Below are 57671 nucleotides of genomic sequence, written 5' to 3'. Positions count from 1 at the left end.
GGTTCTGACGCACCGGCACGAACCCTTCCGCGGCGTAGGGTTGCCGCGTGCTGCTGCCGGTCAACCTCACCCTCGGGGCCGTACTGGCCGTCCTGCTGGCCGCCGCGGCGACCGTGGCGGCCCTCGCCCACCTGGGGCGTTCGCGCGACATCGCCGTCGCGGGCGTGCGCGCCGCGGTCCAACTCGCCGCCGTCTCCGTGGTGATCGGCTGGGTCGTCCGCTCCGTACCGCTGCTGCTCACCTTCCTCGTCCTCATGTATGCCGTCGCCGTCCGCACCGCCGGCCGGCGGATCACCGCCAACGCCACCTGGTGGTGGGCCGGACTGCCGATCGCCGCGGGTGTGCTGCCCGTCGTGACGGCGCTGCTGCTCACCGGACTGGTCCCGGTGAAGGGCATCACCCTCGTCCCGGTGACCGGCATCCTCATCGGCGGCGCCCTGACCGTGACGGCGGTCGGCGGCCGGCGGGCGCTGGACGAGCTGGAGCAGCGCCGCGGGGAGGTGGAGGCGGGCCTGGCTCTCGGCCTCGCCGACCGCGACGCCCGCCTCGAGGTCGCCCGCGGGCCCGCGTCCGACGCGATGCTCCCCGGCCTCGACCAGACCAGGACCGTGGGCCTCGTCACTCTCCCGGGCGCGTTCGTCGGCATGCTGCTGGGCGGCGCGTCACCGGTGGAGGCGGGCGCGGTGCAGCTGTTCGTACTGGTCGCGCTGATGGCGGTGCAGGCGGTCGCCGTGGCGCTGGTGCTGGAGCTGGTGGCGAGGGGACGTCTGCACCGCTCGCGCCGGGACCAAGGTCCCTGACGGCCGTACGGGTGCATCGCGTAGGCTGTGCGGTGCAGAAGGGGAGTAGCTCTTCGCCGGACCGTCGACATACTGCTGGGCCTCGCGCCCGGCCGGCGCCCGGAGGCCGTCTCGTCGCAGAGACGCGCCGGCGAGACCTTCGGCCGCAGTGCCCATGTACGTATTCATGGCGCTGCCGTGCCGAAGCGACCCCTGAAACGCTCAGGACTCTCGGCAGGGCCGCGCCCGACCGATTGAGGTTCCACCCGTGATCAGCTTCACCGTCATGGCGATCACCTTCGGCGTCGTCTTCCTCGCCGAACTGCCCGACAAGACCGCGCTCGCCGGTCTGATGCTCGGCACCCGCTACCGCGCCTCGTACGTCTTCGCCGGTGTCGCGGCCGCGTTCGCCGTCCATGTCGCGCTCGCCATCGCCGCCGGCAGCGTGCTGACCCTGCTGCCGCACCGCCTGGTGCAGGCCGTGGTGGGCGTCCTGTTCCTGGCGGGTGCGCTGATGCTGCTGCTGAAGAAGGACGACGGCGACGAGGAGACCATCAAGGCCCCGGCCGACCAGTCCTTCTGGAAGGTCTCCGGGGCGGGCTTCATGCTCATCCTCGTCGCGGAGTTCGGCGACCTGACGCAGATCATGACCGCCAATCTCGCGGCCCGTTACGACAACCCCGTCTCGGTGGGCGTCGGCGCGGTGCTGGCGCTCTGGACGGTCGCCGGCATCGGGATCGTGGGCGGCCGGACGCTGATGAAGTACGTGCCGCTGAAGCTGATCACCAAGGTCGCGGCGTGCCTGATGCTGGCACTGGCCGGCTTCAGCCTCTTCGAGGCGGTCACCGGCTAGCAGTGCCGGTCACCGGCCGGTGACCGGCGCGCGGACGCGGGCGGTTACGTGGAGACGCGGCGCAGCTCGATCGTGCCGTCCGCGCGCGCGGTCACCGCGAGGTGTGTGAGGTCCGGTACGTGGAGGTCCGGCGCCATCGCCAGGGCGCGGGGCCCCACGCCGACCACCCGCATGCCCGCCGCGCGGGCCGCCGTGATGCCGGCGTCCGAGTCCTCGAACGCCACGCAGTCCGCGGGAGCGAAGCCCAGCTCGGCCGCACCCTTGAGGAAGCCCTCGGGGTCCGGCTTGCTCGCGCCGACGCACTCGGCCGTCACCCGCACCCGCGGCATCGGCAGCCCGGCCGCGGCCATGCGGGCCGTGGCCAGCGCCAGGTCGGCCGAGGTCACCAGGGCGTGCGGCAGGGCGGCGACGGCGGCCATGAAGGCGGGCGCGCCCGCGACGGCGACCACGCCGTCCGTGTCGGCCGTCTCCTGGGCGAGCAGGACGCGGTTGTCGGCGTGGTTCTGCTCCATGGGGCGGTCCGGGAGCAGCGCCGCCATGGTGGCCCAGCCCTGCCGGCCGTGGACGACCTTGAGCGCCTCGTCGGCGTCCAGCCCGTGCCCGGTCGCCCAGGCCCGCCAGACGCGCTCCACCACGGCGTCCGAGTTGACGACGGTGCCGTCCATGTCGAGCAGGAGAGCGTTCGCGGTCAGGGCGGTCGTCATACGGGCTCCAGGGCGCGACAAAAGAGGACGAAGTGGCTCCGCCCGCCGGTCAGGGAGTACGGGCGGAACCACTTTGTTCCTTCACGATACAAAAACAGGGGCGGTGACGCCAATCCCGTCTCACGGCTCGCGCGTCTCGGCCTCCAGCGAGCGGCGCGTATGGGGGCCGTAGACCCCGAGCGGGTCCCGGTCGATGCCGCGGTCCCACTGGTAGATCTTCACGGCCTGTTCCACGTCCTTGTCGAACCGCCCGTCGGCCGCATAATCCTCCGGATACAGCCACAGCTGCCGCAGCCGCAGCTGGAGCTCGGTCACCGCCGGGCCGCTGTCGCCGCGCCGCAGGGTGCCGCCTCCCGGCCTCTGCGTCGGCTCCTGCGAGACCGTGCCCGTGGCCACCGCCGTCGACGGCGGCGCCGAGGGGGCGGCCGGGGTGTCGCCGGCGCTCGGGCCCGTACTCGGCCCGCCGTCCGACGGCGAGGGAGAGGCAGAGGCCGACGGGGACGCCGACGCCGAGGCGGACGCGGAGGCCGACGCGGACGGTGACGGGGACGGGGACGGCGACGCGTCGGCGGACACGGACTCGGCGGGCGCGTCCGGCTCGGTGCTGGCGCTCGGGCTGCCGCTGCGGACGTCCGTGTGCAGCGCCCGGTCCCGCTGGGTGTCGCCGGAGAACAACCCGCCGGCGAACGTCACCGTGCCCGCGACGGCGACGGCCGTCGCGCCGACGACGATCCCCGCGAGCGCGCGGCGCCGCCGCCGGGGCCGCGGTCCGGGCTGCGCCCCCGGGTGGGCGACGTACAGGTCCAGCTCCTCGGTGGCGCCCCCCACGGCGTCCGGCAGCGGACCGGCGCCGACGATCCGCAGCACCGTGGTGTCGTCGTCCGCGGACCCGGGCGCGCCGCCCGGATGCCCGGCGCCCCCCGGTTGCGCGGGCGGTGCGAACGCCACGGTCGGGGCGGCGCCCGCGGCGTGCCCGCCCGGGGCGTCTGCCGGGCGCACCGGCGGCGGCGCGCCGTCAGCGGTCGGCGCGTACCCGTCCGGCCCCGCGCCCGCCCCCGGCTCGCCCGGCGGCGGCTCGTACTGGAGGCTCTCCAGCGTCACGTACGGCCTGATCCGCAGCGGATCGAACTCCGCCGCCGAGGCGCCCGCCTCCCGTTGCGCACGGTGCGCGGCCCCCGCGCGCTCGGCGCAGTCGCAGCCCGGCGCGGCGCTGCCGTCCGGGTTCCGCGGTCTCGCGCACTCCGGGCATCTGTTTCCGGTCATTGCCGGTTCCCCTCCCCATCGAACTGCCGCCGATTATGCAGCCGCCCCATGCGACGCCCAACGCCCCACCGGCCTCAGCGCACCTCTCGGCAGGCCATAAGCGGACAGAACCACCACGATGGGGAGGGAACACTGCGTCACCGACCGAGGAGAACGGCATGGCCCAGGAAGTGAGCACCGCTCAGGTGGAGCCCGCCCCCGGAGGGCAGGCACGACGGACGATCCTCGTCGCCATCGGCGCACTGCTGCTGGGCATGCTGCTCGCCGCCCTCGACCAGACGATCGTCGCCACCGCGCTGCCCACGATCGTCAGCGAACTCGGCGGCATGGACCACCTGTCGTGGGTGGTCACCGCCTACATGCTGGCCGCGACCGCCGCAACCCCGCTGTGGGGCAAGCTCGGCGACCAGTACGGCCGCAAGAAACTCTTCCAGACGGCCATCGTCATCTTCCTGATCGGCTCCGCCCTCTGCGGCATCGCCCAGAACATGCCCCAGCTCATCATCTACCGCGCCGTCCAAGGACTCGGCGGCGGCGGGCTGATGGTGCTGTCGATGGCGATCGTCGGCGACCTCGTGCCGCCCCGCGAACGCGGCAAGTACCAGGGGCTGTTCGGCGCGGTGTTCGGCGCCACCAGCGTCCTCGGCCCACTCCTCGGCGGCTTCTTCACCGAACACCTCACCTGGCGCTGGGTCTTCTACATCAACCTGCCCATCGGCGTCGTCGCCCTGCTCGTCATCGCCGCCGTCCTGCACATCCCGGTACGCAGGACCCGCCACACCATCGACTACCTCGGCACCTTCCTCATCGCCTCCGTCGCCACCTGCCTCGTGCTCGTCGCCTCCCTCGGCGGCACGACCTGGGCCTGGGGGTCGGCGCAGATCATCGGCCTCGCCGTCCTCGGAGCCGTACTCCTCGTGGTGTTCGTCTCCGCCGAACGCAGGGCGGCCGAACCGGTCCTGCCGCTGAAGCTGTTCCGGATCAGGACGTTCGCGCTTGTCGCCGTCATCAGCTTCGTCATCGGCTTCGCGATGTTCGGCGCGATGACGTACCTGCCGACGTTCCTCCAGGTCGTCCAGGGCGTCTCACCGACCCTGTCCGGCGTGCACATGCTGCCGATGGTGTTCGGCCTGCTGCTCACGTCCACCGCGTCCGGGCAGATCGTCAGCCGCACCGGCCGCTGGAAGGTCTTCCCCATCCTCGGCACGGCGGTCACGGCACTCGGGCTGCTGCTGCTCCACCAGCTCGAGCGGGACACCTCCACCTGGCTGATGAGCACCTTCTTCTTCGTCTTCGGCGCCGGACTAGGCCTCGTCATGCAGGTCCTCGTCCTCGTCGTCCAGAACGCCGTCGGCTACGAGGACCTCGGCGTCGCCACGTCCGGTGCGACGTTCTTCCGCTCCATCGGCGCCTCGTTCGGCGTCGCCATCTTCGGCACCATCTTCACCAACCGGCTGGAGCACAAGCTCACCGACGCCCTCGCCGGACGGCAGATCCCGCCCGGCGCCGGGCCCGCGGAGCTGGCCGCCGACCCCCGGGCCATCGGCGAGCTGCCGGCCGGGCTGCGTCCGTCGGTGCTGAACGCGTACTCCACGGCCATCACCGACGTCTTCCTCTACGCCGTGCCGGTCGTCCTGCTCGCCTTCCTCATCGCCTGGTTCCTCAAGGAGGACAAGCTGCGCGCCTCGGTGACCGCGCCCGAGCCGACGGAGACGCTGGCCTCCAACCCCGTCGAACGCTCCTCCCACGACGAGGTCGCGCGCGCCCTGTCGGTGCTCGGCTCCCGTGAGGGCAGGCGCCACATCTACGAGAAGATCACCGAACGGGCCGGTCACGACCTGCTGCCCGCCTCGGGCTGGCTGCTGCTGCGCATGAAGCGCCACGGCGTCGTCGAACCGGCCCTGCTCGCCGAGTCCACCCCCGTACCCCTGCGGGCGATCACCGAGGCCGCCCGCGAGGTGGAGGGACGCGGGCTCGCCCACCGCGAGGGCCTCGGCCTGATGCTCACCGACCGGGGAGCTGAGGTGGCCGTCGATCTGGCGCAGGCGCGGGAGGACTCGCTGGCCGAACTGCTGGGCGACTGGTGGGACCCGGACCGCCCGACCGACCTCGTCCAGCTGGTCCACGAGCTGAACCTGGAGCTGTGCGGCTCCGACGACGAGACCCCGCACAGCCCCGAGCCGCGCCGCGACCACGAGCCCCCGCACGGGCGGCACCCCCTCGTCTGACCGTCCCGCGGTCCGGCTCAGAGGTCCTTGCCGTACCAGATCTCCATGTACGGGCCCGAGCAGTACGCCGGTATCTCCGCGTAGCCGTGCCGGACGTACAGCGCACGCGCCTCGACCAGGTCCAGCCGGGTGTTGAGCACCATCCGGACGGCGCCGAGCGCGCGGGCCTCGTCCTCCAGCCGCGCCATCAGCAGACCGGCGCCGCCCCGGCCGCGGGCCTCGTGCCGCAGGAACACCCGGGTCAGCTCGGCCCGCTTCTCGTCCAACATCAGCACCCCGCCGCAGGCCGCCGCCGCACCGCCGTACCGGCCCACGACGAACCGGCCCGTCGGCGGCGTCAGCAGCTCCGCGCCGTCGTCCCGCAGCCCGTCGTCGACCTCCTCGGCGGTCGCGGGCCGGTCCCAGTAGCGGCTCGCCACATCGTGGTAGTACGCGCGCCGCAGCGCGGTGGCATCGGGGGAGTCGAACGGCTCGGCGGCCAGGGTCCAGACAGTCATGAGCCCTCTGTATCCCGGCCGGTCGTTGTTTGGCCAACCATTTCCCGGTTACTCGCAGCTATGCACGCTCGCCAACCGCGAGCGTCCGCCCACGGGTCAGACCCGGAAGGTGAGTCATGTCAACACTGACCACAGTTCTGATCGTCGTCGCGGTGGTCGTCGTCCTCCTGATCGTCGCGGGCGCGCTCTACGCACGCCGCCGCGCACAGGGCGGCGGCCGCGGGGCGCTGCGCAGGCGCTTCGGACCCGAGTACGAAAGGGTCCTGGCCCGCCACGACGGCGACGCCAAGGCGACGGACCGCGAACTGCAGGACCGCGTCCGGCGCCACGGAGACCTCACGCTGCAGCCGCTGGCGCCCGGCGTGCGCGAACAGTACGACGCCGAATGGGCCGCCGTGCAGGAACGCTTCGTCGACTCCCCGCGCAGCGCGGTCGCCGAGGCCGACCAGCTCCTCGGCCGCCTCGCCGCCGACCGGGGCTTCCCGGCCGCCGGCCGCTACGAGGACCAGCTCGCCGCGCTCTCCGTCCACCACCCCCGCCACATCGAGGGCTACCGCGAGGTGCACCGCGCCGCACGCGCCGACTCCGGCGCGAGCACGGAGGGCCTGCGCGAGGCGATGGTCGACGCGCGCGACCTCTTCGAGGACCTGGTCGCGGACCGTTCCGCCGACCACGGCCGCCACCGGCCCGGACACGGGCAGGGGCGCGGCCACGGGCGAGGGCATGTGCTGAAGCCGGGGCGGAGTGGTGCGTGATGCGGCACCGGCCCGGCGACGACCTCCCCCCGACTGCCGTCCCGCCCGGCTCCTTCGGCGCCGCGGGTGAAACCCACGCCCCCGCCGCGCCGGGCGGGCGGGACGGCAAGCAGACCGCGGAACGCAGCGAACGAAGCGCGTCCCACACGACCCGGCCCGGGCCGGCGGACGAGCCGCTGAAGCCCGTCCTCGACCCGGGGGCGGCGGCACCCGCGCCGCTGCTGCCGCCGGACGAGCGCGAACGGCTCGAACAGCGCCTGCAGCACACGCTGGCCGGCTTCGTCGACGACCCGCGCCGCGCCGTCGAAGAGGCGGCGGCCGTCCTCGACGACGCAGGCGACCGGATCACGGCGTCCCTGGCGGAACAGCGGCGGACGCTGCGGGAGTCCGCGTCCGGCGCCGCGTCCGGGCCCGGGTCCGCGGACGACACCGAGGAACTGCGGGTCGCACTGCGGAAGTACCGCGAGACGACGGAGCGGCTGCTGCGGATCTGACCGCGGACCCGGTGTCCGGCCGGTCAGCCCTTGGGCGCGGCCTGCTGCACGACCTCGAACGACCACACGGTGGACCCGGTGGCGGCGGGCTTGGGACGCTCGCCGCCACCGCCCTGTGCGCCGCCGCCCTGATGGGCGGCCTTCATCGGCCCCTCCATCCACGCCTGGAACGCGGCCTCGTCACGCCACCGCGTGTAGACCAAGTACTGGTCGGTGCCCTCGACGGGCCGCAGCAGCTCGAACCACTCGAACCCGTCGGACCCCTCGACGGCGCCGGCGCGGGACGCGAAGCGCTTCTCCAGAACCTCGCGCTGTTCGTCGGGGACGGTGAGGACGTTGATCTTCACGATGCTCATGCGGCCATCCTCCCGTACGAGTCCGGCCCGGCCGCCGCCGCCCCGGACGCCGGGCGCGCCACCGTCACGCCGTGACCCGCGCCACCAGCAGGCCGTCGTAGCCCTTCCCGCCCACCGTCTGCAGCGCCGTCGCGTCCAGCCGCGGCTCGTTGGCGACCAGTTCGAACATCTCGCGCGTCGCGACGATCGCCGGGTCCTCGCTCGACGCGTCGGCGACGGCCCCGCCGCGCACCACGTTGTCGACGACGATCAGGCTGCCGGGGCGGGCCAGACGCAGCGCCCACTCCACGTAACGCGGGTTGTTGGGCTTGTCCGCGTCGATGAAGACCAGGTCGAAGGGGCCCGCGCCCGGTTCCGCCGCGATGCGCGGCAGGAGGTCGAGGGCCGCGCCGGTGCGGACCTCCGCGACCTGGTCCAGGCCGGCCCGCGCGATGTTCGCGCGGGCGAGGTCCGCGTGGGCCGGGTCGTACTCGAGCGAGATCAGCCGGCCGTCCGCCGGCAGCGCCCGCGCCAGCCAGATCGTGCTGTAGCCGCCGAGCGTGCCGATCTCCAGCGCCGTGCGGGCGCCCTGCGCACGGGCCAGCAGATGCAGCAGTTTCCCCTGGTTGGGCGCCACATTGATGGCGGGCAGCCCCGCCGCCTCGCTCGCGGCGAGCGCTTCGGTCAGGGCCTCGTCCTGGGGGACGAGAAGATCGCTGATGTAGCCGTCGACGGCCTGCCACTGATCCTGAGTCATACGGGGAAACCTACGTTCCCCGCACCGCCACCGGCAGCGCCCCGCGTCGTCTCACCCGTACGCGCCACACGACCAGAGCCGCGGCGGCCACCGGCACGCCGGTCGCCATCAGCCACACCGGCACGCCCGCCACCGTCAGCAGGTCGTCGTCCCACACCACCCGCTGAAAGGGTGTGTCGGAGGCGGCGGGCACCAGCTCGTGGTCGCCGTCGATCCGGCCGGGGTCGGGGAAGCGCTGGTCGAGCACGGTGAGGAAACGGTCCTCCCCGTCGGTGAGGCGGCCCACCGCACCCTTGGGCTCGATCTGTCCCGCGTACGTCACCTCGGGCTCGGAGCCGCCGATGGCGCCGCGCGGCTCCATCCGGTGCTGCGCGAGCACGAACAGGCCCAGCGACTGGGCCGTCGTGGCCCGCCGGGACAGCCGCATCGGATAGACCAGCGTCTCGCTCGCGAAGCTCAGCCGCAGCGGGTCGAGCGTGCCGTCGAGCACCTTGCCCTGCTCGGCCGGCGCCAGGCGTACGGCGACGTACTCCCAGCCCTGGTCGACGTACGGCCGCAGGTCCTCGCCGAGCCCGTCGGGCATCTTGAAGCCGTTCGAGGTGAGCCAGTCGCCCAGCGCGTCCGGGTCGGTCGCCGTCAGCCGGGCCACGTCGAAGTCGCCGAGCCTCTCCCGGCCGACGACCCCGACCCCGGAACCGTCCGCTCCCTGCCCCGGGGCCGCGCCCGGCGCGCCGTCGCCGTGGTCGAAGGGCCAGTCGCCGTTGCGGGGCCAGAAGTAGTGGCGCGTACGGTGCACCGGCGCGGCGATCCGCACCAGTTCGTCGAAGACCGCGGCGTCGGCGAGCTCCACGGTGGCCCGCCCCGGCACGGGCATGATCCACGCCGCCTCCGGCGCGTCCGAGTCGACGGTGAAGCGCATGACGATCTGTTCGGTGCGGCCGTCCCAGTCGACCACCGCGGACTCGCGGTGCACCGAGAACTGCGCGTTCTGGTCGACGACCATCGCCCCGCACCCGCAGGCATGGGCCGGTCCGACCAGCGAACCGACCTGCAGCATGAGCAGCGCCAGCAGCACGGTGAGCACGCGCGCGCGTGACCCGAATTCTTGTATGTTCCCCCGCATGCCCTCTGTGACGGCGCCGTGACACCAGCGGTTCCCGTCCGGACGGATCTGTTCCTCTCCCGTGACCGGACACCGCATTCCGGCCGTTGAGTGGGGACGGACGGGGTGACAGTCAGGTGAACAGGGAGTTCCGTGGGTCTTCTCCACGGGGCGGTACCACGCTCCACGGACGCCCGGTGGACACCTGGGCAACACACAACGGGACGAGTGAACCGGTGGGGAGGCTCGGCGCGACGTGGCGAACGCGGAACACAGCCCGCGCAGCGGTGCGGCGGCGGCAGTGGCGGCGGATGCGAGGATCGGCACCGTCAGGGCCGCGCTGTGGCTCTTCGCCGCCGTCCTCGCCATACGGCAGGCGGCGGCCGTACTGACCCTGCCGCCCGGTGAGCGGCTCCTCGACCTGGGGACCTGGACCGGGCGGAACGGCGTCCTCCACGTCCCCGGCTCCCTCTACGACGAGGGCAGATTCACCGGCACCCCGTTCACCGGGCTCGTCCTCAGACCACTCGCCCACTCCGCCGAGCAGGGCCTCGGCGTCGCCTGGACCTTTGGCACCCTGCTGCTCGTGGTGCTCGTCGGCCTGGTCGCCGCCCGCGCCCTGCCGATCCCCGTGTCCCGCCGCAGCACCCTGCTGGCCGCGCCGGTCGCGATCAGCCTGCTGATGCTGTCGCTGCCCGTCCGCAACAGCTTCCACCTGGGCCAGACCAGCGTCATCCCCGTCCTGCTGGTCCTCCTCGGCTGCCTCGCCGTGCGCGGAGAGCGGCCCGCGGGCCTGCTCATCGGCATCGGCGCCGCCCTTCAGCCGACCGTCCTGCTCTTCGCACCGCTGCTGTGGTTCACCGGCCGCCGCCGTGCCGCCGTGACCTCGGCGGGCGCCTTCGCCGCCCTCTCCGCACTCGCCTGGGCCGCGATGCCCGGCGACTCATGGACGTACTGGGTGCACCACGTCGCGGGCGCCGGGCTCGGCGAAAGCCCCGACAGCCTCGCCAACCAGTCGCTGCACGGCGCGCTCCTGCGCCTCGGCCTCCAGGGCGGCCCCGAGATCGCCGGCTATCTGCTGCTCGCGGCCGGCGTCGTCTACCTCGGTCTGCGCCGCGCCGTCCGCTACGCCCACGACGGACAGCTGCTGCTCGCCGTGGCCGTCACCGGCTGCGTGGCCGTCGCCGTCTCACCGACCGCCTGGCAGCACCAACTCCTGTGGGTGCTGCTCGCCGTCGTCGGCCGGGTCGGCAGGCGCGCCGCTGACCGGTTGCTGTGGCCCGTACTCGTCGTCCTCGCGATCACGCTGCCGGGCACGATGCTGCTGCCCAACGTCCCCGCCCTGCACCCCGTCCGGGACAACGCGCTCCTCGTCGCCGCGCTGGCGGCGGCCTGCGCGGTGCCGTTCCTGCCGCTCGGCTCGCCGCACTTCCGCCGGCCCGTCCCGACCGCGTACGCCGCACCGGTGCCCGCCCGCTGGGCGCGCGTACCCCTGCTGCCGTTCTGGCGGCGCGCCCTCAGCCGCCCCAACCTGCTGCTCGAACTGCTGGTCATCCGAGTCGGCTACTCCGTCTACTCCCAGATCCGTGCCGCAGCGACCGGCGGCGTGGCGGCGGCGGAGGAACACGGCAGGCAGATCCTCTCCGTCGAGGCCGCGCTCGGCATCGACATCGAGCACTGGGTCAACCAGGCGGTGGTGAAGGTGACATGGGCGGAGACCTTCTTCGACTTCTACTACACGTCGTTCCACTTCGCGGTCCCGCTGGCCGTCCTCGGCGTGCTGTACGTGCGCCGGCCGTCCGACTACCGCTGGGCGCGCACGTCGCTCGCCTTCGCGACGCTGCTCGCGCTCCTCGGTTTCTGGCTCTACCCCCTCGCGCCGCCGCGGCTGATGCCCGGCATGGGCTTCATCGACACGGTCCACGGCCCCCAGGACCTCGCCAACCCCGACTACGGCGCGATGACCGCCGTCACCAACCAGTACGCGGCGATGCCGTCCCTGCACTTCGGCTGGTCGCTGTGGTGCGGACTGGTGGTCCTGCTGCTGGCGCCCAGGCTGTGGATGAAGCTGCTGGGGCTGCTGCACCCGCTGTTCACGGTCTGCGCGATCGTCGCCACCGCCAACCACTGGGTCCTCGACGCGGCGGGCGGCGCGGTGGTCGTCGGCGCGGGCTTCGGCCTCACGTACCTGCTGGCGGGGCGCAGACAACTGCTGGTCGGCGCGGACCCGGTGCCTGCGCACTCGGTGCCGGGGGCGAGGTCGCAAGCGGACGACGCACATGCGGACGGCAAGGAGGCGGCGGCGCAGAACGCATGAGGCCCCGGCGGGTACGGGCACCAGGTCCGCACCCGCCGGGGTGGATCGCCGCGTCCAGTAATCGTCCGCCACGACGGCCGGTTCCGCCACTTGGGCGACCTCGAACCAGACCGTCCTGCCCGGCTTCCCGTGCGTGACGTCCACGCCCCACTTGTCCACGACGGCGCCAGCAGCGCGAGGCCCCGGCCGGACTCGTCGTCCGCGCACGCCTGTTGGGGCACGGGCCGATCGGACGGCAGGTGAGGGGCGAAGGGCCTCCGCTCGGCCGACCGGAGGTGGCCGGGGCCTGGACTCTGACGCAGCACGTCGCCTGACCGGGCGTCGCCGTCACGACGGGACCGGGGCGGGCGCGCCTCCGTCGGGATTCGCGTCGACCACGCCTCGCAGAGGGCTCACGGAAACCTGAGACGGCATGCGCCGCGCTCGACCGGCTGGGCGATATCCGGCTGTGAGTCCTCCGTGCGCGCCGGACCGCCGGGCAAGCCGCCCACGGTGTACGCCGAGCTGCCGACGCCCTTGTTCGGGGAGGGGCATCACCCTGGCCGGCGACAAGCTCTGGCAGATCACGTGGCGTGACGGCATCGCCCTCGAACGCGACCCCGTCTCGCCCGTGGAACGTCGTCGGGTCGCTTACCAGGGCGAGGGCTGGGGCCTGTGCCGCCAACGCGGCGCAGGGCAGGACCGGCTGGTGATGAGCGACGGCTCCGACCGGCTCGTCTTCCGCGACCCCGACACCTTCACCGCGACGGGGGGCGTCCTTCGTCAGCTCAGCCCCGTGTGACCCGGAGTTCCTTGATGCCGTTCAGCCAGGCCGAGCGCAGGCGGCGTGGGTCGCCCGCGAGGCGGAGGTCGGGGAGGGCGTCGGCTATCGCGTCGAAGATCAGGTTGATCTCCATGACCGCCAGGGACTTGCCGAGGCAGAAGTGCGGGCCGCCGCCGCCGAAGCCGAGGTGCGGGTTGGGGTCGCGGGTGATGTCGAAGCGTTCGGGGTGGTCGAAGACCATGGGGTCGTTGTTGGCGGACGAGTAGAACAGGCCGACCCTGTCCCCCTTCTTGATGCGGGCGCCGCCCAGGACCACGTCCTGGGTCGCGGTGCGCTGGAAGGAGACGACCGGCGTGGCCCAGCGCACGATCTCCTCGGCCGCCGTCTCGGGGCGCAGCCGCTTGTAGAGGTCCCACTGCTCGGGGTGGGTGAGGAACGCGTGCATACCGTGGCTGATCGCGTTGCGGGTGGTCTCGTTTCCGGCCACCGCCAGCAGGATGACGAAGAAGCCGAACTCGTCGGAGGACAGGTTCCCTTCGCCCTCCGCCGCGACCAGCCGGCTGACGATGTCGTCGGCGGGGCACTCCTTGCGCGCGGCCGCCAGGTTCATCGCGTACGAAACGATCTCCATCGCCGCCTCGGTGCCGACCTCCTCGGTGATGGCGTACTCGGGGTCGTCGTACGCGGCCATCTTGTTGGACCAGCCGAAGATCTTGGACCGGTCCTCCTGGGGGACGCCGATGAGTTCGGCGATGGCCTGGAGGGGGAGTTCGACCGCGATGTCGGTGACGAAGTCGAAGCTGCCGTCCGCTCCCGCACCGGCTCCCGCTCCAGCGCCGGCCGCCGCCGTCTCGGCGATCGAGCGTGCGCGGCGGCGCAGCGCGGCCTCCAGGGAACGCACCGCCCGTGGGGTGAAACCGCGCTGGACGATCTGGCGGACGCGGGTGTGCTCGGGCGGGTCCATGTTGAGCATGATCAGCTTCTGGACCTCGATCTGGTCGCGGCTGATCGTCTCGTTGAAGCGGATGACGGCGGTGTTGGTGTGGGAGGAGAAGAGCTCGGGGTGCGTGGAGACGTGCCTGACGTCCGCGTGCCGGGTGACGGCCCAGTAGCCCTCGTCGTCGAAGCCGGAGACACCGGCGGGCTGTTCGCACCACCAGACGGGTGCGGTGCGCCGCATCTCGGCGAACTCGGGGTGGGGGACGCGGGCCTGGAGGAGGTCGGGGTCGGTGAAGTCGAACCCTGGGGGGAGATGGGGGCAGGACATCGGCAGCTCCCGCTTCGGCGTCGGGGTGCGGTCGGACCACCTGATGGGCCATCAGGAAGTGGCCGAAAGGTAATAACGGGTTCTACAAGTAGCAAGGCTCGCGGCCGGAACTGTTGCGGCTGAGGGTCCCAGTAAGAGGCCTGCAAGACCCTTGCGTACCGGCGGTAGCACTCATAAGACTTCTGGCAGAACTAGAACGCGTACTAGTTCGAGAGTCTCCCAGAGTTCGGCCCGTAAGGGCGCCGGGACGCCCGTACGGCCGCAGAGAGGACGAGCTCATGGCCGCGGAACCCGTCATCGTCGAAGCCGTACGCACCCCCATCGGCAAGCGGGGAGGACTGCTCGCCAACCTCCACCCCGCCTATCTGCTGGGCGAGACCTACCGTGAACTCCTCGGCCGGACCGGCATCCACGCCGACTGCGTCGAACAGATCGTCGGCGGCACCGTCACCCACGCCGGCGAGCAGTCCATGAACCCCGCGCGCACCGCCTGGCTGACCGTCGGCCTGCCGTACGAGACCGCCGCGACGACCGTGGACTGCCAGTGCGGATCGTCGCAGCAGGCGAGCCACATGGTGGCCAACATGATCTCGGCCGGGGTCATCGACGTCGGCATCAGCTGCGGCGTCGAGTCCATGTCGCGGGTGCCGCTGGGCAGCGGGTCGAAGCACGGGCCCGGCAAGCCGTTCCCCGAGGAGTGGAACGTCGACCTGCCCAACCAGTTCGAGGCCGCTGAGCGCATCGCGCGCCGCCGGGGCCTGACGCGCGCGGACGTGGACCGGCTCGGGCTGCTGTCCCAGCAGCGGGCGCAGGCCGCGTGGAGCGAGGAGCGCTTCAAACGTGAGACGTACGCCGTGCAGGTGCCGACGACGGAGGAGGAGCAGGCCGCCGGGCAGGGGATGTGGCGCCTCGTCGACCGGGACGAAGGGCTCCGCGACACCTCGCTCGAAGCGCTCGCAGGACTGAAACCGGTCATGCCGACAGCCGTCCACACCGCCGGAAACTCGTCACAGATCTCGGACGGCGCCGCCGCCGTCATGTGGGCGTCCAAGCGCATGGCGAGGGCGCTCAAACTGAAGCCCCGCGCCCGTATCGTCGCCCAGGCCCTCGTCGGCGCGGACCCGCACTTCCACCTGGACGGGCCCATCGACGCGACGCGAGCCGTGCTCGGCAGGGCCGGGATGTCGCTCAAGGACATCGACCTGGTCGAGGTCAACGAGGCGTTCGCGTCCGTGGTGCTGAGCTGGGCGCAGGTCTTCGACCAGGACCTCGAGAGGGTCAACGTCAACGGCGGCGGGATAGCCCTCGGCCACCCGGTGGGCGCGACCGGCGCCCGCCTCATCACGACGGCGCTCCACGAACTGGAGCGCCGGGACAAGGAGTTCGCACTGATCACCATGTGCGCGGGGGGCGCGCAGGCGACGGGGACGATCATCCAGCGGATCTGAGGTCCGCAGGGTCATGGTCGGACTCTGTGCGACGGGGCGGGCCGACCCCCGCCCCGCCCCGTCGCCTCGCGCGCAGCCCCTTCGGACTCCCGCGCCGCATCGATCTCGAACGTGACCTGTGCGTCGAACGCCGCCCGTCGGGTCGCCCGGCGCAGCGCCTTGAGGAGCGTAGCGCCGAGGGTGAGCGTCAGGACGACGGTCAGGACCGCACGGCCCAGGTCCCAGCCGAGCGAGGTGGCCGCGCAGTACGCGACGAAGCGCACCAGGTTCTCGTGGAGCGGGTCCCCCGGTTGGAACGAGATGCCCGACGCCATGCCCGTGATGATCGTCCAGCCGTGCAGGTTCATCACGGTGCCGTACGCGAACGCCGCGACCGCCCCGTACGCGGCGAGCATCAGCAGCTCCAGCCGCCCCCGGACACGGTCCGGGCCCGGCAGCAGGCCCGCGCCCATCGCGAACCAGCCCATCGAGAGCATCTGGAACGGCATCCAGGGTCCGACGCCGCCCGTCAGCAGCGCCGACGCGAACATGGTCACCGCGCCGAGCACGAAACCGAAACCCGGGCCGAGGACCCGCCCGCTGAGGACCATGAGGAAGAACATGGGCTCCAGCCCGGCGGTCCCCGCGCCCAGCGGGCGCAGCGCCGCCCCGACCGCGGCCAGCACGCCCAGCATGGCCACCGCCTTCGCGTCCATCCCGGTGTCCGCGATCGTCGCGACGACGACGGCGACCAGGAGCGGCAGCATCGCGGCGAACAGCCACGGCGCGTCACCGGCGTGCGCCGCCAGGCCCGACTGCGCGTCGGCGAGCAGCGGCCAGCCGAAGAAGGCGACGCCGATGCCGCTGATCAGGACGAGCGCGGCGACGGAACGCGGACCCAGGCGGACGGGGCGGTCGGCGCTCCCCGTCCTCTTCGAAGGCGTCTCATCCCTGCTCATCGTGGTGTCTCCAGGGCCGCCTCGACCTGCGCGACCGTCAGCCACTGCTGCGGCGCGAGAATCTTGGCCACCTGCGGGGCGAACGCGGGGGAGGACACCACGACCTCGGCCGTCGGGCCGTCGGCCACCACCTCGCCGTCGGCCAGGATCACCACCCGGTGCGCCAGTTCGGCCGCCAGCTCCACGTCGTGGGTCGCCATCACGATCGCGTGCCCGTCCCGGGCGAGGCCCCGCAGAATCCCCACCAGCCGCGCCTTCGCCGCGTAGTCCAGGCCGCGCGTCGGCTCGTCGAGGAGCAGCAGCGGCGGCCGGCCGGTGAGGACGAGCGCCAGCGCGAGAGCCAGCCGCTGCCCCTCGGACAGATCGCGGGGATGGGTGCCGTCCGGCACACCGGGGAGAAGCTCGCTGACGAGAGCGCGACAGGTGCCGGGCGCCGCCTGCGCGTCGGTGTCCGCCGCCGCGCACTCGGCGGCGACCGTGTCCGCGTAGAGCAGGTCGCGCGGCTCCTGGGGGACGAGCCCGACATGGCGGATCAGCTCACGGGGGTGGGTGCGGTGGGGCGTACGGCCGTTGATCTCCACCGTGCCGCTCGTCGGCTCGATCATGCCCACGAGCGTCGACAGCAGGGTCGACTTCCCGGCGCCGTTACGGCCCATGAGCGCGACGGTCTCGCCAGGGGCGACGCCGAGGCCGACGTCCCGCAGCGCTTCGGTACGGCCGCGGCGGACGGTGAGCCGGGTGGTGATGGCGACGGGTACCGACGGGTCGGTCGGTACGGGGTTGGGCGCGGGTGCGGGGCGGCGGAAGCGGGAGAGCAGGCGGCGGCCAGGTCCCGCCCCCGGGTCGGGACCGCGCACCGCGCCGCGCACCGTGTCCGCCGGCGCCGGGCGGCCGTCGGCAGGCGACAGGCCCTCCAGCCGCTCCCGCAGCGAGCCCGCACGGCGGCGTGCGTCCCGTACGGACAGCGGCACCGGAGTCCACCCCGCCGTCCGGGCCAGCGCCACCACCGGCGGGTGGACCGGCGACACGTCCATCACCGTCGCCGGGTCGCCGACCACGGGGCGCTCGCCGCGCCCCGGCAGCAGGACGACCCGGTCCGCGTACTGCACGACCCGTTCCAGGCGGTGCTCCGCCATCAGGACCGTCGTGCCGAGGTCGTGGACGAGCCGCTGCAGCACCGCCAGCACCTCCTCCGCCGCCGCCGGGTCCAGCGCGGACGTCGGCTCGTCGAGGACCAGTACCTTCGGGTGCGGCGTCAGCACCGAGCCGATCGCGACCCGCTGCTGCTGGCCGCCCGACAGCGTCGCGATCGGCCGGTCCCGCAGCTCCGCCAGGCCGAGCAGGTCGAGCGTCTCCTCGACCCGGCGGCGCATCACGTCCGGCGCGAGGCCCAGCGACTCCATGCCGTACGCGAGCTCGTCCTCGACGGTGTCGGTGACGAAGTGGGCCGGCGGGTCCTGGCCCACCGTGCCGACCACGTCCGCCAGTTCACGGGGCTTGTGGGTACGCGTGTCACGGCCGTCGACCGTGACCCGGCCGCGCAGCGTGCCGCCCGTGAAGTGCGGGACGAGCCCCGAAACCGCGCCCAGCAGGGTCGACTTGCCGACCCCCGAAGGGCCGACGAGCAGCACCAGTTCGCCTTCGGGAACGGTGAGATCGACGTTCTCCAGCGTGGGCCCGGCGGCGTCGCCGTACGTCACCGAGACGTTCTCGAAGCGGATCACCGGGTCGACTCCTTGGCTCCCGCGGGGACCGGCGCGACGAACGCCGGCAGCAGGCCGATCAGTACGGACAACGCCGGCCACACCGGCAGCGCGGGCGCCGTCAGCGGTACGACACCGGGGTGCAGCGCCTCACCCCCGTACACGGCGGCCCGGATCATCAGCCCGGCGACGGCCACGCCGGAACCGGCCACCAGCCACGCCCGCCCGCCCCACCGGTCGGGACGGTAACGGGTACGGACAGAACGCCGGCCGCCCAGCCACAGGCCGCCGGCCGCCGCGACGAGCCCCGCGGCCAGCAGCGGCAGCCCGTACTCGGCGCCCTCGGCGGCGAGCAGCCCGTACGACCCCGCGCACACGCCCAGTAGCCCGCCGAGCGTCAGCACGTTCGTGGTGCGGCGCACGGCGGGCGGGACCTGGGCGGTGCGCCCGTAACCCCGGGCGTCCATGGACGCGGCGACCGCGACCGACCGCTCCAACGCGCCCTCCAGGACCGGCAGCCCGATCTGGGCGACCGCCCGTACGCCGCCGGTGGGGCGGCCGCGCAGCCGGCGGGCCGTGCGCAGCCGGAGCACGTCCGCGACCATGTTCGGCGCGAAGGTCATCGCGACGACGACGGCCACGCCTGCCTCGTACAGCGCTCCCGGCAGCGACTTGAGCAGCCGCGCCGGGTTCGCGAGCGCGTTGGCGGCGCCGACGCAGATCAGCAGCGACGCCAGCTTCGCGCCGTCGTACAGCGCGAAGACGATCTGCTCGGCGAATACCCGGCCGCCGATCCGGATGCCGTCCGCCCAGTCGGGCACCGGGACTTCGGGGAGCGCGAACAGGACGTGCGTACCGCCGATGGGGGAGCCGAGGACGACGGAGAAGACGACGCGTACGGCGATGACGACGAGCCCCAGCTTCACGAACGCGCCGTACGAGCGGGCCCAGGGGGCGTCCGTGCGGCGGGCCGCGACGACGTAACCGGCGACGCCGACGAGCAGGGCGAGGAGGAGGGGGTTGGTGGTGCGGGAGGCGGCGACGGCGAGGCCGAGCGCCCAGATCCACCAGGCGGTGGCGGGGAGGGCGTTGGCGCGGGTGGCGGTGGGGGGACGGAGGGGGTGGGTGCGCGGGGGCGTGGTGGCGGTGGGACCGCTGCGCGGGGCTTGTCCCCTCCCCGCCCCTTCCCGCTGTACCGATATGCGGCTCCGCCGCGTGGCGGGCTCCGCACCGGGCCCCGTTTCGGGGGCTCCGCCCCCGGGCCCCCGCGCCTCAAACGCCGGCGGGGCTGGAATCGCCCCCGCTGGGTGTGGCTGCGGGGCCGACACGCCGTCGTCCCGGGTCATCGCTTGCGGCGGCGGGACTGCCAGACCGTTGCCGCCGCCAGGGCCAGCACCGCCGCGAGGCCCGCGTAGAGGCCGACGGACGGGCCCTCGTCCGGCTCCGGTTCGGACGCGGACGCGGACGCGGACGCGGACGCGGACTCCCGCTCGGAGACCTGTTCGCCGCAGCCCGACTTGGGGTAGCCCGAGATCGCGCACAGCAGGGCCTGGCTGTTGTACCGCAGCGGCTTCGCGACCCGCGCCAGGGCCTCCGCCGTCGTCGCCGTCTCGTCGGTCTGGACGCAGGCCGTGCGCCGGGCCGGCGGGGTCTCGCCCCGGGGGGCGTCCGTCGCCGTGCCGGGGTCGATGACCAGGGCGATCCGCTTGGTGCCGTCCTTCGCGGGCGTCTTCGCGCAGATCGCCGCGAAGTCGGGCGCCGTGCGCGGCTTCGCGGAGTCCCCGCTGTCCTCGCTCACCGAGAAGCGGAAGCCGTGCACGGACCCGTCGGCGGGGCGTGCGGTGGCCGGGCCCTCGGTGGCGTACGTCCACCGGCCGTCGGTGCTCTGCCAGAACGACCAGTAGCGGTAGCCCGCCGCCTGCGCGGGGGCCGCGACCAGCGCGGTGAGCAGGGCGCCGAGGCCGACGAGGACGAGGAGGGAGCGGGTGCGTCGCATCAGCTCTGGTTCTTCCTGCGGCCGCTGAGCAGGAAGCCCGCGCCCATGGCGGCGACGAAGAACGCGCCCACGATCCACCAGGTGTTGAAGGAGGACGAGCCGTCGTCGGACTTCTTCTCGTCCTTCGCGGCCGGCGACTCGGACGCCGCCGCCTTCGGCGCCGGGCCGCTCGCGGACAGCGCGGCGACCAGGTCCGTGCCGCCGAAGTCCTTCGGGTCGGCGCCGGCCGCGCGCGCGGCGAAGATCAGCTGGGCGTAGGCGGCGGGGCCGTTCTCCTGCGCCCACGACGCCGAGTTCTTCCGCAGCCACGCGAGCGGCTGCGCCGCCTGCTCGGGGAGACCCTGCACGGACAGCGCCACCACCGCGTCGGCGGTGTTGCCGAAGTCCGGCTTGGGGGACGAGTCTTCGGCGCCCGGCATCGGCGGGGTGTCGAAGTGGCCCTTCTTCGCCAGACCCTTCGCGAGGTAGGCGGCGCCGTTGTGCGCCGCGCCGTCGAGGGTCGTGGTCTTCTCGCAGGCGGTGCCCTTGTCGTCCTCCGCGTTGCCGCCGGTCGCCGCCAGGCCCTTGCCGTGGGAGGCGAGCACGGCGGCGGCCGTGGAGTCGGCGACGATGCCGGGGGACTTCACCTGGTAGACGAACGCGCCGCCGTCCTCGCCGCCGCACGGCTTCGCGAACGTCAGCAGCGCGTCGTACGGCGTCTTGCCGCCCTTGGCCTTGGCGTCGGCCGGGCGCTCGCCGGCCGCGGCGAGCGCGCCGATCACCAGGGACGTGGAGTTGGCGTCGCTCGCGCCGCCGGGGTTGTAGCCCCAGCCGCCGTCCTCGTTCTGGACGGACTTCAGCCAGCCGACGGTCTCCTTCACGACGGCGTCCTGCCCGCCGAGCGCGGCGAGCGCCTGCACGGCGGCGCCGCTCGCGTTGGTGTCCAGGGGCAGCGCGGCGTCGCAGTCCTTGGCGGTGTCGGCGCGGTACGACGGGAAACCGCCGTTCGCGCACTGCTGCCCGGTCAGGAAGGCGACGGCCGCGTCCGCGGGCCGCACACCGGCCGTGTCCTGGGCGAGCAGGGCGAGGGACTGGCGCCAGACGCCGTCGTACGTCGGGTCGGTCTTGCCGTAGAGGCCGGCGGGCAGTTCGGGCGACGGCGTCGGGGAGGGTGCGGCGAGGGCGGCGGGCGCGGCGGTCAGGCCGAGCACGGCGGAGGCGACGAGCGTGGCTGCGCAGCGGCGAACGGTGTTCATGGCGGGGCGGTGCCTCTCCTGCGGTACTCCCGGCGGGGAACCGGGCACGGGCACGCTCACGCACCTGGGCTCCGGCTCCGTATGCCTCGACGGTGCCGGTCACCGGCGGGCTGCCGGTGACACGAGCCGGTCACGACCGCGTACGGGGCATTCCGGCTCGCCGCCCCGGAAAACAGGCGGCTCACGGTTGCGGGGTCAGCGCCGGATTCGCACCGGCTTCCCCCCGTACGGGTAATGATGACGACGCCGACACTCTACCGGCCGGTCGCACATGTGAACGTGGGGCACTGGTCACACGGCCGCGTACCGGACCGGGTCCCCGCCCGGCGCGACTTCCGCGCGGCCCAGCTTCACCAGCCGCCGAAGATGGGACTCCGCCTCGGAGACGGCGATGTTCCGGGAGCCGTACGGGATCTGGTCCCACGGCCGGTTCCACTCCATGCGCACCGCCACCTGCCACGCCGTGAGCGGCTCGGCCAGCAGCGTCAGCAGGCCGGCGAGGCGCTGCTCGTGGTGGGCGAGCAGTTCCCGTACCCGGTCCGCGGCGCCGGTGAAGGCGTGCTGGTGGGCGGGGAGGACCTCGGCGGGGGCGAGGCGGCCGACGCGTTCCAGGGAGTCGAGGTAGTCGCCGAGGGGGTCGGTGACGGTGGCGTCGTCGGGATCCTCGTAGAGGCCGATGTGCGGGGTGATGCCGGGCAGCAGATGGTCGCCGGAGAAGAGGCGGCCGTTGCCGGGACGGCCCGCCGGGTGGGCCTCCTCCAGATGGAGGCAGACATGGCCGGGGGTGTGGCCGGGCGTCCACACGGCCCGCAGTCTGCGGCCCGCCAGGTCGAGCAGCTCGCCGGGGACGATCTCCCGGTCGGGGAGCGCGGGGCGCATTCCGGGGAGCCCGCCGGTGCTGCCGGAGGCGCGTGCGGCGCGCAGGGGCGCGATGTGTGCCTCGGGCGCTCCGGCGCGTTCGAGTTTGCCGGCGAGGTAGTCGAGCCACAGGCCCGGCTCCGCCTCGCGGGTGCGGCGGACGACGCCGGCGTCGGCGGCGTGCATCGCGATCCACGCGCCGGACGCCTCACGGACCCGGCCGGACAGGCCGTGGTGGTCCGGGTGGTGGTGGGTGACGACGACGCCGTGGATCGCGGCGGGCGAGGTGCCGCAGGCGGCCAGGCCCGCCGAGAGCGCGTCCCAGGCGGCGGGTTCGTCCCAGCCGGTGTCGACGAGGACCGGCCCGCGGTCGGTGTCGAGCAGATGGACCAGGGTGTGGCCGAGCGGGTTGTCCGGGATCGGGACGCGCAGGGAGTGGACACCGCCGCCGTGGTCGTACGCGAGCGGGACCGGGGCCTCGTCTGTCGTCGGCGCCATGACCATTGCCCCCTGTAACTGGAACTGGTATCAGTTCTGAAACTGTGTCAGATAGCGCGCTCCGGCGGGAGGCAGCAGTCATGACCGAGCTCGTGGAACACGGAGAACTGTTCATCGGCGGCGAGTTGACGGCGCCGCTCGGCACGGACGTGATCGAGGTGATCTCCCCGCACACCGAGCAGGTCGTCGGCCGCGTCCCGCACGCCTGCCCGGCGGACGTCGACCGCGCGGTGGCCGCCGCGCGCCGCGCCTTCGACGAGGGACCCTGGCCGCGGATGACGCTCGCCGAGCGGATCGAGGTCGTCGGCCGGATCAAGGACGCGATCGCCGTACGGCACGAGGAGATCGCCCGGACCATCAGTGCGCAGAACGGCTCCCCGTATGCGTGGAGCGTTCTCGCGCAGGCGCTCGGCGCGATGATGGTGTGGGACTCGGCCATCACCGTCGCCCGGGACTTCACCTACGAGGAGCGCCGTGCCGGCGTCCTCGGCCCGATCCTGGTGCGGCGCGAACCGGTGGGCGTCGTCGCGGCGGTCGTGCCGTGGAATGTGCCCCAGTTCACCGCCGCCGCCAAACTCGCGCCGGCGCTGCTCGCGGGCTGCGCCGTGGTCCTCAAACCGTCGCCGGAGACGCCGCTGGACGCGTATCTCCTCGGCGAGATGGCGCGCGAGGCCGGGCTGCCGGAGGGGGTGCTGTCGATCCTGCCCGCCGGCCGGGAGGTCGGCGAGTACCTGGTCGGGCACCCGGGCGTCGACAAGGTGTCCTTCACCGGCTCGGTCGCGGCGGGCCGCCGGGTCATGGAGGTCGCCTCCCGCAACCTCACCCGCGTGACGCTGGAGCTGGGCGGCAAGTCCGCCGCCGTGATCCTCCCGGACGCCGACCTGGACGCCGCCGTCGCCGGGATCGTCCCCGCCGCCTGGATGAACAACGGCCAGGCGTGCGTGGCCCAGACCCGGGTCCTCGTGCCGCGCGCCCGTTACGACGAGATCGCCGAGGCGTTCGCCGCCGCGGCCTCCGCGCTCGTCGTCGGCGACCCGATGGACGCGGCCACCCAGGTTGGCCCCCTCGTCGCCGAACGCCAGCGGCGGCGCTCGCTCGACTACATCCGGATCGGCCAGGAGGAGGGCGCCAAGGTCCTGTGCGGCGGCGGCCGCCCGGCCGGCCGGGAACGCGGCTGGTACGTGGAGCCGACCCTCTTCGGCGGCGTCGACAACACGATGCGCATCGCCCGCGAGGAGATCTTCGGCCCGGTGGTCTGCCTGCTGCCGTACGGCGGGGAGGACGAGGCCGCCGCGATCGCGAACGACTCGGAGTACGGCCTGAGCGGCAGTGTCTGGACCTCCGACGTCGAGCACGGCATCGACTTCGCCCGCCGGGTGCGGACCGGCACGTACAACGTGAACACCTTCAGCCTCGACATGCTCGGCCCCTTCGGCGGCTACAAGAACAGCGGCATGGGCCGGGAGTTCGGGCCCGAGGGGTACGGCGAGTACTTCGAGCACAAGATGATCCACCTGCCCGCCGGATACGGGGCGAACTGATGGGCGACCGCTGGCGCATCGAGGTGGACCGCAGCGTGTGCATCGGCTCCGGCATGTGCGTGGGCCACGCCCCCGAAGCCTTCGACCTGGACTCCGCCCGCCAGTCCCACGCACGGGCCACGACCGCCGACGCGGGCGAGAAGCTCCTCGCGGCGGCGGAGAACTGCCCCGTCGAGGCGATCACGCTGACGCTGTCGGACAGCGGCGAGACGGTCTTCCCTCCGGAGGAGTAGTCAAAGCACGGCACAACGAGAGGAGTTGGACGCCACGGCCACGGCGTACGTACCCCCGTACACACCGCATTCCGGCCCGGCGATAATGCGCGGGTGAGCGAACTCCCTCTCCCCCTGCCGGCCGACCGGACACCTCCGGGCGTGCCCGACTGGCGGTCGGCCGACGCCGCCACGTGGTCGGCCGCCGCCCCCGCGCGCTGGGCGCATCCCCTGTGGCCGGTGTGCGCGCTCGTCGTCGCGATGGTGTGGTCCGTCGCGGCGGCCCCGGAGGCGGCCTGCACCCCGGCCGAACCGTGCGGCACCGACTGGTGGGGATCGGCACTCGCCGGTGTGGGGCTGCTGTCGCTGTACTGGATCTGGCGGCTGCCCCGGCTCGCCCTGGTGAGCCTGGGCGTGACCGTCGCGGGCGGTCTGCTCGACACCGGACTCCTTGCCGCGTTCGACGGGGCGGCCGACCTCGCGATGGTGCTCGCCCTCGCCTACGCCGTCGTCACCATCGTCCACCGGCTGGCCGCCGCGAGCCGGCAGCGGTTGCTCGCCGAACAGGCCGCCGGGCCCGCCAGACACACCCTCCCCGCGGCAGCCGGCCACTTCCGGCGCGGCCGCGTCAGCTTCGCGCTCGCCGCGCTCCTGCTGGCGGTGGGCATGTTCGCCCTCCTGCGGGTCCAGCAGGTCGTCGACGCGTACGAGGAGCACGCCGCGCACGGCGCCCGCATCTCCGCCGAGGTCACGCGGGTGACCGACGGCGAGGACGTCACCGTCCTCAAGGTGGCGTCACCGGACGCCGGTTCGCACACCGTGGAGACCGCCTACCCCGAGGACCACCCGGTCGGCAGCACCGTGGAGCTCGTCGTCGACGGTGAATGGGCGACCCTGGCCGCCGAGCCGTACGACGTGTTCGGCTGGGAACTGCTGCTGCTGGTGACCGCCGTGCCCGGACTCGCCTTCCTGGCCAACGGCGCGACGGGGCACCTGCGCGCGCTCCGGCTGCGCCGCGCTCCGCTGCCGGCGCTCAAGGTCCTCGTCCGCGAGGGGCACACGGACAGCCGTACCTGGGTGTACGCGGCCGACGACCTCGCGGCGAAGCGCCCGGTGCTGCACTTCCAGTCCCTGTACGCCGCCGACCACGACGACGAGGAGGAGGACGACGGCGGGGCGGAGGACGAGAAGCGGTTCGCCTTCGATGCGGAGGCGGCGAGGGAGGAGGGGGCGGCCGAGGCCGCCAAGGCCGTCGCCGCCCTGGGCGGCACCGACCCCGTGCCGCCGCTGTGCGAGGCAGTCCTGTTCGGCGCTCCCTTCGCCGGCGCCGAAGCCGTCCTGATCGCGGCGGACGAGGACGGGGAGGTGTCGGTGGAGTGCAGCGTCACGCCCGTACGGCCCGCGACGGCGAAGCTGTTCGACGTCCCCGGGCGCCTCCGCCGCGTGTCCGGCGGTTCCGTCGGTCCGGACGGCGGCCGGACCACCGCCTCGATGGAGCCCACCGTCGACCCGCTCACCTGGTCCGCCGGCCGGGGGTCGCGGGCCGTCGGCCTGTTCCTGCTGCTCGTGCACAGCGGCGGCATCTGGGCGGCACTCGGCGACGAGCTCGCATGGCACTGGCTCGTTCTCCTCGTGCTCGGGATGCCGTGGCTCATCGGCTCCGTCTCCACCGCCCTCAACTGGCGGGTGACCGCCGACCACGGAGGTCTGTGGCTGAACGGAGCCTGGCGCGTCAGCCACGTCCCCTGGAACCGGATCACCGGTGTCCAGCACACCGACGACGGCATCCGGGTCTCCGTCTCGGAGGGCAAGGACGTCAGCCTGTCCCCGACGGGGTGGGCCTGGCTCGAACGCAGACTGGGGCGTCACCCGGCCGCGGTCCGTGCCGCGGAGGAGGCGGGCGCCCTGTGGCAGGACCCGGCCCTGCGCCCGGCGCGTGACGCCACGGCGGCCGAGCAGGGTATGCCGCTGGGGCCGGTGGCCCTGGCGGTGGCCGTGCTGTGGGGGACCGCCGTCCTGCTGCTGTGACCCGTGACCCGTGACCCGCCGTGTTCCGTGACCCCGTGACCCGGGGTCACGTCACCGGGCGGCCCTCCGTGCCCGGGCCTTCGCGGGCGCGACCGGGGCCGGCGTGTCCGGCTCCGTCAGGTCGATCAGCCGGCAGACCGTCTCTATGTCGATCTTCACCTGGGCGATCGACGCCCGCCCGGACAGCCAGGTGATCAGCGCAGAATGCCAGGTGTGCTCGATCACCCGGACCGCAGACAGCTGCTCCGGCGTCGGGTGCTCGATGCCCATGGCGTCCAGGATGAGCGCCGTCGTCTGCCGCGAGACCGTGTCCACCTCCGGGCTCACGCTGCGGTCCGCGAAGGTCAGCGCCCGCACCATCGCGTCCGCGAGATGCGGCTCGCGCTGCAACGCGCGGAAGGCGCGCATCAGCGTCTCCGCGACCCGCTCCGCGGCGCTGTCGCCGCCCGGCGGGCGCTTGCGCAGCGTCGTGTGCAGGTGCTGGAGCTGGTCCTGCATGGTCGCCACCAGCAGATGGATCTTGGACGGGAAGTAGCGGTAGAGCGTGCCGAGCGCCACGCTCGACGACTCGGCGACCTCACGCATCTGCACCGCTTCGAATCCGCCCCGGCTCGCGAGCCGCGCGCTCGTGTGGAGGATGCGCCGGCGGCGCGCCTCCTGCCGCTCCGTGAGGGGCGGCGTCGCGGGGAGCACCGGCCCGCCTTCCGCTGTCATCAGTCCCGTAGTCCGTTCCTGCGCACGCCCGCCGTGGCGGGAATCACCTGATCCGCCGGTCACAGTTGCGCTACCGCCGGGTAGATTCGAAGCTCCTCGAACGATCAAGTCTGTAACTTGTTCTAGATTAGCGCGACCGATTACGCTCCGCCGAAACGCAGTGAGAAGGGGGCCACGGGTGACCGCAGAGGCCATAGAGGCCGGCCCCCGAGCGGGCACGTCCGGCACGTCCGGCCGCGGTGGCGACGCTCCGCTGCGGATCGCGCTCCTGACGTACAAAGGGAACCCGTTCTGCGGCGGCCAGGGCGTCTACGTACGGCATCTGTCACGCGAACTCGCCCGCCTCGGTCACCACGTCGAGGTGATCGGCGCCCAGCCCTACCCGGTCCTCGACGAGGGCGTCCCGCTCACCGAGCTGCCCAGCCTCGACCTGTACCGCAGCCCCGACCCGTTCCGCACGCCGAAGCGCGACGAGTACCGCGACTGGGTCGACGCGCTGGAGGTCGCCACCATGCGCACCGGCGGCTTTCCCGAGCCGCTGACGTTCTCGCTGCGCGCCCGCCGCCATCTGCGCGCCCGGCGCGGCGAGTTCGACGTCGTCCACGACAACCAGACCCTCGGCTACGGCCTGCTCGGCGACATCGGCGCACCGCTCGTCACCACGATCCACCATCCCATCACCGTCGACCGGCAGCTCGACCTCCGGGCCGCCGCCGACTGGAAGGGCCGTGTCTCCGTACGCCGCTGGTACGGCTTCACCCGGATGCAGAAGCGCGTCGCCCGCCGGCTGCCGTCCGTGCTCACCGTCTCCGGCTCCTCGCAGCAGGAGATCGTCGACCACCTCGGCGTACGGCGCGAGCGGGTCCACGTCGTCCACATCGGCGCCGACACCGACCTGTTCTCGCCCGACCCCGCGGTCGCCGAGGTCCCCGGCCGGATCGTCACCACCTCCAGCGCCGACGTGCCCCTCAAGGGCCTCGTCCACCTCGTCGAGGCGCTCGCCAAGCTCCGCACCGAGAACCCGGACGCCCACCTCGTCGTCGTCGGCAAGCGCGCCGAGGACGGCCCGGTGGCGCAGCTGATCGAGCGCTACGGCCTCGAGGACGCGGTCGAGTTCGTCAAGGGCATCACCGACGCCGAACTCGTCGACCTCGTGCGCAGCGCCCAGATCGCCTGCGTGCCCTCCCTCTACGAGGGCTTCTCGCTGCCCGCCGCCGAGGCCATGGCCACCGGCACCCCGCTGGTCGCCACCACCGGCGGCGCGATCCCCGAAGTCGCGGGCGCCGACGGCGAGACCTGCCTGGCCGTGCCGCCCGGCGACGCGGAGGCGCTGGCCGCCGCGCTGCGCCGGCTCCTCGGCGACAGGGACCTGCGGGCGCGCCTCGGCGACGCGGGCCGCGCCCGGGTGCTGGCGCGCTTCACCTGGAAGCAGGCCGCCATCGGCACCGCCGAGCGCTACCGAGAGGCGATCGCGGCGTCCCCCGCCGCGGTCCGTACCTCCTGACATCCCCCTCGCCCCGCCCCGCAGGAAGGCAGACCCCCCGTGCTGACCGTCGACTTCTCCCGCTTCCCGCTCGCCCCGGGCGACCGTGTGCTCGACCTGGGCTGCGGCGCCGGCCGGCACGCGTTCGAGTGCTACCGGCGCGGTGCCCGGGTCGTGGCCCTGGACCAGAACGGTGAGGAGATCCGCGAGGTCGCCAAGTGGTTCGCCGCGATGAAGGAGGCCGGTGAGGCCCCGGCCGGCGCGACGGCCACCGCGATGGAGGGCGACGCCCTCAACCTGCCCTTCCCCGACGAGTCGTTCGACGTCGTCATCATCTCCGAGGTGATGGAGCACATCCCCGACGACAAGGGCGTGCTCGCCGAGATGGTCCGCGTGCTGCGGCCCGGCGGCCGCATCGCCGTCACCGTCCCGCGCTACGGCCCCGAGAAGGTCTGCTGGGCGCTCAGCGACGCGTACCACGAGGTCGAGGGCGGCCACATCCGCATCTACCGGGCCGACGAACTGCTCGGAAAGATGAAGCAGGCGGGCCTGCGCCCCTACGGCACCCACCACGCGCACGCGCTGCACTCGCCGTACTGGTGGCTCAAGTGCGCCTTCGGAGTCGACAACGACAAGGCGCTGCCGGTGAAGGCGTACCACAAGCTCCTGGTCTGGGACATCATGAAGAAACCGCTGGCCACCCGGGTCGCGGAGCAGGCGCTGAACCCGCTGATCGGCAAGAGCTTCGTGGCCTACGCGACCAAGCCGCACCTTCCCTCCGACGCCGTGGACGCCGCCAAGTGACCTTGCCGGGACGTACAGACCACCTTGTCCTGCCCGGGGTCCTGAGCGCGGAGCAGGCCGCGGAGACCGTCGCCGGCATTCTCGCCGCGCAGCGCGCCGACGGCGCGATCCCCTGGTTCCGGGGCCACCACCTCGACCCGTGGGACCACACGGAAGCCGCCATGGCCCTCGACGCCGCCGGCGAACACGGCGCCGCGGCCCGCGCCTACGAGTGGCTCGCCCGGCACCAGAACGGCGACGGCTCCTGGTACGCCGCCTACCACGACGGCGACGCGGACGCCGTGACCGACCACGGCCGCGAGACCAACTTCTGCGCCTACGTCGCCGTCGGCGTCTGGCACCACTACCTCGCCACCGGCGACGAGGCCTTCCTCGACCGGATGTGGCCCGTTGTGTACGCGGCGATCGAGTTCGTCCTCGCGCTGCAGCAGCCCGGCGGACAGATCGGCTGGAAGCGCGAACAGGACGGCACGCCGGTCGACGACGCGCTGCTGACCGGCAGTTCCTCCGTCCACCACGCGCTGCGCTGCGCGCTCGCGGTCGCGGAGGAACGCGAGGAGCCCCAGCCGGACTGGGAACTCGCCACGGGCGCGCTGGCCCACGCCGTCCGCCACCACCCGGAGCGCTTCCTCGACAAGGACCGCTACTCCATGGACTGGTACTACCCGGTCCTCGGCGGCGCGGTGACCGGCGTGGCGGCCAAGGAACGCATCGAGTCACGCTGGGACGACTTCGTGGTGCCCGGCCTCGGGGTGCGCTGCGTCCTGCCGAACCCGTGGGTCACCGGCGGCGAGAGCTGCGAACTGGCGCTGGCGCTCTGGGCGATGGGCGAGTCCGACCGCGCCCTGGAGATCCTCCAGTCCGTCCAGCACCTGCGCGCCGAGGGCGGCCTGTACTGGACGGGCTACGTCTTCGAGGGCGAACGCGCGATCTGGCCGGAGGAACTGACCACCTGGACCGCGGGCTCGCTGCTCCTGGCGGTGGCGGCGCTGGGGGGCGACGAGGCGACGGTGGCGGTGTTCGGTGGGGAGCGGCTGCCGAGGGGGTTGACCCCGGACTGCTGCGGGGCCCGCTGACGCGGGCGGGTTGCGGTGCGGGGCGTGTTCCCCTACCCGCCCCTTCCCGAACCGGGGCAGGCCCCGGGCCCCGGTACCGCGCTCCGCGCGGTGGCCTCAAACGTCGGCCGGGCTGGATTTCGCTCCGCGAAATCAGCCTCGCCGGCGTTTGAGGCGCGGGGTTCGGGGCGGAGCCCCGACGAGACCGGCAAGTCCAGCCCCGCCTGGGGGTCCCCCCACGGCCGCCAGGCCGTAGGGGGAGATTGAGGCGCGGGTCCGGGCGGAGCCCGGTTGAGGGAAGGGGCGGGTAGGGGAACACGCCCGCCGCAGGCGGCACCCGCCGCGGTGGGCGGGGTCGGGCAGAGCCCGGTCCGGGAAGCGGGCGCGACCCGCCCCCACAGCGCGTCAGCGGCGCCGCAGTGCCCTCGCCCCCGCGTGCCCCAGGAAGAGGTAGACGACCGCCGCCAGGCCGTAGCCCGACACGACCCGCGCCCACTCCTCGTCGAACGTGAACAGGTCGTGCGACCAGCCAGCCAGCCAGCGGGCCGTGGCGCGGACGAACTCCACGAGGTCGTTCGCGCGGTTGGCGTCCAGCAGGTACATCAGGATCCACAGCCCGATGACGAAGGCGATGACGTCCGCGACGACGGCGATGATCCTCGCCGCGGTGGTGGTGGTGCTTGCGCGTGTTGTCATGTACGGCGTGTTACCGCTTGTGCATGCGTGAAACTCTCCGGGGCCCGCCGCGCTACGCGTTCAGCTCCGCCAGCACCCGCAGCGTCCGCGCGTCCGGCGCCGTGACCAGCAGGTCCGTCACCGGGCCGGCACGCCACAAGTCGAGGCGTTCCGCGATGCGTTCGCGCGGCCCGACGAGCGAGATCTCGTCCGCGAAGTCGTCCGGCACGGCGCGTACGGCCTCCTCCCTGCGGCCCGCCAGGAAGAGTTCCTGGATCCGCCGGGCCGCTTCCTCGAAGCCCATCCGGGCCATCAGCCCGGCGTGGAAGTTGCGGGCCGCGTGGCCCATGCCGCCGATGTAGAAGCCGAGCATCGCCTTCACCGGCAGCAGCCCCTCCGCGATGTCGTCGCAGACCCGCGCCCGGGCCATCGGCGCGACCATGAAGCCCTTCGGGAGGTCCGAGAGGGACGACTCGTACACGTCCGTCCGCAGCGGGGACCAGTACAGCGGGAGCCAGCCGTCGGCGATACGGGTCGTCTGCGCGATGTTCTTCGGTCCCTCCGCGCCGAGGAGGAGCGGGAGGTCGGCCCGGAGCGGGTGCGTGATGGGCCTGAGCGGCTTGCCGGTGCCGGTGCCGTCGCCGCCCGTGTACGGGTGGGAGTGGAAGCGCCCCGCCAGCTCCACCGGCCCTCTGCGGGCAAGGACCTGGCGGACGACGTCGACGTACTCCCGCGTCGCGGTGAGCGGGCTCTTCGGGAACGGGCGGCCGTACCAGCCCTCCACCACCTGCGGCCCGGACAGGCCGAGGCCCAGCATCATCCGGCCGCCGGAGAGATGGTCCAGGGTGAGCGCGTGCATCGCGGTGGCCGTCGGCGTACGCGCGGCCATCTGCGCCACCGCCGTGCCCAGCCGGATGCGGGACGTGTGCGCGGCGATCCAGGCGAGCGGGGTGAAGGCGTCCGACCCCCACGCCTCCGCCGTCCACACCGAGTCGTAGCCGAGCCGCTCGGCCTCGCGGGCCAGTTCGAGGTGGCCGGGGTCGGGGCCGCGGCCCCAGTAGCCGAGGGCGAGTCCGAGTCGCACGTCTGCCTCCCGTGGTCCGACCCCACCGACTGACGGGGCGTCAGGGTACGGCAACGGCCCCCCGCCCGGAAGGGCGAGGGGCCGTGCGGTGTGCGGGCGGGGTCAGCCGCGCTGGATGCCCGTGGTGTCCTGGAGGACGCCACGACGTCCGTCCTGCGTCTGGGCCACCAGGCCCGGACCGCGCTGCTCGACCGCGAGGTACCAGGTGCCGGGCGCCAGTTCGGCGATCGGCGTCGGCGAACCGTCCTCGCCGTACAGCGGGCGGGCCACCGGCACGGCGAACCAGAACGGGGTGAAGTCCGACGGCGCACCGCCCTGCGAGGCGTCGGCCGGAGCCGCGGCGGCGGCCGGCTGGCCGGCGTCGTGCGGCTGCGGGACGCCCTGCTGGGCACCGTACGGCTGGGGCTGACCCTGCTGGGGCTGGGCCCCGTACGGCTGTTGCTGCGCGCCCGGGTAGCCGTAGCCGCCCTGCGGCTGGGGCTGCATGCCGTACGGCTGCTGACCGGCGATCGGGGCGGGGCTCGGGGCGCCGACCAGCGGGGCCTTGAGCGCCGGGACCAGCGGCGTGGCGACGGCACCGCCCGCGAGGGCGATGGTGCCGAGCAGGCCGAGGATGGCGCCCGCGCCCGCGCTGTTCACCTCGATGATCGTCCAGAACATCGTCCACAGCGAGAAGATGGTGAGGGCGACGCCGAACTGGCCGACCTCCATGCCGATGACCTTGCGGCCCGGCATGGAGCGGCTGAGCACCACCAGGCCGGCCCCGACGATGCCGGCGATGTAGATCGACATCACCGCGCCCAGGTTGTCCCAGGCGTTCGATGTGGGGCATTCGATGGTGCTGGGGCAATCGATGCTGAAGAAGCTGAGGAACGAGGCGATGAACAGCACCACCGCTGCTCCGATCACCACGCCGTCGCCTCGAGTGAGGGAGCGGATGTTCACGTAAGAATCCTTCGTCGTCGTCTCATCATCGGGGCGGTCTTCGCCGCCGCCTGTCGGCGGTGTGCGCTGACGCGGAGCTCGGGGGTGACTCCCCATCGTAGAGGTGAATCTATCGTCTGCCGGTTCCGGACGTCCGCCGGGTATTGCACTCACCGCGTCAGGTAGCTGCTGATCCCGTCCGCCATTCCCTGGGCTGCCTTCTGCCGCCAGCTCGGGCTGGTGAGCAGAGCGACATCCTCAGGATCCCGCATATTGCCGCATTCGATGAAGACTTTGGGCACGGTCGAAAGGTTGAGTCCACCCAGATCGTCGCGTACGTCGAGGCCGGTGCCGCCGCCCACGTAGTTGGAGGGGGAGCTTCCGGTGGCGCGCAGGAACCTGCCCGCGATCCGCTCGCCGAGTTCGCGCGACGGACCCACGATCCGCGAGGTGTCGGCCGCGCCCGCTTTTACCCGATCGGGGAGGATCACATGGAACCCGCGGTTGCCGGCCGCGGAGCCGTCCGCGTGGACCGAGACGACCGCGTCGGCCTTTGCTTCGTTGCCGAATCGTGCCCGTTCGTCGATGCACGGACCGAACGGACGATCGGCGTCCTGGGTGAATTCGACCCGTGCACCCTGCTTTTCGAGGAGTGTGCGAAGACGCCGTGAAACATCGAGGGTGAAATCGGCTTCCCGGTATCCGGCGTTGGTCGCCGTGCCCGTCGTGTCGCATTCCTTGCGATTGGTTCCGATGTCCACCTGTCGGTTGATCTCGCGGGTGTGCGAGAAATTGCCGGGATTGTGCCCCGGGTCCACGACGACGACCTTGCCCGCGAGCGGGCCGGTCCCCTTCGGCGGCGACGTCGGGGACGGCGATGGCGGCGGGGACTTCGAGGGAGCGGGCGGGGAGGAGGCGGGCTGGGAGTCCGCCGGCTTGTCCGCCGTCGTGGCGGATCCCGCAGGGGTGCCGCCACCGGAACCGTCCGCCTGCCAGACCAGCCAGCCGCCCAGGCCGCCCACGGCCAGCGCCGCGGCCATCACGGCGATGACGGGACCGCGCCGGGAACGGCGCGGCCGGGGCTGGTGGGCTTGCGTCTCACCGTGGTTCTCGTCGTACGACACGGTCGCGATGCTAGCGGTCGGCCGGCCCGGTGCTCAGACGCCGGGCCCCTTGCGCCGCAGGACGCGCAGCGAGTCAGTGGCCGAGACCTCGGTGAACGCGCCGGACGCCAGGGCCCGCAGATAGATGCGGTACGGGGCCTGGCCGGTCCACTCGTCGACCGGGTCGGGGAAGACGTCGTGGATCACCAGCAGGCCGCCCTCCGCGACATGCGGGGCCCAGCCCTCGTAGTCGTTGGTCGCGTGCTCGTCGGTGTGGCCGCCGTCGATGAAGACCAGCCCGGCCGGCCCGCCCCACACCTTCGCCACCTGCGGTGACCGGCCCACGATCGCGACGACGTGGTCCTCCAGGCCGGCCCCGTGCAGGGTGCGGCGGAAGGTGGGGAGCGTGTCCATGAGCCCGGTCTCGGGGTCCACGGTCTCCGGGTCGTGGTAGTCCCAGCCGGGCTGCTGCTCCTCGCTGCCCCGGTGGTGGTCGACGGTCACGGCGACCGTCCCGGCCGCGCGGGCCGCGTCCGCCAGCAGGATCGTCGAGCGCCCGCAGTACGTCCCCACCTCGAGCAGCGGCAGCCCGAGCGCACCCGCCTCGACGGCGGCGGCGTACAGGGCGAGGCCCTCCTTCACGGGCATGAAGCCCTTGGCGGCCTCGAAGGCGGCGAGGGTCTTCGGCTCGGGGGTGGCGGCGGGCATCGGTTCCTCCGGTAGGACGGGGCCGTAGAGACGGGAGGCCATCGTGCCCTACGCGCCGGTAGCCCCCGCGGGCACCACCCCACCGCCCTCGCTCCGCCCGCCGCCCGCTTCCTTGGCGAGGCCCCGTCTCCTGACCTTCCGTCAGATTGAAACGTGTTCTACTCTGATCTTGGCCAGTGCTCTGCCCTTCAGGGCGGGGGTGAAGGCCATCCTTGGTCCGGAGGCGCGAAGCGCCGGAGTGCGCTGCGCCTCCGGGGTGACGGTCAGACGGGGCGCTGCTGGTTTTCGATGTACTGCTTGACGACGGTCAGGGGTGCCCCGCCGCATGATCCTGCGAAGTAGGAGCCGGACCAGAAGTGTCCACCCCACAGGTACCGGCTGACGTGGCTGTCGTACTCCTGGCGGAGCCTGCGGGAGCTGACGCCCTTGAGGGAGTTGACCAGCTTGGAGAGTTGGACCTTGGGCGGGTAGTGCACGAGCAGGTGGACGTGGTCCTGTTCGCCGTTGAACTGTTTCAGCTCGGCCTCGAAGTCGGCGCAGACCTCCCGCATGATCTCTTCGGTGCGGGTCAGCATGGCGTCGGTGAACGCCTTCCGCCGGTACTTCGTGACAAAAACCAAGTGAACGTGCAGGTTGTAGACAACATGGCGACCGGTTCTGACATCGGGATTAGGGTTCCAGCGGGGTGACATAAACCAATGGTAGGCTCTCGATTGTGAGTCACGACACCCTGGTCAAGCGGCAGTTCGGGCACCGTGCCCGGCTTGCGCTGGCGCCTGCCGAGGTGTTGAGGACGGACGACCAGGCGCACGCCGCCCGCGCGATGTGGAACCTGCTGCACGCGTGGTGGCAGATGATGCCGAAGGAGAAGCGGACACTCGCGAACGCGGACGCCGCGATCCGTCAAGCCCGCCAGGACATCGACTTCCTGGCCGTCCTGCCCGCCCAGGCCGCGCAAGCGGTACTCAAGACGTACTTCCAGGCATGGAGGAACTGCTGGGACGGGCGCGCCGACGCCCCGAACTTCAAGGGCCGGTTCCGCACGGTGATGTCCGTGGACATCCCCCAGGGCCGTGACCTGAACATCACCCGCGTGCACCGACGCTGGGGCATGGCCAACATTCCCAAGGTGGGCCGGGTCCGCTTCCGGTGGACCAAAGACCTTTCGGTCGGCAAGCGCGCCAACGCGGAGAACCGGATCACCGGGGCACGACTGATCAAGGACGCGCTCGGCTGGCACATCGCCTTCCGTGTTCAGACCCTGGAGGTCAAGCCCGGTCCCCACCAGGGGCCGGACGTCGGCATCGACGTGGGCATCACCGTGCCCATAGCCCTGTCGGACGGCGAAACCTACGAGCACGGCGAATGGCTGACCGGCAAGGAGAAGGCCAGACTCCTGCACCTGGAGCAGCGCGCCGCGCGGCGTAAGCAGCACCGCAGGCCCGGCGAGCGCACCAGCCGCCGGCTGCACCGCACCTACGACCAGATCGCAGGACTACGCGCGAAAGCCAAGCGCCGGGCCCTGGATTGGCAGCACCAGACGACCACCGCCATCGCCCGCACCTACGGCACCATCGTGGTCGAAGCACTCACCATCACGAACATGGTCAAGTCGGCCAGGGGAACGGTTGAGGAGCCGGGGAAGAACGTCGCCCAGAAGTCCGGGCTGAACCGCTCCATCAGCGGGGAGGCATGGGGCCGCACCGTCACCATGCTGACGTACAAGGCCACCCGGTTCGGCGGCACCCTGCACAAGGTCCCCGCCCCGGGCACTTCCCGGCGCTGCTCGGCGTGCGGCTTCACCACGGCCGGCAGCCGGGAGTCCCAGGCCGTGTTCGTGTGCAAGAACCCGGACTGCGGATGGTCGGGCAACGCCGACCACAACGCGGCCCGGAACGTCTTGCACCTGTACCGGGTGGGCCTCGCGCTCATCCCGGCTGCCGGGAGGGCAGTCGTCAGGCGCGCGAAGCGCGTCAAGCCCGCTGCCGCAAGGTAAGCAGGAATCTCCCGGCTTCAGCCGGGAGAGCACTTCAAAACGTCAGCAACAACTGCGCCACCGGCGCGACCGCGCTGATGCTGGCCCGGCAGTTCGTCGAGGGCGGCGCCGGCGACTGCGTACTGGCGCTCGGCTTCGAGAAGATGACCCGCGGCGCGCTCGGCGCCGGGGCGGGGCAGGGCGACTTCGCGGCCTCGCCCGTCGCCCGCCACTACGGCGTCATGGCCGCGCGGCACGGCTTCGCCCAGTCCCCGCCCACCGCGCAGATCTTCGGCAACGCGGCCCGCGAGCACATGGAGCGGTACGGGACGACGGCGGCGCAGCTCGCCGCCGTCGCCGCCAAGAACCACCGGCACTCGGCGGACAACCCCGACGCCCAGTTCCAGGACGTGTACTCCGCCGACGAGATCCTCGCCGCCCCGCCGGTCCACCCGCCGCTGACCAGGCTCCAGTGCTCGCCGACCTCCGACGGCGCGGCCGCCGCCCTCGTCGTGTCCGAACGCTTCGTCGTCGGGCACGGGCTGCACGGCAGGGCGGTCGAGATCGCCGCCCAGGCGATGACCACCGACACCGAGGAGTCCTTCGCCGCCGGCTCGTGCATCGACGCCGTCGGCCGGCCGATGTCCCGCGCCGCCGCGCTGGCCGTGTACGAGAAATCGGGGCTCGGCATCGAGGACGTGGACGTGGTCGAGCTGCACGACTGCTTCTCCGTCAACGAACTGCTGACGTACGAGGCGCTGGGCATGTGCCCGGAAGGCGAGTCCGGCAAGCTCGTCGAGAGCGGCGCCACGACGTACGGCGGGCGGTGGGTGGTCAACCCGTCGGGCGGTCTGATCTCCAAGGGCCATCCGCTGGGCGCCACCGGGCTCGCGCAGACCGCCGAGCTGGTGCGGCAGCTGCGCGGGGAGGCCGGACCGCGGCAGGTCGACGGCGCCCGCACCGGGCTGGCGCACAACATCGGGCTGGGCGGTGCGGCGGTGGTCACGCTGCTGCGGCGGTCCTAGGACGCAGGTCTCATCGGCTGGGTCGAAATCCTCATGTACGGACCGCCCGCCGGCTGCGACCATGACACCCATGGTCCGTCCCGCACCGAAGACACAAGAGCCCGTCCGTCCCGCGTCCGTCACGCCGTCCGCGCGCACCTGGGCGGTGATCGCTGCCGCGTGCGCCGGACAGTTCCTCGTCGTGCTCGACGTGTCCGTCGTCAATGTGGCGCTGCCGTCGATGCGCGCGGATCTGGCGCTGTCGCCGGCCGGGCTGCAGTGGGTGCTGAACGCGTACTCGATCGCGTTCGCCGGCTTCATGCTCCTCGGCGGCCGGGCGGCCGACATGTTCGGCCGCAAGCGGATGTTCCTGGTCGGGCTGAGCCTGTTCACCGCCGCGTCCGTCGCGGGCGGACTGGCGCAGGAGGGCTGGCAGTTGCTGGCGGCCCGCGGGGTGCAGGGGCTGGGGGCCGCCGTGCTGGCGCCCGCCACGCTGACCATCATCACCGCGGCCGTGCCACCCGGCCCCGCCCGCACCCGGGCCATCGCCACCTGGGCGGCCGTCGGCGCGGCGGGCGGCGCGGCCGGCGGGCTCGTCGGCGGGGTGCTGACCGACCTGCTGTCCTGGCGCTGGGTGCTGCTGATCAACGCGCCCGTCGGGGTGCTGGTGCTGGCGGTCGCCGCCCTGTGGCTGACCGAGAGCCGGACCGGCGGGAGCCGCAGGCTCGACCTGCCCGGCGCGGTCCTCGTGACCGGCGGACTGGCCGCCGTCGCGTACGGCATCGTGCAGACGGAGCAGTCGGGCTGGGGCGAGAGCGCGACCCTGCTGCCGCTGCTCGGCGGACTCGCGCTGCTCGGCGCGTTCCTGGCGGTGGAGTCCCGGGCGAAGGCCCCGCTCATGCCGCTGAAGATATTCCGCTCGCGGGCGGTCTCGGCCGCCAACGTGGCCATGCTGGTGACCGGTTCGGCCTCGTTCGCCATGTGGTTCTTCATGACGGTCTACGCCCAGAACGTCCTCGGCTACACACCCATCGAGGCGGGGCTCGCCCTCATCCCCAGCTCGGTCAGCATCATCATCGGCTCCAAGATCGCGCCGCCGCTGATGGCGAGGGCGGGGGCCCGTAACGTCGCCGCCCTCGGCGCGCTGATCGCCGCGACCGGCTTCGGCTGGCAGTCGACGATGGACGCCCACGGCGCGTATCTGACGTCGATTGCCGGCCCCGGCGTGCTGATGATGGCCGGCATCGGCCTCGTCGCCACCCCGCTCGCCTCCCTCGCGACCTCCGGCGCCGCGCCCGAGGACGGGGGTCTGGTCTCCGGCCTGATCAACACCTCCCGGACGATGGGCGGCGCGCTGGGCCTGGCGATCCTCACCACGGTCGCGGCCTCCCGCTCCGGGGGCGCCACCGACGCCGAGTCGCTGACGGCCGGTTACGCGCTGGCGTTCCGTACGGGCACGGGGGTGCTGCTGGCCGCCGCGGTGATCATGCTGCTGTGGCTGCCGCGGCCGGCGGCGGACCGGCCGTAGGGGCGCCTTCCCGCAGGCCGGGCGCAGGCCCGCTCCCGGCGGACCGGGCGCAGGGCCGCCTCCCGCAGCAGTGGTTACAGCCAGCCCTGCCGGCGGGCCGCCCGCATCGCCTCCATGCGGTTGCGGGTGCCCGTCTTGCCGATCGCGGACGACAGATAGTTCCGTACGGTCGACTCCGACAGATGTAGCGCCACCGCGATGTCGGCGACCGTCGCCCCGTCCACCGACGCGTTCAGCACGTCCCGTTCCCGCGCGGTGAGCGGGCTGGGGCCGGCGCCGAGCGCGGCCGCCGCGAGCGCCGGGTCGACGACCGTCTCGCCGGTCAGCACCCGCCGGATCGCCTGCGCCAGTTCCTCCACCGGCCCGTCCTTGACGAGGAAGCCGGCCGCCCCCGCCTCCATGGCCCGCCGCAGATAGCCCGGCCGGCCGAAGGTGGTGAGGATCAGTACCCGGCAGTCCGGGACCTCCCGCGCCAGGTCGGCGGCGGCGTCCAGACCGCTGCGGCCCGGCAGCTCGATGTCCAGCAGGGCCACGTCGGGCCGGTGGGTGAGCGCCGCGTCCACGATGGCGTCGCCGCGCCCCACCTGCGCGACGACGTCGAGGTCCGGCTCCATCCCCAGCAGCAGCGCGAGCGCGCCGCGCATCATGCCCTGGTCCTCGGCGAGCAGTACCCGTACCGACCTGGTGGGTCTGTGCTCGCGGGGCATCTCGTCCATGGCCTCAGGTTACGACCGGACCGGCAGTTCGGCGCTCAGGCGGAACCCGCCGCCCGGGCCGGGGCCCGACGTGAGCGTGCCGCCCGCCGCGCGCACACGCTGGAGAATCCGGCCGGGCCGGGCCCGCAGGGCACCGGCGTGTCTGACATACCGTCAGTCGTCTTCACAACTTCCGGGCGCCGCGCTATACATGAACGCCATCGGCCTAGAACGCGTTCTAGAACGGGCTCGCCCGGCCGGTCCCGTACGACCTCGGTGCGGCCGACGGTGCGGACGGTCGCGCCGAGGTCTTCCCCTCCTCGAGGAGCCGCAGCCCCATGCCCATCGATGCCGCGAAGGCCGTCGCCGCCGGACCCCGCTCCACCACCGTCAGCTGGGACCACAAGGACGTCCAGCTCTACCACCTCGGCCTCGGCGCCGGCCGGCCCGCCACCGACCCCGGCGAACTGTGCTACACGCTCGAGTCCCGGCTGCACGTGCTGCCGAGCTTCGCCACCGTCGCCGGGGCCGGCACGGGCGTCGTCGGCGGCCTGTCCGCACCCGGCCTCGACATCGACCTGGCCTCCGTGCTCCACGGCGGCCAGCGCGTCGAACTCCACCGCCCCCTCCCCGTGAAGGGCACGGCCACCTCCACCTCACGCGTCGCCGCCGTGTACGACAAGGGCAAGGCCGCGGTCCTCGTCCTGCGCACCGAGGCGGCCGATGGTGACGGGCCGCTGTGGACCGGCGAGTCCCAGCTCTTCGTACGCGGCGAAGGCGGCTTCGGCGGCGAACGCGGACCCTCCGAGCGCCTGGAGACCCCGGACCGGGAGCCCGACAGGACCGTCGAGCGCGGCGTGCGCGAGGACGCGGCCCTCCTCTACCGGCTCTCCGGCGACTGGAACCCGCTCCACGCCGACCCGGACTTCGCGAAGCGCGCCGGCTTCGACCGGCCGATCCTGCACGGCCTGTGCACGTACGGCATGACGCTCAAGGCGGTCGTCGACACGCTCCTCGGCGGGGACGTCACCCGCGTCCGCTCGTACACCGCACGCTTCGCCGGCGTCGTCGTCCCCGGCGAGACGCTCCGCATCCGGATGTGGGCGGACGGGGACGGCCGCGTCCAGGTGACCGTGACTGCCGTCGAACGCGGCGACGCGCCCGTACTCGCCGACACCCTCGTTGAGACCCTGTGACCGCCTGCTGAAGGGACCCGTCATGCGCGCAGCCGTAGTGCACGAGATCGGCCAGGACAAACTCGAAGTCCTCGACGACGTCGAGGCGGTGGGCTTCGGCCCCGGCAAGGTGCGGATCCGTGTCCGGGCCACCGGACTGTGCCACTCCGACATCTCCGCGATGACCGGCGTCCTGCCGCAGCCCGCGCCGTTCGTCCCCGGCCACGAGGGCGCCGGCGAGATCCTCGACGTCGGCGACGGCGTCACCGGCCTCGCCGCCGGCGACCGGGTGCTGATGTGCTGGCTGCCCGCGTGCGGCGGCTGCGCCGCGTGCCGGCGCGGCCAGAGCCACCTCTGCCTGGCCGGGTTCATGAACGCCGGCACCCCCAACTTCCGCCGGGGCGACGGCGACGTGTTCGGCTTCGCCGGCACCGGCACCTTCACCGAGGAGGTCGTGGTCGCCGCCGGCTGCGCCGTGCCGATCCCGGACGACGTGCCCTTCGACATCGCCGCGCTCATCGGCTGCGGCGTCACCACCGGGCTCGGCGCCGCCATCAACACCGCGCAGGTGGAGGCCGGTTCGTCGGTCGCCGTCATCGGCTGCGGCGGCGTCGGCATCTCCGCGATCCAGGGCGCCAAGGTCCGGGGCGCGGCGCAGATCGTCGCCGTCGACCCCGTGGCGTCCCGGCGCGAGGCGGCCCTGCGCTTCGGCGCGACGGAGGCGGTGGCGCCCGACGGCCTCGCCGACGCCAAGCAGCGCGTCACCGCGGGGGAGGGCTTCGACTACGTCTTCGAGGTCGTCGGCAGGTCCGCGACCGCCCGCACCGCCTACGAGACGACCCGGCGCGGCGGGACACTGTGTGTCGTCGGCGCCGGCGCGATGGACGACCACCTTCAGCTCAACATGTTCGAGCTGTTCTTCGACGAGAAGCGCATCCTGCCGTCCCTGTACGGCGGCGGGGACGTGCTGCGCTCCTACGAGCGGGCCATCGCCCTGTGGCGGGCCGGCCGGATCGACCTGGCCGGCCTCATCACCCACCGGGTGCCGCTGGCCGGGATCAACGACGCGGTCGCGCAGATGCGCAGCGGCGAGGCCCTGCGTACCTGCGTCGAACTGTGAGGAGCCCCGTCATGCGTCCCCTGGAAGGTCTCAGCGCGGTCGTCACCGGCGCCGGCCGCGGCCTCGGCCGGGCCGAGGTGCTGGAACTGGCCCGGCTCGGCGCGGCGGTGGTCGTCAACGACTACGGGCAGCCGGGGCATGGGGGCACCGGTGCGGCGTCCGGCACGCCCGCCGAATCCGTCGCCGAGGAGATCCGCGCGGCGGGCGGCCGCGCGATCGCCCACCACGGCGACGTCGCCGACTTCGACGCGGCACGGGAACTGATCGGCCTCGCGGTCCGCGAGTACGGCAAGCTGGACGTCCTCGTCAACAACGCGGGCATCCTGCGCGACCGGATGGTCTTCTCGATGACTGAGGACGAATGGGACGCGGTCGTCCGCGTCCACCTCAAGGGCCACTTCAACACCACCCGCTTCGCCGCCGAGCACTGGCGCGCCCGCGCCAAGTCGCCGGGCGCCGGCGGCGCGGTGTACGGCCGGATCGTCAACACCTCCTCGGAGGCGTTCCTGGCCGGCTCGGCGGGCCAGCCCAACTACGCGGCGGCCAAGGGCGGAATCGTCGGCCTGACGACGTCGACGGCGTCGGCGCTGGCGAAGTACGGCGTCACGGCGAACGCGATCTGCCCGCGGGCGCGGACGCGCATGACGCAGGACGTCTTCGCGGGCCTCGCCGCCCCGGCGGAGGACGCCGTCGACCCCCTCGCCCCGGAGCACGTGGCCCCCCTCGTCGGCTACCTGTCCTCCCCGGCGGCCGCCGCGGTCAACGGGCAACTGCTGGTGGTCCACGGCGGCATGGTGGCGGTGATGGCCCGTCCGGTCGTTGCGGCGAAGTACGACACGGCGAAGGACGTCTTCACGTACGCGGAACTGGACGAGGTCCTGACGCCGTACTTCGAGGGCCGGCCGCGGGGGGAGACGTTCGCGTCGCCGGAGGTGCTGTCGCTGCGACGGGGGTAGTCCCTCGAACTGCGCTTTCCGAGGCTTGAATTGCGCCTGGTGGCCGAAGACGAATCCACACTGCCTGGCCAGGCAGAGTGATGTGAGTCACACCTAACTGTTCAGGTCGATCGTTGCACAGTGCAACCTCACATCCTTATGTGCCGGTCGATTTGGGGCCGTCGGCCACTGCTGCCGTCTACCGTCAACTCCTACCTGATATGCGGGTGTTGGTGTTCGATCGCCTGCGGCCCGAGTCGCGATAGCCGCAAATGAATGACGGTGCCGGTCCGCCACGCACAGTGACGTCGCGATCGCTTTAGGCATACGACTCAGCTCCGGCATGTGGCGGTATTTCCCTGAATCGCGGTTGGCTGACACGAACACGCCCCGGTCTCAATGCCTTGACCTCGCAGTGGGGTTGGCGTTGACTCGCCGGACTTTTGAAGATCTCTTGACCACGGGGTGGGAACTGTGAAGTTGTGGCGGAGAAGTCTCGTACCGAAGGTCAGACATCGGACGGCGATAGGCGTGGCTCTGACGTCGGTGCTCTCGGTGGTCGTACTGCCGGCAGCATCGGCTGCTCCAACTGCGGCCTCGGAACCGACAGCGCTGAGTGAGGGGCAGAAGGCGCTTGCCGAGGCGGCTGCGTCAGGCGAGCGAGTCGAGGTGACGGGGGAGCGGTCTGAGCGGACCACGGTGTTCGCCAACCCTGACGGGTTCTCTTTCACGCTTGAGGAGTCTTCAGTTCCGGTTCGGGTCGAGGACCCGAAGGGCGGTTGGCTGAGTCCTGATCCGACGCTGATTCGGCGGGCGGACGGTTCGATCGGCCCGAAAGCCGCCGCTGTGCCGATGGCCTTTTCCGACGGCGGTGAGGACAACCCGCTGGCGCGGATAGCCGACAACGGCCTGTCGCTCGAACTGAGCTGGCCGAGTGAGCTGCCCGAGCCGGTGCTGGACGGCCCGAGCGCGATCTATCCGAACGTCCTTCCGGATGTGGACCTGAGGGTCACTGCCACTGTTGAGAGCTTCCAGCACGTCCTGGTGGTCAAGACACCCGAGGCGGCGGCGCTGCCGCAGCTGAAGGAGCCGACCTTCGGATTGAGAACCGACGGTCTGACCGTGCGTGAGGGGACGGCCGGCAACCTGGCGGCTGTCGACGGTGACGGGAACACAGTCTTCAAGGCGCCTCCGGCACAGATGTGGAACTCCGCCGGCAAGCAGGCCGCGCCGCAGCCGGAGGGCATGGCCACGCAACTGGGCACCACCGCCGTCACGGCACCTGATGACCCAATTGTGCCGAGCGACCCGTCAGAGACGGCGCCCTCGGGTTCAGGCTTAGCGCCGGGCCAGGGCGATGAGGTCGTACGCATGGACGTCACGGTCGACAGGGACAGCTTGTCTGTCGTCTTGGACCCACAGCTCCTCGCCAACACTGAGCCTGAGGCGTTCCCGATCTTCATCGACCCCACCGTCTCCTGGGGGGAGTCCGAGCGCACGCTGCTGCGCAACGACGGTTACGAGTCCTACGGTTGGAGCAACGGCAGCGACGACCGCGGTATGGGCATGGGCGAGTGCGGCACGTGGAACGGCTACTACTGCGGGCCGGGCTATGTGCAGCGGCTGTACTTCGAGTTCTCGCCCGCCAGCCTCAAGGGCAAGCATGTCCTGGACGCGACCTTCCGCATCACCGAGCCGTGGGCATTCCAGTGCGACCCGCGCTGGGTGGACCTGGTCCGTACTCCGGACAACATCTCGTCCGCCACGACCTGGGCAACGCGTCCACAGGGCGGCTGGGACCTGATGGTCGACCGACACGTTTCCGCCGGCCGTGGATCGCTGTGCGACCCGAACTCGCCCGACGCGCCGATCGAGTTCAATGACAACTTGCCGGACGAGCCGAACGAGAATCTGACCGCGACGGTCCGCAACTTCGCGGCGGGGAAGTTTTCTCGCTTCACGCTGATGCTGAAGGCGCACGACGAGACGGACACGTCGGCGTGGAAGCGGTTCAAGAACGACGCAACCCTAGCGGTGGACTTCGTCGGCCTGCCGGCCAAGCCGTCGAACATCGGGCTTGCGAGCGGCACGAGCCACATCTGTTCGATCAAGGAGTCGGAACCGACCATGGTCTCCGACCCGACGCCCGTCCTGACCTCCACCCCGCAGACCGCGTCCGGTGGTGAGTCGGGGGCGCAACTGCGGGTCAATATGGACGTCGACAAGAAGCTGTCCGACGGTACCTGGGCGAACGCCATGCCCGAGATAGAACGTCCATCCACAGGGTACGTGGGAGACAACCACAGGCTCACTGGGGAAACGCCCACGCTGGGCGACGGGGGCCTGTATCGCTACCGGTCATGGACTCGCTCCTACTACAACGGAGGCAGGAATCAGCTTCCCGGCCCGTCGAACGCCTCGACCACCGGCTGGTGCTACTTCACCGTTGACTCCTCGCGCCCGGAAGCACCCACGATCACCAGCTCGACGTATCTGCCGTGCGACACCAACAACTGCCCCAGCGAAGGTGCGCCCAACCTGGAGGGCACATTCTCGTTCCGTGGCGAGGCGAATGTGGTCGCCTACCAGTACCGCATGTCGCAGGACGAGGCATGGTCCCCGGACATCGCCGGATCCACTGCGACCATCAGGTACACCCCGCAGCGGGCGGGCCTCCACACGCTGTATGTCAGGGCCAAGGACGACGTGGGCGCCGGACGTTATGGGTCCGAGGGCGTGTACGACTTCCTTGTTGCCACGACGAAGCCGGCCGGCAGATGGCATTTCAACGAAGCCAGCGGCGCGACGGCACTGGACTCGGCAACCGCGAACGGCAGCGACGACGCAACCCTCGCTGGTGCTGTCCGTGACGATCGCGGGCGCCGCGGCCTGATCAAGTACGCGGCCGACGGCACCGTACTGCCGGACGAGGTCACGGACCGAGGGCTGGCACTGGACGGGGCCAATGACTATGCGGCCACCGACGGCCCGGTGCTCGAGACTCGTTCTGCCTACACCGTCTCGGCCTGGACACGGCTGGACAAGCTGTCCACACAGGCAGTCGTGCTTTCTCAGGACGGCGTCGCCTACAGCCCCTTCCTTCTGTGGTACGAGGAGAGCTACGGCAAGTGGTGTTTCGGTACCAAAGAGAAGGATGAAGCGACTGGTAGCGCCTACTTCGGAGTCTGTGCCGCCTCACCGGCCCAGACGAAGGTCTGGACACACCTTGCCGGCAGCTATGACCCGGCCACCGATGAGGTGAAGCTCTATGTGAATGGACGGCCGCAGGGAACCCGGACGGTTGCGGGCTCATGGGCAGCAACCGGACCACTGCAGATCGGCCGCTCCATGTGGGCAAACGTCTACCACAGCTACTTCCCGGGTTCGATCGACGAGGTCTCGGTGTGGCAGCGGGCCCTGACGGCCAGCGAGGTTGCCGACGAAGCCAGGTTGCTCACTTCGCAGTCGTATGCCGGCGTCGAACTGATGGCGGACTTCACCCCGACCAGCACCAACACGAGCAGTACAGCGATTACCGATGAAACCTCCGGATACGGGAAGACGCTGGCTCTGTCGGGCGGGGCGCATGTCGAGCAGGAAGCCATCGTCTTCGACGGCGTCGACGATGCGGCGACAGCCAGCGGTCCGCTGGTGGATGACAGCGGATCGTTCACGGCCAGCGCTCTCGTACAGCTCGACAAGGCCGCAATCGAGTCCAAGCCGATCGGCTACACCGGCCAGGTCTACGGGCAGCGGGCGCAGGACGGCTCGGCCTGGGGCATGTGGTACCGGCTGGTCAACAAGGACAGCGAGTGGAGTGACGAGACGATGCAGGAAGAGACGATCCTGCTCAGCGAGTGGCGCTTCGGACGCCTCAACGCTGACGGGACCTTCTCCGGAGTCGTCTCCGACGCGGTCGAAGTGGGCAGCGACGTCCGGCTGACCGGTATCCACGACTCCGGCGACGGCAAGGTCGGCCTCTACATCAGCTATGCCGACAAGGGCGAGGCAACCTCCTACACGGCAAAGATCGGCAGCGGTGAATTCGCCGTAGGCACCGCCCACATGGACGGTGCGTGGAAGCACCATCTGCCCGCCCGGATCTCCAGCGTGAGGTTGTGGGCCGGAGCGATGGCCAGCTCTTCGCAGGTCGAGTCCTACGTGGGCGGCTGACCCACACAGGGGTTGGTGCGGCCGTGACGCCGGCCGCACCAACCCCCTTTCAGCACGTGTCGCTCGTCAGTTGTAGTTCGCAGCACTTCGGGGTGGGGACGGACAGTCATGATGCATGGCATACGCAGAACACGGTTCTGGGAAGGCAAGCGAGGGCGCAGACGCCTCGCCGCGGTGGTCGGAGCGCTGACTGCGGCGCTGATGATGCCGACGGGCCAGGTGGCGTTCGCCCAGGACGGGCCCAAGGCTCTGGGAGAGCCGGAGCTGCCCGAACAGCGTGTCACCGACGTGAAGAGGGCCGACGGGCCGGGGGCCGTGAAGGCACGGAAGAAGGTCGCCGCGGAAAAGGCTGCCGGCGCCGCCCGGTCACGCAAGGCCAAGGAGGAGGCGACAGCCTCCTGGCCGAAGCCCGGCAGCAAGGCCTTCACGCTCAAGACCACGGGTGACGTGTCCGGTGTTGCCGGCGGCCTCCCAGTCACCTTGTCGCCGTATGACGGCAAGGGGTCGGTCAAGCCCGGCACCAAGGCGCGCATCACCGTCCTGGACCAGAAGGCGGCCGCAAAGGCCGGTGTCAACGGCGTCCTGCTCACCGCCACCAGCAACGCCACTGGCACGGCCAGCCTCTCCGTCGACTACAGCGACTTCGCCGCCGCCGCCGGCGGCTCCTGGGGCGCACGACTACGGCTCGTCGAACTCCCGGCCTGCGCCCTCACCACCCCCGACAAGGCAGCCTGCCGCAAGCAGACCCCGCTGACCTCGGACAACGACATCACCTCCCAGACGGTTACCGCCTCGATCGGCCTCACTGCCGAAGCCGGGATCTCAGCTCAGCTCAGCGCAGACAGCGACAGCATGACCGTGTTCGCGGTCGCCGCTGCTGCCGGCGCGGGGCCTGCTCCGTCTGGTGCCGGTGACTACTCGGCCACCCCGCTGTCCGCCTCGTCCTCCTGGGCCGCAGGCGGCAACTCCGGCTCCTTCACGTGGGACTACGACTTCGCTCTCCCTTCGGCCGCCGCGGGACCGGAGCCGACAGTGGCGCTCTCCTATGACTCGGGCAGCGTCGACGGCCGTACCGCCACCACGAACAACCAGGGCAGCGCCCTCGGAGAGGGCTTCTCCCTCACCGAGTCCTACATCGAGCGAAGCTACGGCTCCTGCGACGATGACGGGCACGAGGACGTCTTCGACCGCTGCTGGAAGTACGACAACGCCCAGCTTGTCCTGAACGGGAAGTCCACCCGGCTGGTCAAGGACTCCGGCTCCTGGGACAGCACATGGCGCCTGGCCGGCGATGACGCATCCAAGGTCACCCGCCACACCTCGACCACCCCGGTCAACGGTGACGACAACGGTGAGTACTGGATCGTCACGACCGGCGACGGTACCCAGTACGTCTTTGGCAAGCACAAGCTCGACGGCGCGACCGACCAGCGCACCAACTCCGTGTGGACGACTCCGGTCTTCGGCGACGATGCGGGTGAGCCCGGATACGGCAACGGCGGGGCCTTCGCCGACCGCGCCGAAACCCAAGCCTGGCGCTGGAACCTCGACTACGTCGTCGACACCAACGGCAACGCAGCCACCTACTGGTACACAAAAGAGTCGAACCACTACAAGAAGAACAAGGCGAGCACTGCCAACGCCTCTTACACCCGCGGCGGCTACCTGAAGGAGATCAAGTACGGCCTCCGCGAAGGTGCTCTGTTCACCGACCAGGCCGACGCAAAGGTCACCTTCAGCTACTCCGACCGCTGCACCACCACCGGTTGCGCCCCGCTGACCAAGAGCACGGCCGACCACTGGCCCGACGTGCCCTTCGACTCCATCTGCGCCAGCGGTGCCACAGACTGCCTTGCGGCCAGCCCTTCGTTCTTCTCGCTCAAGCGGCTCACCGGCATCAGCACCCACGCCTGGTCCGCGGCCGACACCAGCTACCAGCCCGTGGACTCCTGGGCTTTCACACAGAAGTACGAGGACGGCGGCGATCTCGACGGCGACACCTCCGACCACGTCCTGGCTCTGCAGACGATCAAGCGAACCGGCAAGACCGGGACGGCGGACATCACGACCAACCCGGTCATCTTCACCTACCAGTGGCGTGAGAACCGTGTCGACGGCACCGACGACATCCTGCCGCTGACCCGGCCGCGGATCTCCACCATCACCTCCGAGAGCGGAGGCATCACCACCATCACCCTCTCCTCACCCGAGTGCGTCCGCAGCCAGGTCATCGACGCACCGGCGGACACCAACACCCGCAACTGCTTCCCCCAGTACTGGAACATCAACGGCAATCCCGACGCCTCCATCGACTGGTTCCACAAGTACCGCGTGACCGCGATCCTCGAAGAGGACCCCGGCACCGGAAACCTGCCCGTCGAGCACGCCTACGACTACAGCGGCGCCGCCTGGCACCACGCCGACAGCCCCTTCACGCCGAAGGACGAGCGGACCTGGTCCGACTGGCGCGGCTACCGCCAGGTCACCACCTACAGTGGCGCCCTCGACACCACCCGCTCCAAGACCGTCTCCCTCTACATGCAAGGCATGCACGGAGACAAGAAGCAGGACGGCACGACCCGCAGCGTCAGCCTCGCGCCCCTCACGACACCGGATCTCGGAATCGCTGCCATCACCGATGCCGACCAGTACGCCGGCCAACTCCGCCAGCAGGTCACCTACAACGGCAGCACACCCATCACCTCCGTCGTGAACGATTCGTGGTCCAAGGAAACGGCCCGGCAGACCGCCCCCGAAGCCGATGACCACGTTGCCCGCTACGTCCGTACCAGGAAGACAACCACCCACACCTACCTGACCGCCTCCAAGACCTGGCGCGCCCACGCCGTCGGCACAACCTACGACGACTACGGCATGCCCGTCGTCGTAGAAGACGCTGGGCAGGTCGGCAAGGGCGGCGACAACACCTGCACCCGGACCTGGTACGCCCGGAACACCAGCGCTGGCATCACCAACCTCGTCTCCCGCACCCGCACCGTCGGCCAGCCCTGTTCCATCCTCGACACCGCACTGAGCCTGCCGGCCACGACCGCGACGCGCGGCGACATCCTGGCCGACACCGCCACCGTCTACGACAACCCGTCGGCCACTACCTGGACAGCAAACCAGACTCCCACCAAGGGGCTGCCGACCTGGACCGGTCGCCCCACCGGCTATGCGGCGACGGCCGACAGCAGCGGACAGCGCAACCCCGCCGGCTGGCAGACCATCACCACTACGACCCATGACAGCCTTGGCCGACCCCTGAGCACCACGAACGCCGAAGGCAAAGCCAGCTCCATCGCCTACGCACCCGCTGACGCCGGCCCTCTCACCCGCACCATCACCACCAACGCCAAGGGCCACCGGTCCGTCGCCTTCCTCGACCCGCGCCGAGGCCAGCCCGTCCGGTCCTACGACATCAACTCGAAGAAGACCGAGCAGACCTACGACTCCCTCGGACGCCTCACCGCCGTCTGGCTCCCCAACCGTGCCAAGGCCGCCGGCTACGCCGCCAACATCACCTTCGACTACCAGCTCAACACCGCAAAGGCGTCCTGGGTCTCCACCTCCGTCCTCAAGAAGGACGAAAAGACCTACAACACCAGTTACTCCCTGTACGACTCCCTGCTGCGCCCCGTCCAGACCCAGGCGCCGACCCCGACGGGCGGTCGGCTGCTGACGGATACCCGCTACGACACCCGCGGGCTGGCCTACGAGTCACACGCCGACATTTTCGACACTTCCAGCACGCCCGACGGTCAGTACGTGCGTGCTGAATACGGAGAGTCGCCCGCTCAGACCATGACCGTCTATGACGGCGCCGAACGAGGCATCACCAGCACCCTGCTCGTCGGCGGCATGGAGAAGTGGTCCACCACCACCAGCTACACCGGCGACTCCACCGCCACCACCGCCGTCCAGGGCGGCACCGCACAGCGCACCATCACCGACATCCGCGGCCGCACCATCGAAACCCGTACCTACGCCGGCCGGCAGCCCAGCGACACCCAGTACGGCAGCACCCTCGGGACCGCCTACCAGTCAGTCGGGTACCAGTACGCGCTCGACGATCAGGAGACCTCCGTCACGGGCCCCGACGGCGCCAAGTGGACGTACGGCTACGACCTCTTCGGACGCAAGACCAAGGTCAGCGACCCGGACAAGGGCCACGCGACAATCGCGTACAACGTTCTGGACCAGCAGACCAAGGCTACCGACTCACGTGGCAAGGCCATCCTGACCGACTACGACGAGATCGGCCGTCCGCTCGCCACATGGAGCGGCACCAAGAGCGACGCCACCCAGCTCACCGCCCACAGCTACGACACCCTCCTCAAGGGACTGCCCGACAGCAGCACCCGATACGTCGGAGGCAAGACGGGCCGGGCATATACACAGGCCATCACCGCCTACGACAACATGGCCCGGCCCACAACCTCAGAGCTCCGACTCCCCGACACCGACCCTCTGGTCGCCGCTGGAGCTCCGGCAACGATCCCGTTCGAGTCGGCTTACAACCTGGACGGCACGCTGCAGTTCAACAAGGAGCCCGCGCTCGGCGGACTTCCCTCGGAAATCGTCGGCTACGGCTACAACGCTCAGGGGATGGTCACCTCGATCGGCGGCTCCACCGGCTACCTCCTCGAGACGGACTACTCCGCTCTCGGGCAGCCCCTGAAGCTGACACTCGGCACCGCGAACACCGCCGACCACAAGAAGGCGTACATCAACAACCGGTACGAAGAAGGCACCGGTCGACTGACCCGCCGCTTCGTCACCGACGAGACCCACCCGTACATGCCGCAAGACCTCAACTACACCTACGACCAAGCCGGCAACGTCACCAAGATCGCTGACCCCACCACCCTCGGCGGCACCACCACCGCCGACACCCAGTGCTTCACCTACGACACCTACCGCCGTCTCACCGAAGCCTGGACACCCACAACCCAAAACTGCGCCGACCCCCGCAACGCCGACCAGCTGTCCGGGCCCGCGCCGTACTGGAACAGCTACACCTACAACTCCTCCAGCCAGCGGGCCAGCGAAACTAGGCACACCAGCGCCGGCGACACGACCACCACCTACTGCTACGACGGCCAGCAGCCACATTCCCTGACTGCGACCAGCACCGAAGCCAACTGTGCTGCGCCCAACCGCACCTACACCCACGACTCGACCGGCAACACCACCAGCCGACCCGGACCGACGGACCAGCAGGCCCTCGCCTGGAACGAGGAGGGAGAGCTCGCCAAGGTTACGGAAGACGGCAAGGCTACGGAGTACCTTTACGACGCAGCTGGAGAGCTCCTCATCCGCAGCACCGCCGGTGGCGAACGAGTCCTCTACGCCGGAGATACGGAACTACATCTCCGCGCAGACGGCAGCACCTGGGCGCAGCGGCACTACGGCAGCGACGGCGTCACCGTCGCGGTGCGATCCAACGAAACCGGCACCAACGAGCTCTCGTACCTGGCATCGGACCACCACAGCACCTCAACCCTCGCCATCGACGCAAACGACCAGACATACAGAAAGCGCCACCTGACCCCCTTCGGCGACAAGCGCGGCAGCACCCCCAGCGACTGGCCGAACGACAAGGGCTTCCTCGGAAAGACCACGGACGCCGGCACCGGCCTCACGCACATCGGCGCACGGCAGTACGATCCGCAGATCGGCCAGTTCATCAGCCTTGACCCCGTACTCCAGACCAGCATCGCCCAAACCCTCAACGGGTACAGCTACGGCGCCCAGAACCCCGCCACCTTCGCCGACCCCACCGGCATGATCCTCCCCGAATGCCTCGACGGCACCATCACCTGCACCGGCGGAAAGCCCGACAGGCCCAAGAAGCGCCCCAACACCGCGGTCTCAGGCGGAAACCCCGGCAGCCCCGGCAACTCCGGCAGCTACGTACCCTGGACACCGGGCAGCAAGAAGCGAATCCTCGCTGACTCCAGCCGAGGCCGCTACAACGTCTACGGCCACCAAGGCCGCAACTCCTACGGCCCGAACCGCGTCCACACGCAGGCGCAGTGGAACGCCGACCACGCAAGGGCCCAGCAACTTCAGGCGATAGCCAATGCTGACCGGCGCGACCGAGAGGCCGCACAACGAGCGCAGGATAGCTCAAGCGGCGACGGCATCTTCGGGTGGGTGAAAAAGGGAATCAGCACAGCCCACGACTTCATGCAGAAGCACAGTAAAGCACTAGGCTGGGCAGGCGTTTTGCTCGGCGCAATTGCAATTGCCAGTCCGGTGGGCTGGGTGGCTACCGCAGCAACAGTTGCCGGTCTCGCGCTAGCCGCTGCCACCACAGCTGACGCGTGCATGTCCAAGCAATGGGGCAGCTGCGCGGTCGGCGCGCTCAGCCTGGGCCTGGCAGGTGGAGCTGTTGCTCTAAGCAGGACGGCTACCTCGCTAATTCGCAGTTCAGCAGGAGCATCATCCTTCAGGCAAGAGGTACTCCAGGCCGCGACTGGAGGAGCGGCGATAGGTGTTGCTCGCGTCGCCGATGTAAGTTCTGTCGGATTCACTGCCATTGGAACTCTTACAGGAGGTAATTTGAAGTCGTCGAGAGACTGAGAAGATGAGTAACCCGTAGTCGTGGCGGCCTGCCGATCCCTGGCAGGCCGCTGCTCAATTGGCGTAAGGGTCATCAGGAAAAGTGCCCTTTCGTTCTCAAACTAACATCTGTAGAATCTGCCCATGCCTGACACATGGATCGCTCTCGATACTGCCGCCCGACGTAGAAACTGGTGGTGGACTGGCTATCTAACAATAGCCTTTGCCGGTGCCGGCGTGGCGATGGTACTGACTGCGGCAACGGCGCCATTCTGGTGGGGATTCTCTGTCGCTATCTGCTGGCTGCTCTCGATTATTTACATGATCAACCGAGGATACGGAAGAGCACTCCTTACGTCGGACCGGATAGTCTTCCATACCTTCGTTAGCCGAAAATCGATCCCGTGGGCTGAAATTGCCCACATCGAGAAGCGGCGCCATCAGACGCGTAGTGGCGAGTGGTGGGACTTGCGCATTGTCCGATCACACGGAAGGTCGCTCTCGATTCCCGGTGTATTCACCAGTAATAGGTTTGATAATGACTTCGAAGCAAAGTTCGCCCTGATCCGGGAGTATTGGTCTCGCTCTGCTCAGGCAAAGTGATAACCGCTGCGTCGGCAGGAGGGCACTGTCATCACCGCCCGACTGCCTGCACGAGACGGAAGCGTGCTGGCAGTCGGGCGGCTCTGAACCGGCGTCGTGGAGCGGACGGAACGGGCTGGGGCCAATTCCGGAGGCCCCGACGAAGTTGGGCGGCAGATTTCCGAAATCGCTTGATTGTCCGTGTTGGAGTGAATTGTCATGCTAGAAATTGCCCCCTTGTCCGCCGCCTCTGGCGGAACCAGCTACCTTTACCTGGCCTGGGAAGCCGTAATCGTGGTCATTGGATTCACGCTTCTCTTTAATGTTCGCGATTGCGCCTATAGAATTCACGGCTTCTTCATGGAGCGCAGTCCTTTTGGTTCAGGAAGAGGGTTCAGCCCTTTAATCGTCAGGATTGTGGGCTTCATCTTGGTAGTCCCTTCCCTCGTGGCAATTGCGGCAAGCCTGGCTGGCTCCTGAGGTTTGAACTCGGGGTGCCAGGGGCCCAGCCGTAGGAGGCGGTACTGAGCTTGATCGGTCAGTTCACCAGCGTCGACCCGGTACTTCGGAAGCCCTATCTCAACCGATCTTGGATCGTGCAAGTCGAACAGATTTCCTGCCGGGGGCTTCCCGTTGTACGCGCATCAAGGCAGGGCCTCGCGGTAGCTCGGGGATGCGAATCCAACCGAGCAATGCCGGGAGGCCCTGGTGTCGTCGTTGTACGCGCCGAGCCCGTCCAGTTCCACTCGGCTGCTCCACCGTGTGATTGCCTCGCGCACGTGTACGGCAACGCGGCCGGTCATCCCGATCGGGTGCGCCGGTATCCGTCGGCCATGACGGACACGGAGTGGGCGGCAGTCCGGCCATTGCTGCCGATGCCGGCCTGGCTTCAGGGGCGGGCAACCCGAGGGCTACTGCCACCGCCAGCTGCTGGACGCGATCCGCTACCTGGTCGCGGGCGGCATCTCCTGGCGAGCGATGCCCCCAGGCTTCCCCGCCTGGGGCCGGGCCGCCGCTGGCGCGAGCACGGCCTGATCGCCGAGTTCCACGACCGGCTGCGCAGAAGGGGTCCGTGAACGCGACGGCCCTGAGGCCGCGCCCACGGCGGGGATCATCGACGCGCAGTCGGTGCGGCCGCCGCGACGGTGCCGGCCGCCTCACGCGGCTACGACGGCGGGAAGAAGGTGCCGAGCCGTAAAAGGCGCATCATGACCCGACACGCTCGGTCTGCTGCTGGTCGTCGCGGTCACCACCGCGAACATCGGCGACCGGGACGTCGCCGTGGTCCTGCTGGAACGAAACGATCAAATATGACTTGGGCGTATATGTGGCCCAAGTCGTCCCGCTCAAAGGTGTCAGGGTATGAATTACAGGCGGATTAAATCCGGGCAACGTCTCTGGAGAAAGAGCTTCCGGTGGGCTTCCTCCATCCTGCCGACATGTTTTGCACTTGCTGCCGCCTATGCCGTTTTCGACGGTATCCTGAACTCCGATCCTGATGCCTTCAAGGCAGCCGGAATGATACTTGCCGTCGGCGCAGTAACGCTTCGCTTCATAGGTCGCGAATCCACCTGGTGGACGGCGGAGTGATTGCTGTCAACCCCATCTTCTGGTATTCGGTCCCCTGGTCGGAAATCCGTAAGGCAGATGCGGCTCCGGGAAGCGGCTTGGTTATCCACACAAAGAAGGATTTGAGGGGAGAGCCCGAAATATTCACTATAGGGTTTGCAGGCTCTCTGCTCGATCGTAAATTCCAGACTGCAGGGAAGGCAGCTAAAGAGATCAACAAGGCAAAGAAGAAGCAATCACGGCTCGGCGAAGCTGAGCCTGAGATCTCTTATGGGGTCGTGCGGGATTTGGCGTTCGAGGTCATGGCAATTTTGGCGGCCGTGTGCTTCGCCGTGTCGTTCCTGATCGGGTAATCCTTCTGCCGAACCCTTCGCTGAAGCGGCTTCGCTCGTAAGGGGGTTCGGTCGCGAGGTAGTGGATGGGCTCGCTGCGGCGGGCCCACCGATGGTGCACGGGGGGAGCTGGCGATGAAGACGTTGAAGAATTTTACGGCTGTCCCACAGAGCGGCAATGACTTCTACAGTAAGGTCCGCTACTTCGGGCTGGCCTCGTCGGCTGTCATGTTCGGGGTCGGAGTTTTCCTTGCGGCTAGTCCGGGGAATGGAGGTGAGTCGCTGCTGAGGCGGTCAATTGTTGGTGGGCTGATCGGCGCAGGGATCACATGGCTCGCCTGGATCATCACCGTTCGCCCCGTGTGACGCTGTCGAGTGACTCGATTGTGGTGCGAAATTGGATCACTGAGACGGTCATTCCCTACTGTCACATCGCAAGAGTGCGGACAAATACTGGGTTGGTATTCGAGCTCAAAGGCGGATACGAAATAAGGGGGCGCGTGGTGGGCACTTCGCTCATCGGGCAGTTCTGGGGGTATCCGTCGACCAAACGGATCAAGCGTGCAGTTCGGCCCTTCTTGGGCTCTGAAGAGACGCTCGGAGAAGGTGAAGTGCAGGAGAGATTCTCAATCTCGCTGCAGGTGCCACTCATCATGATCGTTCTGCATGTGCTGTGCTATGGAATTCTGAAGTATATCTTTCATGTGTCGTGATCATGGTTTGATCTGAACCCTGCGCGCATCGCCAAGAACGTTCGACGCCGGCGGCCGGGGGCCCTCAATAGGCAACTGCTGGTGGTTCACGGCGGCATGGTGGCGGTGATGGCCCGTCCGGTCGTTGCGGCGAAGTACGACACGGCGAAGGACGTCTTCACGTACGCGGAACTGGACGAGGT

50 protein-coding genes, 2 pseudogenes and 1 riboswitch are annotated in these 57671 nt (G+C 70.9%); of the genes and pseudogenes, 30 read left to right on the top strand and 22 right to left on the bottom strand.

The window, feature by feature from the left end; all coding sequences use genetic code 11:
* Positions 1–47 precede the first annotated feature (47 nt).
* Both ACWD01_RS26190 and ACWD01_RS26185 read left to right on the top strand, forming a co-directional pair.
* Complete coding sequence (locus ACWD01_RS26190; protein WP_451165248.1) at positions 48–800, top strand: ABC transporter permease; 753 nt, start codon at positions 48–50, stop codon at positions 798–800.
* 247 nt (positions 801–1047) lie between these two features.
* Positions 1048–1632 (top strand): TMEM165/GDT1 family protein, encoded by a 585-nt coding sequence (locus tag ACWD01_RS26185; RefSeq protein WP_451165247.1) that lies wholly within the window; start codon positions 1048–1050, stop codon positions 1630–1632.
* A gap of 44 nt (positions 1633–1676) precedes the next feature.
* Here the strand turns inward: ACWD01_RS26185 and ACWD01_RS26180 are convergent, their stop codons facing one another.
* A complete protein-coding gene (locus ACWD01_RS26180; RefSeq protein WP_451165246.1) occupies positions 1677–2336 on the bottom strand; it encodes an HAD-IA family hydrolase in 660 nt (219 codons plus the stop codon).
* 120 nt (positions 2337–2456) lie between these two features.
* Positions 2457–3599 (bottom strand): peptidoglycan-binding domain-containing protein, encoded by a 1143-nt coding sequence (locus ACWD01_RS26175; protein WP_451165245.1) that lies wholly within the window; start codon positions 3597–3599, stop codon positions 2457–2459.
* A 158-nt stretch (positions 3600–3757) separates the two neighbouring features.
* Between ACWD01_RS26175 and ACWD01_RS26170 the strand changes: the two genes are divergently transcribed.
* Entirely contained in the window at positions 3758–5827 is a 2070-nt protein-coding gene (locus ACWD01_RS26170) for an MDR family MFS transporter (RefSeq protein WP_451165244.1), read from the top strand.
* 17 nt (positions 5828–5844) lie between these two features.
* On the opposite strand, the gene ACWD01_RS26165 is transcribed toward ACWD01_RS26170, so the two are convergent.
* Positions 5845–6324 (bottom strand): GNAT family N-acetyltransferase, encoded by a 480-nt coding sequence (locus ACWD01_RS26165; protein ID WP_451165243.1) that lies wholly within the window; start codon positions 6322–6324, stop codon positions 5845–5847.
* A gap of 116 nt (positions 6325–6440) precedes the next feature.
* On the opposite strand from ACWD01_RS26165, the gene ACWD01_RS26160 reads away from it, so the two are divergent.
* Together ACWD01_RS26160 and ACWD01_RS26155 are read left to right on the top strand one after the other, a co-directional pair.
* On the top strand, positions 6441–7079 hold the full coding sequence (locus ACWD01_RS26160) for a hypothetical protein (RefSeq protein WP_451165242.1): 639 nt from the start codon (positions 6441–6443) through the stop codon (positions 7077–7079).
* Positions 7079–7573 (top strand): hypothetical protein, encoded by a 495-nt coding sequence (locus ACWD01_RS26155; RefSeq protein ID WP_451165241.1) that lies wholly within the window; start codon positions 7079–7081, stop codon positions 7571–7573. Before ACWD01_RS26160 ends, ACWD01_RS26155 begins: the two co-directional genes overlap by 1 nt.
* Positions 7574–7596: 23 nt before the next feature.
* On the opposite strand, the gene ACWD01_RS26150 is transcribed toward ACWD01_RS26155, so the two are convergent.
* The 3 genes from ACWD01_RS26150 to ACWD01_RS26140 all read right to left on the bottom strand — a co-directional run bounded on the left by ACWD01_RS26150 (position 7597) and on the right by ACWD01_RS26140 (position 9788).
* Positions 7597–7929 carry an antibiotic biosynthesis monooxygenase family protein gene (locus ACWD01_RS26150; RefSeq protein ID WP_451165240.1) on the bottom strand — a complete coding sequence of 111 codons (333 nt, stop codon included), beginning with the start codon at positions 7927–7929 and terminating at the stop codon, positions 7597–7599.
* Between the two features lie 64 nt (positions 7930–7993).
* Positions 7994–8665, bottom strand: a complete 672-nt coding sequence (locus tag ACWD01_RS26145) for an O-methyltransferase (protein ID WP_451165239.1) — start codon at positions 8663–8665, stop codon at positions 7994–7996.
* A 10-nt stretch (positions 8666–8675) separates the two neighbouring features.
* Entirely contained in the window at positions 8676–9788 is a 1113-nt protein-coding gene (locus ACWD01_RS26140) for a DUF2330 domain-containing protein (protein ID WP_451165238.1), read from the bottom strand.
* 235 nt (positions 9789–10023) lie between these two features.
* On the opposite strand from ACWD01_RS26140, the gene ACWD01_RS26135 reads away from it, so the two are divergent.
* Together ACWD01_RS26135 and ACWD01_RS26130 are read left to right on the top strand one after the other, a co-directional pair.
* Complete coding sequence (locus tag ACWD01_RS26135; protein WP_451165237.1) at positions 10024–12084, top strand: bifunctional glycosyltransferase 87/phosphatase PAP2 family protein; 2061 nt, start codon at positions 10024–10026, stop codon at positions 12082–12084.
* A 412-nt stretch (positions 12085–12496) separates the two neighbouring features.
* Positions 12497–12865, top strand: coding sequence for a glutaminyl-peptide cyclotransferase (locus ACWD01_RS26130; protein ID WP_451165236.1), 369 nt, complete (start codon positions 12497–12499; stop codon positions 12863–12865).
* Here ACWD01_RS26130 and ACWD01_RS26125 read toward each other — a convergent pair.
* Positions 12852–14114, bottom strand: coding sequence for a cytochrome P450 (locus ACWD01_RS26125; RefSeq protein ID WP_451165235.1), 1263 nt, complete (start codon positions 14112–14114; stop codon positions 12852–12854). The genes ACWD01_RS26130 and ACWD01_RS26125 overlap by 14 nt on opposite strands.
* 278 nt (positions 14115–14392) lie before the next feature.
* Between ACWD01_RS26125 and ACWD01_RS26120 the strand changes: the two genes are divergently transcribed.
* On the top strand, positions 14393–15562 hold the full coding sequence (locus tag ACWD01_RS26120) for a steroid 3-ketoacyl-CoA thiolase (RefSeq protein ID WP_451165234.1): 1170 nt from the start codon (positions 14393–14395) through the stop codon (positions 15560–15562).
* Positions 15563–15573: 11 nt separating this feature from the next.
* Here ACWD01_RS26120 and ACWD01_RS26115 read toward each other — a convergent pair whose 3' ends face one another.
* From ACWD01_RS26115 to ACWD01_RS26090, 6 genes are all read right to left on the bottom strand, one after another.
* The gene (locus tag ACWD01_RS26115) at positions 15574–16500 is read right to left on the bottom strand and encodes an ECF transporter S component (protein WP_451165233.1); all 927 of its coding nucleotides are present in this window, start codon (positions 16498–16500) and stop codon (positions 15574–15576) included.
* Positions 16497–18224 carry an ABC transporter ATP-binding protein gene (locus ACWD01_RS26110; protein WP_451165232.1) on the bottom strand — a complete coding sequence of 576 codons (1728 nt, stop codon included), beginning with the start codon at positions 18222–18224 and terminating at the stop codon, positions 16497–16499. Before ACWD01_RS26110 ends, ACWD01_RS26115 begins: the two co-directional genes overlap by 4 nt.
* Positions 18221–19549 carry an energy-coupling factor transporter transmembrane protein EcfT gene (locus ACWD01_RS26105; RefSeq protein WP_451165231.1) on the bottom strand — a complete coding sequence of 443 codons (1329 nt, stop codon included), beginning with the start codon at positions 19547–19549 and terminating at the stop codon, positions 18221–18223. Before ACWD01_RS26105 ends, ACWD01_RS26110 begins: the two co-directional genes overlap by 4 nt.
* Complete coding sequence (locus ACWD01_RS26100; protein ID WP_451165230.1) at positions 19546–20199, bottom strand: SCO2322 family protein; 654 nt, start codon at positions 20197–20199, stop codon at positions 19546–19548. The genes ACWD01_RS26105 and ACWD01_RS26100 overlap by 4 nt, the downstream gene beginning before the upstream one ends.
* A complete protein-coding gene (locus ACWD01_RS26095) occupies positions 20199–21434 on the bottom strand; it encodes a prenyltransferase/squalene oxidase repeat-containing protein (RefSeq protein ID WP_451165229.1) in 1236 nt (411 codons plus the stop codon). Before ACWD01_RS26095 ends, ACWD01_RS26100 begins: the two co-directional genes overlap by 1 nt.
* Before the next feature lie 145 nt (positions 21435–21579).
* Positions 21580–21657: riboswitch (cobalamin riboswitch) on the bottom strand.
* Positions 21658–21725: 68 nt separating this feature from the next.
* Complete coding sequence (locus tag ACWD01_RS26090) at positions 21726–22790, bottom strand: MBL fold metallo-hydrolase (protein ID WP_451165228.1); 1065 nt, start codon at positions 22788–22790, stop codon at positions 21726–21728.
* Positions 22791–22870: 80 nt separating this feature from the next.
* Between ACWD01_RS26090 and ACWD01_RS26085 the strand changes: the two genes are divergently transcribed.
* From ACWD01_RS26085 to ACWD01_RS26075, 3 genes are all read left to right on the top strand, one after another.
* Positions 22871–24331 (top strand): aldehyde dehydrogenase, encoded by a 1461-nt coding sequence (locus ACWD01_RS26085; RefSeq protein WP_451165227.1) that lies wholly within the window; start codon positions 22871–22873, stop codon positions 24329–24331.
* Positions 24331–24564, top strand: coding sequence for a ferredoxin (locus tag ACWD01_RS26080; protein ID WP_451165226.1), 234 nt, complete (start codon positions 24331–24333; stop codon positions 24562–24564). The genes ACWD01_RS26085 and ACWD01_RS26080 overlap by 1 nt, the downstream gene beginning before the upstream one ends.
* Before the next feature lie 93 nt (positions 24565–24657).
* The gene (locus tag ACWD01_RS26075) at positions 24658–26571 is read left to right on the top strand and encodes a hypothetical protein (protein ID WP_451165225.1); all 1914 of its coding nucleotides are present in this window, start codon (positions 24658–24660) and stop codon (positions 26569–26571) included.
* Positions 26572–26622: 51 nt separating this feature from the next.
* Here ACWD01_RS26075 and ACWD01_RS26070 read toward each other — a convergent pair whose 3' ends face one another.
* Positions 26623–27285, bottom strand: a complete 663-nt coding sequence (locus tag ACWD01_RS26070) for a TetR family transcriptional regulator (protein WP_451165224.1) — start codon at positions 27283–27285, stop codon at positions 26623–26625.
* 178 nt (positions 27286–27463) lie between these two features.
* On the opposite strand from ACWD01_RS26070, the gene ACWD01_RS26065 reads away from it, so the two are divergent.
* From ACWD01_RS26065 to ACWD01_RS26055, 3 genes are read left to right on the top strand one after another with little or no spacing between them, the layout of a single operon-like run.
* Complete coding sequence (locus ACWD01_RS26065; protein WP_451165223.1) at positions 27464–28789, top strand: glycosyltransferase family 4 protein; 1326 nt, start codon at positions 27464–27466, stop codon at positions 28787–28789.
* Between the two features lie 39 nt (positions 28790–28828).
* Complete coding sequence (locus tag ACWD01_RS26060) at positions 28829–29572, top strand: class I SAM-dependent methyltransferase (RefSeq protein WP_451165222.1); 744 nt, start codon at positions 28829–28831, stop codon at positions 29570–29572.
* Entirely contained in the window at positions 29569–30648 is a 1080-nt protein-coding gene (locus tag ACWD01_RS26055) for a prenyltransferase (protein WP_451165221.1), read from the top strand. Before ACWD01_RS26060 ends, ACWD01_RS26055 begins: the two co-directional genes overlap by 4 nt.
* A 384-nt stretch (positions 30649–31032) precedes the next feature.
* On the opposite strand, the gene ACWD01_RS26050 is transcribed toward ACWD01_RS26055, so the two are convergent.
* The 6 genes from ACWD01_RS26050 to tnpA form a co-directional block, all read right to left on the bottom strand.
* On the bottom strand, positions 31033–31323 hold the full coding sequence (locus ACWD01_RS26050; RefSeq protein ID WP_356891367.1) for a hypothetical protein: 291 nt from the start codon (positions 31321–31323) through the stop codon (positions 31033–31035).
* Between the two features lie 52 nt (positions 31324–31375).
* Positions 31376–32386 (bottom strand): LLM class F420-dependent oxidoreductase, encoded by a 1011-nt coding sequence (locus ACWD01_RS26045; RefSeq protein ID WP_451165220.1) that lies wholly within the window; start codon positions 32384–32386, stop codon positions 31376–31378.
* 102 nt (positions 32387–32488) lie between these two features.
* Positions 32489–33331 (bottom strand): hypothetical protein, encoded by an 843-nt coding sequence (locus tag ACWD01_RS26040; RefSeq protein ID WP_451165219.1) that lies wholly within the window; start codon positions 33329–33331, stop codon positions 32489–32491.
* 149 nt (positions 33332–33480) lie between these two features.
* Positions 33481–34434, bottom strand: coding sequence for an N-acetylmuramoyl-L-alanine amidase (locus ACWD01_RS26035; RefSeq protein WP_451165218.1), 954 nt, complete (start codon positions 34432–34434; stop codon positions 33481–33483).
* Positions 34435–34467: 33 nt separating this feature from the next.
* Entirely contained in the window at positions 34468–35121 is a 654-nt protein-coding gene (locus ACWD01_RS26030) for a class I SAM-dependent methyltransferase (RefSeq protein ID WP_451165217.1), read from the bottom strand.
* A gap of 263 nt (positions 35122–35384) precedes the next feature.
* Positions 35385–35813 carry an IS200/IS605 family transposase gene (tnpA, locus tag ACWD01_RS26025; protein WP_451165216.1) on the bottom strand — a complete coding sequence of 143 codons (429 nt, stop codon included), beginning with the start codon at positions 35811–35813 and terminating at the stop codon, positions 35385–35387.
* Positions 35814–35836: 23 nt separating this feature from the next.
* Between tnpA and ACWD01_RS26020 the strand changes: the two genes are divergently transcribed.
* The 3 genes and pseudogenes from ACWD01_RS26020 (at position 35837) to ACWD01_RS26010 (ending at position 39628) form a co-directional block, all read left to right on the top strand.
* Positions 35837–37117, top strand: coding sequence for an RNA-guided endonuclease InsQ/TnpB family protein (locus ACWD01_RS26020; protein ID WP_451165215.1), 1281 nt, complete (start codon positions 35837–35839; stop codon positions 37115–37117).
* A gap of 23 nt (positions 37118–37140) precedes the next feature.
* Positions 37141–38121 (top strand): annotated as a pseudogene (locus ACWD01_RS26015) (thiolase C-terminal domain-containing protein); the annotation flags it as partial.
* A 70-nt stretch (positions 38122–38191) separates the two neighbouring features.
* Positions 38192–39628, top strand: coding sequence for an MFS transporter (locus ACWD01_RS26010; protein ID WP_451165214.1), 1437 nt, complete (start codon positions 38192–38194; stop codon positions 39626–39628).
* 74 nt (positions 39629–39702) lie between these two features.
* Here the strand turns inward: ACWD01_RS26010 and ACWD01_RS26005 are convergent, their stop codons facing one another.
* On the bottom strand, positions 39703–40344 hold the full coding sequence (locus ACWD01_RS26005; RefSeq protein WP_451165213.1) for a response regulator: 642 nt from the start codon (positions 40342–40344) through the stop codon (positions 39703–39705).
* A gap of 317 nt (positions 40345–40661) precedes the next feature.
* Here ACWD01_RS26005 and ACWD01_RS26000 point away from each other — a divergent pair, with 317 nt between their 5' ends.
* From ACWD01_RS26000 to ACWD01_RS25965, 8 genes are all read left to right on the top strand, one after another.
* Positions 40662–41519: a MaoC/PaaZ C-terminal domain-containing protein gene (locus ACWD01_RS26000; protein WP_451165212.1), complete on the top strand. Its 858-nt coding sequence runs from the start codon at positions 40662–40664 to the stop codon at positions 41517–41519.
* Between the two features lie 22 nt (positions 41520–41541).
* Entirely contained in the window at positions 41542–42618 is a 1077-nt protein-coding gene (locus tag ACWD01_RS25995) for a Zn-dependent alcohol dehydrogenase (protein ID WP_451165211.1), read from the top strand.
* Positions 42619–42629: 11 nt separating this feature from the next.
* The gene (locus ACWD01_RS25990) at positions 42630–43574 is read left to right on the top strand and encodes a 3-oxoacyl-ACP reductase (RefSeq protein ID WP_451165210.1); all 945 of its coding nucleotides are present in this window, start codon (positions 42630–42632) and stop codon (positions 43572–43574) included.
* A gap of 510 nt (positions 43575–44084) precedes the next feature.
* Complete coding sequence (locus ACWD01_RS25985; RefSeq protein WP_451165209.1) at positions 44085–47726, top strand: LamG-like jellyroll fold domain-containing protein; 3642 nt, start codon at positions 44085–44087, stop codon at positions 47724–47726.
* 108 nt (positions 47727–47834) lie between these two features.
* The gene (locus ACWD01_RS25980) at positions 47835–54314 is read left to right on the top strand and encodes an RHS repeat-associated core domain-containing protein (RefSeq protein WP_451165208.1); all 6480 of its coding nucleotides are present in this window, start codon (positions 47835–47837) and stop codon (positions 54312–54314) included.
* A gap of 123 nt (positions 54315–54437) precedes the next feature.
* Positions 54438–54896 (top strand): hypothetical protein, encoded by a 459-nt coding sequence (locus ACWD01_RS25975; RefSeq protein ID WP_451165207.1) that lies wholly within the window; start codon positions 54438–54440, stop codon positions 54894–54896.
* 198 nt (positions 54897–55094) lie between these two features.
* A complete protein-coding gene (locus tag ACWD01_RS25970) occupies positions 55095–55355 on the top strand; it encodes a hypothetical protein (RefSeq protein ID WP_451165206.1) in 261 nt (86 codons plus the stop codon).
* 447 nt (positions 55356–55802) lie between these two features.
* Entirely contained in the window at positions 55803–55910 is a 108-nt protein-coding gene (locus ACWD01_RS25965) for a hypothetical protein (RefSeq protein WP_451165294.1), read from the top strand.
* Between the two features lie 171 nt (positions 55911–56081).
* On the opposite strand, the gene ACWD01_RS25960 is transcribed toward ACWD01_RS25965, so the two are convergent.
* Positions 56082–56225, bottom strand: a complete 144-nt coding sequence (locus tag ACWD01_RS25960) for a hypothetical protein (RefSeq protein WP_451165205.1) — start codon at positions 56223–56225, stop codon at positions 56082–56084.
* A gap of 12 nt (positions 56226–56237) precedes the next feature.
* Here ACWD01_RS25960 and ACWD01_RS25955 point away from each other — a divergent pair, with 12 nt between their 5' ends.
* The 5 genes and pseudogenes from ACWD01_RS25955 to ACWD01_RS25935 all read left to right on the top strand — a co-directional run.
* Positions 56238–56465: a hypothetical protein gene (locus ACWD01_RS25955; protein WP_451165204.1), complete on the top strand. Its 228-nt coding sequence runs from the start codon at positions 56238–56240 to the stop codon at positions 56463–56465.
* Positions 56450–56797 carry a hypothetical protein gene (locus ACWD01_RS25950; protein WP_451165203.1) on the top strand — a complete coding sequence of 116 codons (348 nt, stop codon included), beginning with the start codon at positions 56450–56452 and terminating at the stop codon, positions 56795–56797. The genes ACWD01_RS25955 and ACWD01_RS25950 overlap by 16 nt, the downstream gene beginning before the upstream one ends.
* A 114-nt stretch (positions 56798–56911) precedes the next feature.
* Positions 56912–57142, top strand: coding sequence for a hypothetical protein (locus ACWD01_RS25945; protein WP_451165202.1), 231 nt, complete (start codon positions 56912–56914; stop codon positions 57140–57142).
* Positions 57143–57279: 137 nt separating this feature from the next.
* Positions 57280–57489, top strand: coding sequence for a hypothetical protein (locus ACWD01_RS25940; RefSeq protein ID WP_451165201.1), 210 nt, complete (start codon positions 57280–57282; stop codon positions 57487–57489).
* A gap of 63 nt (positions 57490–57552) precedes the next feature.
* Positions 57553–57671 (top strand): annotated as a pseudogene (locus tag ACWD01_RS25935) (short chain dehydrogenase); the annotation flags it as partial.

It is taken from the genome of Streptomyces sp. NPDC002835, from assembly GCF_053591995.1.
Note: the sequence above shows the minus strand (reverse complement) of the source record. Positions and strands in the feature narration are given on the sequence as shown.

Coding starts and splice junctions, on each gene's coding strand:
- ACWD01_RS26130 (WP_451165236.1), top strand. CDS start 12,497: ATGCGCCGCGCTCGACCGGCTGGGCGATATCCGGCTGTGAGTCCTCCG.
- ACWD01_RS26005 (WP_451165213.1), bottom strand. CDS start 40,344: ATGGACGAGATGCCCCGCGAGCACAGACCCACCAGGTCGGTACGGGTA.
- ACWD01_RS26155 (WP_451165241.1), top strand. CDS start 7,079: ATGCGGCACCGGCCCGGCGACGACCTCCCCCCGACTGCCGTCCCGCCC.
- ACWD01_RS26100 (WP_451165230.1), bottom strand. CDS start 20,199: ATGCGACGCACCCGCTCCCTCCTCGTCCTCGTCGGCCTCGGCGCCCTG.
- ACWD01_RS26125 (WP_451165235.1), bottom strand. CDS start 14,114: ATGTCCTGCCCCCATCTCCCCCCAGGGTTCGACTTCACCGACCCCGAC.
- ACWD01_RS26115 (WP_451165233.1), bottom strand. CDS start 16,500: ATGAGCAGGGATGAGACGCCTTCGAAGAGGACGGGGAGCGCCGACCGC.
- ACWD01_RS25970 (WP_451165206.1), top strand. CDS start 55,095: ATGCTAGAAATTGCCCCCTTGTCCGCCGCCTCTGGCGGAACCAGCTAC.
- ACWD01_RS26165 (WP_451165243.1), bottom strand. CDS start 6,324: ATGACTGTCTGGACCCTGGCCGCCGAGCCGTTCGACTCCCCCGATGCC.
- ACWD01_RS25980 (WP_451165208.1), top strand. CDS start 47,835: ATGATGCATGGCATACGCAGAACACGGTTCTGGGAAGGCAAGCGAGGG.
- ACWD01_RS25955 (WP_451165204.1), top strand. CDS start 56,238: ATGAATTACAGGCGGATTAAATCCGGGCAACGTCTCTGGAGAAAGAGC.
- ACWD01_RS26095 (WP_451165229.1), bottom strand. CDS start 21,434: ATGAACACCGTTCGCCGCTGCGCAGCCACGCTCGTCGCCTCCGCCGTG.
- ACWD01_RS26085 (WP_451165227.1), top strand. CDS start 22,871: ATGACCGAGCTCGTGGAACACGGAGAACTGTTCATCGGCGGCGAGTTG.
- ACWD01_RS26170 (WP_451165244.1), top strand. CDS start 3,758: ATGGCCCAGGAAGTGAGCACCGCTCAGGTGGAGCCCGCCCCCGGAGGG.
- ACWD01_RS26050 (WP_356891367.1), bottom strand. CDS start 31,323: ATGACAACACGCGCAAGCACCACCACCACCGCGGCGAGGATCATCGCC.
- ACWD01_RS26180 (WP_451165246.1), bottom strand. CDS start 2,336: ATGACGACCGCCCTGACCGCGAACGCTCTCCTGCTCGACATGGACGGC.
- ACWD01_RS26080 (WP_451165226.1), top strand. CDS start 24,331: ATGGGCGACCGCTGGCGCATCGAGGTGGACCGCAGCGTGTGCATCGGC.
- ACWD01_RS26145 (WP_451165239.1), bottom strand. CDS start 8,665: ATGACTCAGGATCAGTGGCAGGCCGTCGACGGCTACATCAGCGATCTT.
- ACWD01_RS26105 (WP_451165231.1), bottom strand. CDS start 19,549: ATGACCCGGGACGACGGCGTGTCGGCCCCGCAGCCACACCCAGCGGGG.
- ACWD01_RS25990 (WP_451165210.1), top strand. CDS start 42,630: ATGCGTCCCCTGGAAGGTCTCAGCGCGGTCGTCACCGGCGCCGGCCGC.
- ACWD01_RS25975 (WP_451165207.1), top strand. CDS start 54,438: ATGCCTGACACATGGATCGCTCTCGATACTGCCGCCCGACGTAGAAAC.
- ACWD01_RS26140 (WP_451165238.1), bottom strand. CDS start 9,788: ATGCGGGGGAACATACAAGAATTCGGGTCACGCGCGCGCGTGCTCACC.
- ACWD01_RS26150 (WP_451165240.1), bottom strand. CDS start 7,929: ATGAGCATCGTGAAGATCAACGTCCTCACCGTCCCCGACGAACAGCGC.
- ACWD01_RS25995 (WP_451165211.1), top strand. CDS start 41,542: ATGCGCGCAGCCGTAGTGCACGAGATCGGCCAGGACAAACTCGAAGTC.
- ACWD01_RS26070 (WP_451165224.1), bottom strand. CDS start 27,285: ATGACAGCGGAAGGCGGGCCGGTGCTCCCCGCGACGCCGCCCCTCACG.
- ACWD01_RS26160 (WP_451165242.1), top strand. CDS start 6,441: ATGTCAACACTGACCACAGTTCTGATCGTCGTCGCGGTGGTCGTCGTC.
- ACWD01_RS26010 (WP_451165214.1), top strand. CDS start 38,192: ATGGTCCGTCCCGCACCGAAGACACAAGAGCCCGTCCGTCCCGCGTCC.
- tnpA (WP_451165216.1), bottom strand. CDS start 35,813: ATGTCACCCCGCTGGAACCCTAATCCCGATGTCAGAACCGGTCGCCAT.
- ACWD01_RS26000 (WP_451165212.1), top strand. CDS start 40,662: ATGCCCATCGATGCCGCGAAGGCCGTCGCCGCCGGACCCCGCTCCACC.
- ACWD01_RS26120 (WP_451165234.1), top strand. CDS start 14,393: ATGGCCGCGGAACCCGTCATCGTCGAAGCCGTACGCACCCCCATCGGC.
- ACWD01_RS26175 (WP_451165245.1), bottom strand. CDS start 3,599: ATGACCGGAAACAGATGCCCGGAGTGCGCGAGACCGCGGAACCCGGAC.
- ACWD01_RS26090 (WP_451165228.1), bottom strand. CDS start 22,790: ATGGCGCCGACGACAGACGAGGCCCCGGTCCCGCTCGCGTACGACCAC.
- ACWD01_RS26030 (WP_451165217.1), bottom strand. CDS start 35,121: ATGCCCGCCGCCACCCCCGAGCCGAAGACCCTCGCCGCCTTCGAGGCC.
- ACWD01_RS25945 (WP_451165202.1), top strand. CDS start 56,912: ATGAAGACGTTGAAGAATTTTACGGCTGTCCCACAGAGCGGCAATGAC.